This is a genomic window from Streptomyces sp. NPDC002669, from assembly GCF_042889165.1.
In the GTDB taxonomy this organism is placed as follows: Bacteria; Actinomycetota; Actinomycetes; order Streptomycetales; family Streptomycetaceae; genus Streptomyces.
The window spans coordinates 1-43,639 of record NZ_JBIAQQ010000044.1; the positions used below are offsets into that span (position 1 = coordinate 1).

Annotated in this window: 39 protein-coding genes; 9 read left to right on the plus strand and 30 right to left on the minus strand. The window is 73.1% G+C overall.

All coding sequences use genetic code 11. The features are described 5' to 3' along the window. The coding region (locus ACFYW1_RS36720; protein ID WP_362693304.1) for an adenosylhomocysteinase at positions 1-87 on the plus strand (87 nt) is incomplete at its 5' end. 89 nt (positions 88-176) lie between these two features. Here the strand turns inward: ACFYW1_RS36720 and ACFYW1_RS36725 are convergent. From ACFYW1_RS36725 to ACFYW1_RS36825, 21 genes are all read right to left on the minus strand, one after another. Then, complete coding sequence (locus ACFYW1_RS36725) at positions 177-488, minus strand: hypothetical protein (protein ID WP_389003677.1); 312 nt, start codon at positions 486-488, stop codon at positions 177-179. 178 nt (positions 489-666) lie between these two features. After that, entirely contained in the window at positions 667-1,950 is a 1,284-nt protein-coding gene (locus tag ACFYW1_RS36730) for an FG-GAP-like repeat-containing protein (RefSeq protein ID WP_389003680.1), read from the minus strand. A 355-nt stretch (positions 1,951-2,305) separates the two neighbouring features. Continuing rightward, complete coding sequence (locus ACFYW1_RS36735) at positions 2,306-3,130, minus strand: ABC transporter permease (protein WP_389003683.1); 825 nt, start codon at positions 3,128-3,130, stop codon at positions 2,306-2,308. Next, on the minus strand, positions 3,127-4,065 hold the full coding sequence (locus ACFYW1_RS36740; protein WP_389003686.1) for an ATP-binding cassette domain-containing protein: 939 nt from the start codon (positions 4,063-4,065) through the stop codon (positions 3,127-3,129). The genes ACFYW1_RS36735 and ACFYW1_RS36740 overlap by 4 nt, the downstream gene beginning before the upstream one ends. A gap of 134 nt (positions 4,066-4,199) precedes the next feature. Then, a complete protein-coding gene (locus tag ACFYW1_RS36745) occupies positions 4,200-5,810 on the minus strand; it encodes an amino acid adenylation domain-containing protein (protein ID WP_389003689.1) in 1,611 nt (536 codons plus the stop codon). Between the two features lie 44 nt (positions 5,811-5,854). Continuing rightward, positions 5,855-6,760: an OAM dimerization domain-containing protein gene (locus ACFYW1_RS36750; protein WP_389003692.1), complete on the minus strand. Its 906-nt coding sequence runs from the start codon at positions 6,758-6,760 to the stop codon at positions 5,855-5,857. Next, positions 6,757-8,340 (minus strand): lysine 5,6-aminomutase subunit alpha, encoded by a 1,584-nt coding sequence (locus ACFYW1_RS36755; protein WP_389003695.1) that lies wholly within the window; start codon positions 8,338-8,340, stop codon positions 6,757-6,759. Before ACFYW1_RS36755 ends, ACFYW1_RS36750 begins: the two co-directional genes overlap by 4 nt. Then, entirely contained in the window at positions 8,337-9,440 is a 1,104-nt protein-coding gene (locus tag ACFYW1_RS36760; RefSeq protein WP_389003698.1) for an L-erythro-3,5-diaminohexanoate dehydrogenase, read from the minus strand. Before ACFYW1_RS36760 ends, ACFYW1_RS36755 begins: the two co-directional genes overlap by 4 nt. Continuing rightward, the gene (locus ACFYW1_RS36765; protein ID WP_389003701.1) at positions 9,437-10,846 is read right to left on the minus strand and encodes a KamA family radical SAM protein; all 1,410 of its coding nucleotides are present in this window, start codon (positions 10,844-10,846) and stop codon (positions 9,437-9,439) included. Before ACFYW1_RS36765 ends, ACFYW1_RS36760 begins: the two co-directional genes overlap by 4 nt. Before the next feature lie 42 nt (positions 10,847-10,888). Then, positions 10,889-11,578 carry a GNAT family N-acetyltransferase gene (locus ACFYW1_RS36770; protein ID WP_389003704.1) on the minus strand — a complete coding sequence of 230 codons (690 nt, stop codon included), beginning with the start codon at positions 11,576-11,578 and terminating at the stop codon, positions 10,889-10,891. A gap of 28 nt (positions 11,579-11,606) precedes the next feature. Next, entirely contained in the window at positions 11,607-12,635 is a 1,029-nt protein-coding gene (locus ACFYW1_RS36775) for a pyridoxal phosphate-dependent aminotransferase (RefSeq protein WP_389003707.1), read from the minus strand. Beyond that, positions 12,632-13,003 (minus strand): cupin domain-containing protein, encoded by a 372-nt coding sequence (locus ACFYW1_RS36780; RefSeq protein ID WP_389003709.1) that lies wholly within the window; start codon positions 13,001-13,003, stop codon positions 12,632-12,634. Before ACFYW1_RS36780 ends, ACFYW1_RS36775 begins: the two co-directional genes overlap by 4 nt. 133 nt (positions 13,004-13,136) lie before the next feature. After that, complete coding sequence (locus tag ACFYW1_RS36785; RefSeq protein ID WP_389003712.1) at positions 13,137-14,477, minus strand: acetyl-CoA carboxylase biotin carboxylase subunit family protein; 1,341 nt, start codon at positions 14,475-14,477, stop codon at positions 13,137-13,139. Positions 14,478-14,531: 54 nt separating this feature from the next. Continuing rightward, complete coding sequence (locus ACFYW1_RS36790; protein ID WP_389003715.1) at positions 14,532-15,272, minus strand: GNAT family N-acetyltransferase; 741 nt, start codon at positions 15,270-15,272, stop codon at positions 14,532-14,534. Positions 15,273-15,344: 72 nt separating this feature from the next. Further along, positions 15,345-16,721 (minus strand): MFS transporter, encoded by a 1,377-nt coding sequence (locus ACFYW1_RS36795; protein ID WP_389003718.1) that lies wholly within the window; start codon positions 16,719-16,721, stop codon positions 15,345-15,347. Next, positions 16,721-17,791, minus strand: a complete 1,071-nt coding sequence (locus ACFYW1_RS36800; RefSeq protein ID WP_389003721.1) for an SAM-dependent methyltransferase — start codon at positions 17,789-17,791, stop codon at positions 16,721-16,723. The genes ACFYW1_RS36795 and ACFYW1_RS36800 overlap by 1 nt, the downstream gene beginning before the upstream one ends. 134 nt (positions 17,792-17,925) lie before the next feature. Then, on the minus strand, positions 17,926-19,227 hold the full coding sequence (locus ACFYW1_RS36805) for a hypothetical protein (RefSeq protein ID WP_389003724.1): 1,302 nt from the start codon (positions 19,225-19,227) through the stop codon (positions 17,926-17,928). 8 nt (positions 19,228-19,235) lie between these two features. Continuing rightward, complete coding sequence (locus ACFYW1_RS36810) at positions 19,236-23,636, minus strand: amino acid adenylation domain-containing protein (RefSeq protein WP_389003727.1); 4,401 nt, start codon at positions 23,634-23,636, stop codon at positions 19,236-19,238. Beyond that, positions 23,633-23,929, minus strand: a complete 297-nt coding sequence (locus ACFYW1_RS36815) for an acyl carrier protein (RefSeq protein WP_389003730.1) — start codon at positions 23,927-23,929, stop codon at positions 23,633-23,635. The genes ACFYW1_RS36810 and ACFYW1_RS36815 overlap by 4 nt, the downstream gene beginning before the upstream one ends. A 17-nt stretch (positions 23,930-23,946) precedes the next feature. Beyond that, positions 23,947-24,807, minus strand: coding sequence for a hypothetical protein (locus ACFYW1_RS36820; protein WP_389003733.1), 861 nt, complete (start codon positions 24,805-24,807; stop codon positions 23,947-23,949). 33 nt (positions 24,808-24,840) lie between these two features. Further along, positions 24,841-26,139 (minus strand): tryptophan 2,3-dioxygenase, encoded by a 1,299-nt coding sequence (locus tag ACFYW1_RS36825; protein WP_389003736.1) that lies wholly within the window; start codon positions 26,137-26,139, stop codon positions 24,841-24,843. Positions 26,140-26,461: 322 nt separating this feature from the next. Between ACFYW1_RS36825 and ACFYW1_RS36830 the strand changes: the two genes are divergently transcribed. From ACFYW1_RS36830 to ACFYW1_RS36845, 4 genes are all read left to right on the plus strand, one after another. Continuing rightward, the gene (locus ACFYW1_RS36830) at positions 26,462-27,301 is read left to right on the plus strand and encodes an NmrA family NAD(P)-binding protein (RefSeq protein WP_389003739.1); all 840 of its coding nucleotides are present in this window, start codon (positions 26,462-26,464) and stop codon (positions 27,299-27,301) included. Between the two features lie 144 nt (positions 27,302-27,445). After that, complete coding sequence (locus tag ACFYW1_RS36835) at positions 27,446-28,108, plus strand: hemerythrin domain-containing protein (RefSeq protein WP_389003742.1); 663 nt, start codon at positions 27,446-27,448, stop codon at positions 28,106-28,108. A 41-nt stretch (positions 28,109-28,149) separates the two neighbouring features. Continuing rightward, on the plus strand, positions 28,150-28,635 hold the full coding sequence (locus ACFYW1_RS36840; RefSeq protein WP_389003745.1) for a DUF1772 domain-containing protein: 486 nt from the start codon (positions 28,150-28,152) through the stop codon (positions 28,633-28,635). Between the two features lie 95 nt (positions 28,636-28,730). Beyond that, positions 28,731-29,723: an AraC family transcriptional regulator gene (locus tag ACFYW1_RS36845; protein WP_389003748.1), complete on the plus strand. Its 993-nt coding sequence runs from the start codon at positions 28,731-28,733 to the stop codon at positions 29,721-29,723. A gap of 2 nt (positions 29,724-29,725) precedes the next feature. On the opposite strand, the gene ACFYW1_RS36850 is transcribed toward ACFYW1_RS36845, so the two are convergent. From ACFYW1_RS36850 to ACFYW1_RS36875, 6 genes are all read right to left on the minus strand, one after another. Continuing rightward, positions 29,726-30,307 (minus strand): hypothetical protein, encoded by a 582-nt coding sequence (locus tag ACFYW1_RS36850; protein ID WP_389003751.1) that lies wholly within the window; start codon positions 30,305-30,307, stop codon positions 29,726-29,728. 111 nt (positions 30,308-30,418) lie between these two features. After that, entirely contained in the window at positions 30,419-31,243 is an 825-nt protein-coding gene (locus ACFYW1_RS36855) for an alpha/beta fold hydrolase (protein ID WP_389003754.1), read from the minus strand. After that, a complete protein-coding gene (locus ACFYW1_RS36860; protein ID WP_187438811.1) occupies positions 31,240-31,716 on the minus strand; it encodes an SRPBCC family protein in 477 nt (158 codons plus the stop codon). The genes ACFYW1_RS36855 and ACFYW1_RS36860 overlap by 4 nt, the downstream gene beginning before the upstream one ends. Continuing rightward, complete coding sequence (locus ACFYW1_RS36865; protein ID WP_389003758.1) at positions 31,716-33,215, minus strand: FAD-binding protein; 1,500 nt, start codon at positions 33,213-33,215, stop codon at positions 31,716-31,718. Before ACFYW1_RS36865 ends, ACFYW1_RS36860 begins: the two co-directional genes overlap by 1 nt. Before the next feature lie 19 nt (positions 33,216-33,234). Further along, entirely contained in the window at positions 33,235-34,803 is a 1,569-nt protein-coding gene (locus tag ACFYW1_RS36870) for a flavin-containing monooxygenase (protein ID WP_389003761.1), read from the minus strand. A gap of 10 nt (positions 34,804-34,813) precedes the next feature. Continuing rightward, on the minus strand, positions 34,814-35,692 hold the full coding sequence (locus ACFYW1_RS36875; RefSeq protein WP_376448551.1) for a class I SAM-dependent methyltransferase: 879 nt from the start codon (positions 35,690-35,692) through the stop codon (positions 34,814-34,816). Between the two features lie 173 nt (positions 35,693-35,865). On the opposite strand from ACFYW1_RS36875, the gene ACFYW1_RS36880 reads away from it, so the two are divergent. From ACFYW1_RS36880 to ACFYW1_RS36890, 3 genes are read left to right on the plus strand one after another with little or no spacing between them, the layout of a single operon-like run. After that, positions 35,866-36,114, plus strand: coding sequence for a hypothetical protein (locus ACFYW1_RS36880; protein WP_389003765.1), 249 nt, complete (start codon positions 35,866-35,868; stop codon positions 36,112-36,114). Positions 36,115-36,126: 12 nt separating this feature from the next. Continuing rightward, positions 36,127-37,113, plus strand: coding sequence for a 3-oxoacyl-ACP synthase III family protein (locus tag ACFYW1_RS36885; RefSeq protein ID WP_389003768.1), 987 nt, complete (start codon positions 36,127-36,129; stop codon positions 37,111-37,113). After that, the gene (locus ACFYW1_RS36890) at positions 37,110-37,862 is read left to right on the plus strand and encodes an SDR family NAD(P)-dependent oxidoreductase (RefSeq protein ID WP_389003771.1); all 753 of its coding nucleotides are present in this window, start codon (positions 37,110-37,112) and stop codon (positions 37,860-37,862) included. Before ACFYW1_RS36885 ends, ACFYW1_RS36890 begins: the two co-directional genes overlap by 4 nt. 145 nt (positions 37,863-38,007) lie before the next feature. Here the strand turns inward: ACFYW1_RS36890 and ACFYW1_RS36895 are convergent, their stop codons facing one another. From ACFYW1_RS36895 to ACFYW1_RS36905, 3 genes are all read right to left on the minus strand, one after another. Further along, complete coding sequence (locus tag ACFYW1_RS36895) at positions 38,008-38,343, minus strand: hypothetical protein (protein ID WP_389003774.1); 336 nt, start codon at positions 38,341-38,343, stop codon at positions 38,008-38,010. A gap of 28 nt (positions 38,344-38,371) precedes the next feature. Beyond that, a complete protein-coding gene (locus ACFYW1_RS36900; RefSeq protein ID WP_389003777.1) occupies positions 38,372-38,731 on the minus strand; it encodes a peptidase inhibitor family I36 protein in 360 nt (119 codons plus the stop codon). A 293-nt stretch (positions 38,732-39,024) separates the two neighbouring features. Then, the gene (locus ACFYW1_RS36905; protein WP_389003780.1) at positions 39,025-39,450 is read right to left on the minus strand and encodes a CBS domain-containing protein; all 426 of its coding nucleotides are present in this window, start codon (positions 39,448-39,450) and stop codon (positions 39,025-39,027) included. Between the two features lie 542 nt (positions 39,451-39,992). Between ACFYW1_RS36905 and ACFYW1_RS36910 the strand changes: the two genes are divergently transcribed. Continuing rightward, complete coding sequence (locus tag ACFYW1_RS36910; protein WP_389003783.1) at positions 39,993-43,349, plus strand: molybdopterin-dependent oxidoreductase; 3,357 nt, start codon at positions 39,993-39,995, stop codon at positions 43,347-43,349. Positions 43,350-43,639: the final 290 nt, after the last annotated feature.

Genomic DNA, 43,639 nt, shown 5'->3' on the forward strand with positions numbered 1-43,639 from the left:
AAGCTCACCACGCTCCGCCCGGAGCAGGCCGCGTACATCGGTGTCGAGGTCGAGGGCCCCTACAAGCCCGACCACTACCGCTACTGACCCCACCCACCGACCACCGGACACGGACACACGGACACGGGCACGGCCACCGCTTTACGGAGCGGTGGCCGTGCCCGTCGGTGGATGGGTCAGCAGCCCGCGGTGAGGTTCCCGCAGTACACCCAGCCCGTGTTGCCGTTGTCGTTCCTGACGTAGTACCACTTGTTGCCCACGCTGTTGTACGCGTAGTGCGACCACCAGACGGGCATCTCCGGGAAGATGACGCCCGTCGACGCGCAGGAGGCGCGGTAGCACTCCCGGATTTCGGCGTGCCGGACGGCATTCGTGGGCGTCCACGTGGCGGCCTGGGCGCTGGTCGAGACGGACATGGCGACAACGGCGGCGCCGAAAGCGCTCAGGACGGCGGTGCGCTTGCGCATGGCGAGAGTCTCCTTCTGCACGGACGGTACGGAACCACCCGGAACACACCGGGGCGGCGGTTGCACGGGTGGGGCCGGTTGGCTGCTCCCACTCTGGGCGCCACCGTCCGGAGCGACCAGGGATTCGGCCTGTCCCGGACATGTCCCGGCCGCTGTCCCACCACCGGATGGGACTGTCGGAGACGGGTCGGCGGACGGATCAGAAGACGTGTTTGAAGGTGCTCCAGCCGTGTCCGATCTGCGCGGGGCTGCTGAGGCCGGTGCCGTTGTGCGGGTAGTACAGCAGGTTCCCCGAGGAGTTGACGCCCAGCACGTCGGCCCTGCCGTCGCCGCTGAAGTCGGAGGCGAAGACGTGCTTGAACGTGCCCCAGCCGTTTCCGATCTTCACCGGGCTGCTGAGGCCGGTGCCGTTGTGGGCGTAGTACAGCAGGTTTCCCGAACCGTCGACACCGAGCACGTCGGCCCTGCCGTCGCCGCTCCAGTCGGCGGCCATGACGTGCTTGAACGTCCCCCAACCCGGGCCTATCTTCACGGGGTTGCTCAGCCCGGTGCCGTTGTGGGCGTAGTACAGCAGGTTTCCCGAACCGTCGACACCGAGCACGTCGGCCCTGCCGTCGCCGCTCCAGTCGGCGGCCATGACGTGCTTGAACGTTCCCCAGCCCTGTCCGATCTGCGTGGGGGCGGAGAGTTTGTAGCTGTTGTTGGGGTAGTACAGGAGCCGCCCCGTCCCGTCGACACCGAGTACGTCGGCGGCACCGTCGCCGCTCCAGTCGGCGGCCATGACGTGCTTGAACGTTCCCCAGCCCTGCCCGATCTGCGCGGGGCTGCTGAGGCCGGTGCCGTTGTGCGGGTAGTACAGCAGGTTCCCCGAGGAGTTGACGCCCAGCACGTCGGCCTTGCCGTCGCCGCTGAAGTCGGACACCCGCTCCCCGTCGGGCCACAGCGTCTGCAGGCCGTTCCGGCTCACCGGTGCGTAACCGGTGGGGTAACTGGTGCCCATCTCCACCGAGTCGGGTATCTCGCGGCTGAGCTGGCTGCTGCAGTGGACGATGTTCCAGTGCAGGTGCGGACCGGTCGCGTTGCCGGTGGCCCCGGACGTCCCGATCCGCTGGCCCTGCGCCACTCTTTGCCCGGCGTTGACGATCGTGGAATTGAGGTGGGCGTACTGGCTGCACCGATTGTTGCCGTGGTCGATCAGCGCCATGATGCCCCCGCCGGTCGACCACCCCTCGAAGTAGACGGTGCCGGCCGCGGAAGCGACGATTGGAGTTCCGGTGGGCATGGCGAAGTCGACGGCGTGACGGTTGTAGTCGTCGTTGTGCGAATAACCGCTGCCGGGTGTCTGCGTGATCGTGTACGCCGATCCGGCGGGATAGGGGAGTTTGAACGGGGCGCCGGGGGCCGCGTGCGCGGACCCGAGCGGAACCACGGCCCCCAGACAGGCGAGGATCATGGTCAGAGCGACGGCGAGGCCGCGGCGCATGGGCGCCTCCTTTGCGGAATTACGGGTATGAGGGGTTTCCGGTACAACCCGGGCCGCACCGCGAGGAATTGGAGTGGCCACCCGATTGGCGAGCGACCGTAGCAGCGGGAATTGGGCTTGTCGAGTGGGCCGTCGAAAGGGCGCCGTCGGTATTGTTCTGTGCCGGATTATTATTCCGGACCGCTAATGCGTAAGGCGTAATTGTCAAGTTCCGCGGCTGGCATGTAGAGGACATGGCGCGTCCCCAGGCACCGGAAATCATGGCGCGATCCCGTGGAACACCGGGCGGGTCGGGGCGTCGCCCGGAGCGGTGGCCGGCCCCGGCGAACCGGCTCGGACGCCGGGGCCGGGTCCGTCAGCGGCTCAGGTCCCGGAACCGCTTCACCGCCAGCGGGAAGAACACCGCGATCAGGGCCACCGGCCAGGCCGCCGCGAGGAGTTCCGCATGGGTCGCGGCCCAGGAGTCGCCGCCCGCGCCCGGGTTGCCGAACAGGTCGCGCACCGCGCCCGCCGTCGCCGAGATCGGGTTCCACTCCACGACCGCGCCCAGCCACGACGGCATCGTTTCGGGCGAGGCGATGGCATTGGAGAGGAAGCCGAGCGGCCAGACCAGGATCTGCACCGCCTGCACCAGTTCCGGCTTGCCCGCGACCATCGCCAGGTGGATGCCGATCCACAGCATCGCGAACCGCAACAGCAACAGCAGTCCCACCGCGCCCAGGAAGGAGCCGAATCCCCCGTGCCCGCGCCAGCCGATCGCGTATCCGACCGCGATCATCACGGCCAGGCCGACGACCGACTGCAGCATGTCGGCGACGCTCCGTCCGACCAGGACCGCGCCGGAGTTCATGGGCATCGAGCGGAACCGGTCGATGACTCCCTTGCCGAGGTCCTGGGTGACCGAGAGCATCGTCGACTCCAGGCCGAAGGCCATCGTCATCGTGAGCATGCCCGGCACCAGGTAGTCCTTGAAGTCCCCGGCGATGCCCCGTCCGCCGCCGATCAGGTAGCCGAACATCAACAGCATCATCACCGGGAAGACCAGGCCGACGACCACCCGCACGGGTTGGCGCGCCCAGTGCGCCAGTTCGCGCCTGGTCATCGTCCAGCAGTCGGCCGCCGCCCAGCTCAGTGCCGAACCCGTGCCGGGCGTCGTGCCCGCGCCGTGGACCGCACTCATGCGGCGACCTCCTTCGTCAGATGCATGAAGACTTCGTCGAGCGTCGGGCGGCGCACCGCGATGTCCTGCGCCTCGATGCCGGCCGCCTCCAGCGCCCGCACGGTCGCGGTCAGCGCGGCCATCCGGTCGGTGACCGAGGTGCTGAGCATCCGCCGGTCCTCGTCCACCACCACGTCACCGGGCAGGAGGGCGGCCGCGTGCGCCAGCTCGGTCGGGTCGTGCAGGACCACGTCGACGCGGTCGCCGCCGGTCCTGGACTTCAGTTCGTCCGCGGTGCCCTCCGCGATGACCTTCCCGTGGTCGACCACCGCGATCCGGTCGGCCAGTCGGTCGGCCTCCTCCAGGTACTGCGTGGTCAGCAGGACGGTCGTGCCACCGTCCACCAGTGAGCGCACCGCGTTCCACACCTCCGTGCGACCGCGGGGGTCGAGCCCGGTCGTGGGCTCGTCCAGGAAGAGCACCTGCGGCCGGGAGATGAGCGACGCCGCGAGGTCGAGCCGCCGCCGCATGCCGCCGCTGTACTGCCCGACCGCCTTGTTGCCGGTGTCCGCGAGCCCGAACCGGGCCAGGAGCTCGTCGGCCCGCGCGCCGGCTCCACGCGCGCCGAGATGGTGGAGACGGCCGAACATCTCCAGGTTCTGACGGCCGCCGAGCTCCTCGTCGACGGCGGCGTTCTGGCCGAGCAGCCCGATCCGCGAGCGCACCTCGGGGGCCCGGGTCCGCACGTCGATCCCCGCCACCTCGACGCGTCCCTCGTCGGGACGGAGCAGCGTGGACATGATGCGCACGGCCGTGGTCTTGCCCGCGCCGTTCGGGCCGAGGACCCCCTGGACGGTCCCGGCCCCGACCGTGAGGTCGAGGCCGTCGAGGGCCTGCTCGTCCCCGTACCTCTTCCGCAGGCCCTCGACGACGATCGCCGGATCGTAGTCAGGCACAACACTCTCCCTCAGTCAGTAATCAAATTTGACTAGTGGTGCAGAGAGTATGACCCGAGGGCCGACTGGTCAAACTTGTCCAGTGGGGTGGGCGGGACGGGCGCGGATCTCCCGCACCCGTCCCGGATCTCCCGTTACGCGGCCAGCGCCGCCCGGTCCAGCTTGCCGTTGTGCGTCACCGGCAGCCGGTCCAGATGGCACACCCGCTGGGGCACCATGTGCGCGGGCAGGCGCGCGGCCAGCGCGGACCGCACCGCGCTCGCCGGGACGTCCGTCCGCTCCGCCACGACGTACGCGGTGAGTGACTGGTCCCCGTGCCGGGTCTCCGTCACCAGACAGGCCGCGCCCGACACGCCCGGCACCGCGCGCAGCGCCGACTCGATCTCGCCCAGCTCGATGCGGAAACCGCGCAGCTTCACCTGGCCGTCCTGCCGGCCCGCGTAGTACAGCAGCCCGTCCTCGTCGGCCACGGCCCAGTCCCCGCTGCGGTAGTGGCGGCCGGAGCCGTCGCCCGCTTCGACGAAGCGCTGCCCCGTCAACTCCGGCCGTCCCAGGTACCCGTGGGCGACCCCGCTGCCGGCTACCCACATCTCGCCGCGTTCGCCCGGCGGCACGGGCCGGCCCTCGGCGTCGCGCAACGAGACCGACAGGTGCGGCAGCGGACGCCCGATCGGGGTGCGGCCGGGCACCGCGCCCGCCAGGACGTCCGGGGTGAGCGGGCAGTACGTGACGTGGACCGTGGTCTCGGTGATCCCGTACATGTTGACCAGCTCGGCGTCCGGGGCGATCCCGGACTCCCACCAGCGCCTCGCGTCGGCGGGCACCAGCGCCTCCCCGCCGAGGACGACCCGGCGCAGCGCGGGCAGCCGGATCTGCTCGGCGGCGGCCTCGACGATCAGGTTGCCGAAGGCGGAGGGCACCTGATTGAGGACGGTGACGCCCCGGTCCGCGAGCAGCCGGGCGAACTCGGCGGGCTCCGTGGCGGTCTCGCGGTCGACGACGAGGGCATGCCCGCCGTACAGCAGCGGACCCCACAGCTCCCAGACGCTGAAGTCGAAACTCAGCGAGTGGAACAGCGTCCACACATCGTCCGGACCCGTGCCCAGCAGCGGCACGGCCGCGTCCAGCAGGGCCAGCACCTGGCCGTGCCCGACCACGCAGCCCTTGGGGGCGCCGGTGGAGCCGGAGGTGTGGATGACGTACGCGGTGTCCTCGGGCACCCTCGGCCCGGCCGGGGCCGTGCCCGCACCGGACACGGCACGGGTCGCCAGGACGAACGGGCCCGCCTTGGCGATCGGCGTCTCGTCCGCCAGCAGACCGCTGTCGGACAGGACCAGCTCGACCGCGCCGTCCTCCAGCAGGTACTCCTGCCGGGCCACCGGATAACCGGGGTCGACGGGCAGGTACGCGGCACCGGAGCGCAGGATGCCGAGGACCGCGCCCGGGGCGTGCCGGGTGCGGGCGGCGCGCAGCGCGACCAGCCGACCGGGCCCGGTGCGCCCCTCCAGGCGCTGCGCGACGGCGTCGGCGAGCCACTCCAGTTCGAGGTAGCTCAGCTCGCCCTCGGCGTCGGACACGGCGGTGCGGGCGGCGTTGCGGGCGGCCACCGCGGCGAACCGGGTGTCGAGGCGATCGGCGGACCTTGCCGGGGGCCGGCCGATGGCGTCCAGCAGGGTGCCGACGTCGTCGGCGAGCCGGTCCAGTCCGGGCAGCCCGCCCGGACCGTCCTCGGGACGGGTGTTCATGGGACCTCCCAGGTGGGCAGGGGACACGGGTGGTGGGGCGCCGGTCATCCGACGTCCTCCAGAACGGCCGCGGGTGCGACGGGGGCGGCGGCGGGCACCAGGGCGTGCACCAGATAGCTGGCGACGTCGCCCGGCGTGGTGCCGCGGCCGAAGATCCGGTCCGCGCCCAGCGTCGCCGCGGCGGCCGGGTCGAAGCGGGGGCCGCCCACCACCAGCAGGGGGCGCTCGTGCTCGGCGAACGAGGCCCGCAGTTCGGCGCTCAGCTCCCGGACGTTGGTGAGGTGGGCGTCCCGCTGGGTGACGGCCTGCGAGACCAGGACGGCGTCGGCGCGCTCGGCCCGGGCCCGGCGCACCAGCTCCTCGACCGGGACCTGCGCGCCCAGGTTCAGGACCCGCATCTGCCGGTAGTACTCCAGGCCCTTCTCGCCGGCGAAGCCCTTGATGTTGAGGATCGCGTCGATCCCCACGGTGTGCGCGTCCGTGCCGATGCAGGCGCCCAGCACCACGAGCCTGCGGCCGAGCCGGTCCCGTACCGCCGCGTCGGCCTCCTTGGCGGACAGCAGCGGGTAGTCGCGCTCGGCCACCACGACCCGGTCGAGGTCCACGGTGTGGGCGACGGCACCGTACACCACGAAGAAGCTGAAGTCGGTGCCGCCGACCGCCTTGCTGTGCACGACCAGGGGGCGCTCCATGCCCATGCGGCGGGCCAGTTGGAGCGCGGCGCCCTCGGCGCGCGGGCCGCGCGGCAGGGGCAGGGTGAAGGACAGCTGCACCATGCCGTCGTCGGTGGTGTCGCCGTAGGGGCGGATGACGCCGTCGCCCTCCGGGTTGCTCGACGGGCCCTCCGACGGGGCGTTCGCGGGGCTGTCGTACAGGCTCTCGTACAGGTCCTCGTGCGGGCCGGTCCCGTTCTCGGGACGGGGCCCGGTGGTCCACGGATCGGTGTTCATCGGGCCTCGGTTCCTTCCAGGAGGTCGGTGGCCGGATTGCGGTAACCGGGTGCGCGGCGCACGACGCCGTCCGCGCCCCGCCCGCCGTCCGCGGGGCGCCGCATCCCGCCGAACGTGCCGTGTCCGATGGCGTCCAGCAGGCCCCGGTCGCAGATCTGCTCCAGCAGACCGACCGCCTCGTCGAGCACGTGGTGGGCGCGCCGGGCGATGAAACCGCCGGGGGCGGGGCGGAAGTCCTCGGCCAGCGAACCCGCCGAGCCCAGGACGTAACGGACGTTCTGCAGCGCCAGGTCGCGGTCGGACAGGAACGGGGTGACGACGGCCTCGGTCATCATCCCGACCAGCAGGATGCTCTGCCCGGTCAGCGCTCCCGCCAGGTTGAAGAAGCCGTTGAGGAGGTATCCGCGGAAGACGTCGCCGGTCATGTGCCGGGTCGGCGGCATCCACTTCAGCGGCGCGTCGGGGAACAGCTCACGGGCCAGCATCGCGTGCGCCAGCTCCAGCCGGAACGAGTCCGGCCGGTCCGGATCGATCTCGAAGGCGTGCCCGAGGCCGAGCTGCCCGTCCGGCAGGCCCGCCTCCTTCGCGAAGTACTCGTTCAGCAGCTGACTGGCCGTCACCGTGTGGGCGGCGTCCACCGCGTCGGCGGTCGTCAGGTAGTTGTCCTCGCCGGTGTTGATGAGGATGCCCGCACGGGCGTGCAACTGCCGGGAGAAACGCTGGTCGACGAAGGTGCGCACCGGGTTGATGTCGCGGAAGAGGATGCCGTACATCGAGTCGTTGAGCATCATGTCGAGGCGTTCGAGACCGGCCAGCGCCGCGATCTCCGGCATGCACAGCCCGGAGGCGTAGTTGGTGAGCCGTACGTAGCGGCCGAGTTCGGCGGACACCTCGTCGAGCGCGGCCCGCATCAGCCGGAAGTTCTCCCGGGTGGCGTAGGTGCCGGCGTAGCCCTCCCGGGTCGCGCCCTGCGGCACGTAGTCCAGCAGCGACTGGCCCGTGGAGCGGATCACCGCGATCACGTCCGCGCCGCCGCGTGCCGCGGCGCGGGCCTGCCGGATGTCCTCGTAGATGTCGCCGGTCGCCACGATCAGATAGATCCAGGGCGCGGGCGGATCGCCCAACTCGCCCACCATGCAGTCCCGTTCGGCGCGCCGGGCGTCGATGGCGGCCAGGCCGCGAGCGACCGCGCGGTGCGCCCCGGCGGCGGCCGCCCCGGCGTCCGCGCCCTCGGGGACGCGGAACGGCACGGTGCGGGCGGCGGCGTGCGCCGCCAGATCGGTGAGGTCGCGGTACGGCCCGGTGCGCAGCGCGTCCCAGACCGGCAGGCAGACGCCGTGTTCCAGGCCGACGGAATCGGCCACGGCGTCGACGAGGCGGTTCACCCAGGGGATGCCCTCCGGGTCGGCGCCGTCGAGCCCGGCCAGCCGCAGCGTGGCCCGTTCGACGGACACGGTGGTGTGGGAGCGGGCGAGGTCGACGACGGGGCGTCCGGCGCGGACGGCCAGGGCGCGGGCCCGTGCGACGACGTCCGGGTCGAGGTGCAGCTTGCCGTGGACGGGCGGCGCGGGGGCGGTCATCGGACCGCTCCGTTCCCGACGGCCCCGGCACCCGCGGGGGTGCGGTTCGCGGTCGTACGGGCCGCCGTTCCCGGCACCCGGTCGAACAGGGCGCGCACCCCCGGCTCCTCGCGCACCAGTCCGAGGGCCAGATCGCTGTGGCCGGGCTGGTACCCGTTGCCGATCAGCATCGTGACGTCGCGGCCCAGCCCCTCGGCACCGAGCGCGGCCGTGCTGAACGACGTCGCCATCGAGAAGAACGCCACCGTGCCGCCGTCGCGGGTGGCCAGGATCGCCGCGTGCTCGCACCCCGCCACGTCCGTGCACACCACCGTCACGTCGGCCGGGCCGCCCCGTCCTTCGAGCAGCGCGTGCAGGGCGACGGCATCCCTCGCGTCCGCCCGCACCACCTCGTCCGCGAGGCCGGCCGCGGTCAGGGCCGCCTCCTCGGCGGCGTCCGGCACCACCCCGACGACCCGGCCGGCCCCGGCACGGCGGGCGGCGGCGAGCGACAGGGAACCCGACTTGCCACTGGCCCCCAGCACCAGCACCGAGGGAGCGGCACCGTCCCGCGCGTACGAGGCGACCAGCCGCCCCGTCAGCGCCGGGGCACCGCACACGTCCAGGACGGACAGGGACAGTTCGTCCGGAAGGTCGTCCGGCAGGACCGCGACGACGGAGCGGCCGAACAGGATGGCGTGGCCGCGCGCCGGAACCCGTTCGCCGCGGCCGTCCCAGTCGCGCAGACCGTCCGTGATCTCCAACGGGGTCAGGGTCAGCGACACCAGGGTCGCCACCCGGTCGCCGGGCCGCAGCCCCAGCGGGGATTCGGGCCCCACCTCGGCGACGGTGCCGATCAGCATGCCGCCCGACCCGGTCACCGGATTGTGCATCTTGCCCCGGTCGCGCACCAGCGCGCACACCGCCGCCCGCACCGCGTCGCCGTTCCCGCCGTGCGCCTCGCGCAACTGCCGGAAGGACGCCGCGTCCAGATTCAGACAGGTGACGTCGACGCGCACCTCGTCGGGGGCCGGACGTGGATCGGTGTCGAGCCGGAGGGCGGCCTGCGGCAGCACCCCCCGCGGCTCGCGCACCCGGTGCAGCCCCAGTGCGGTGCTCACGACGCCCCGCCGATCAGTGCCTGCGCGCTCGTCCACCACGCCCGCCCCTGCTGGGGCAGGGTGTGCACCGGGTCGTAGTAGTGGTGCACCCGGTCGAGCGCCGCCGGGTCGTCGTGGTCGACGGTCGTGCGGTAGTTCTTCGTCCAGGACGATATGCCGCGCTCCCGGTCGTAACCGTCCGCCTGGTCCACCCAGCGCTTGCCGACGTACGGCACGTCGCAGACCAGCCGCGGGGTCGCGAAACCGGGCAGGTACCCCATGAGCGAACGCTGGAGCTCCTGGGCGCGGGCGAGCGGCAGCCGCCAGTGCTCGGCACCGGGGATCATGTCGCAGAGGTAGAAGTAGTAGGGCATGACACCGGCGGTGTCCAGCAGGGCGAAGCACAGGTCGAGCAGCGACTCGGTCGTGCCGTTGACCCCGTCGAGCAGGACCCCCTGGTTGCGGATGTCGCGCAGGCCCGCGTCGAGCAGGGCCCGGGACGCGCGGGCCACCAGCGGGGTGATCTGCTGGGCGGCGTTGGCGTGGGTGTGCAGGGCCAGCGACACCCCGCGGGCACGGGCGGTCGCGGACAGCTCCGCGACCCCGTCGAGGACCTGCGGGGCCAGCCAGTGCTGCGGCAGCCCGATCAGGCCCTTGCTGGCGAGCCGGACGTCCCGCACCGAGTCGATCTCCAGGAGCCGGCCGACGAACGAGGCGAGTCGCGGCCAGGGCACGTTGGCCACGTCGCCGCCCGAGACGACGACGTCGCGCACCGTCGGGGTGGCCCGCAGGTACTCGATCATGCGGTCCAGCCGGTCGGCGGGGCGCAGCACGAAGCGGTACTTGGTGACCTGCGGCGTGGACGTCCCGACCAGGTCCATCCGGGTGCAGTGCCCGCAGTACTGCGGGCAGGTGCTCACCAGTTCGGCGAGCACCTTGGTCGGATACCGGTGGGTCAGCCCCTCCACCGCCCACATCTCCGCCTCGTGCAGCGAGTCGCGGGAGGCGAGCGGGTGGCTCGGCCACAACGGGTGCCGGTCGGAGGCGACCGGCAGCATGTAGCGGCGCACCGGGTCCTCGTACCAGGCGGCCGTGTCCATCCCGGTGTGCGGGGCGATCGTGTTCAGGACGTGCGGCGGCAGCAGGACCGGCATCGTCGCGTGGACGCGCTGGTCGGCCTCGACGTCGTCGTAGAACGCGTCGTCGAGGCCGGGGCCCGCCACCGCGCGCAGCTCCCCGACCCCCTTGACGCAGTGCGCGCGCTGCCACTGGGGGTCGCACCACTCCCGCTCGGTGACGTCGCGCCACCCGGGGAAGCGGCGCCAGTCCGGTTCCACCGCCTCGTGACGGCGGTACGTGTAGGGCTGGGGGAGGGGCTCGGCGGCAATGTCCGCGGGGGCCGCCTCGGCACGGAGTGAACGGGACACCTTGTTCCTCGGAATTCCTCTGGCGGACCGGCGGACAGCCGGTCAGCGGGTGAGCCGGTAGACGAACAGACCTTCCGGATCGCGCTCGGGCAGCAGCTCGAAGCCCGCGCGTTCCATGACGCGCTGCGACGCGACGTTGTCCTCGGTGGTCGTGGCGACGACCGTGTCGACCTTGTCCTGACGCAGCGACCAGGCGGCGAGTTCGCCCAGTGCCTCGGTGGCGTAACCCTGGCCCCTGGCCTCGCCGTTGAGGTCGAAGCCGATCTCCGCGGAGCCGTCGGACGGCGGCCCGTGGAAGCCCATCGCGCCGACCACCCGGGCGTCCTGCGTGCGCAGCAGCAGGTACATGCCCCAGCCGGGCACGTGCACCCCGGCCCCGGCGGCCCGCGTCAGCATCTTCGCCGCGATCCGGGTCTCCGCGCTGGGCGCGCCGCCCAGCCATTCGAGCCCGGCGGTGCCGCCCTCGGTGATCTGCCCGGCCTCCTCGGGCAGCACCTCGCGCATCCACAGCCGCGGGGTGACCAGCAGCTGCACGGCGGGCCGGGCGGCGTCCTCGGCGACGGCCCGGCGCACCGGGGCGGGCCGGCCGTCCTTCCACAGCTCGGCGATCCGGTCCAGACAGGCCTGCTCGCCGCCGGTCCAGCCGGTGGCCTGCCAGCCTTCGGGCAGACCGGTGCCGTTCGGCCACAGGGCGTACTGCTGCCGGTCGTTGACGATGACTGCGTGGGTCACAAGTTCTCCTGAGGGGGGTTACGGCCCGTCAGCGGACGGGGTCGATCAGATCGAGGGCGTCCATCAACCGCACCAGGTCCTTGGCGGGGCCGAGGGACACCCGCAGATGTCCGGCGAAACCGAAACGTCCGGCATCGCGGACGAGGATGTCATGATCCTGCGCCAACAACCGCTCGGCGGCGGCCGAGTCGGAGACGGCGACGGCCACGAAGTTCGTCGCCGAGGGCAGCGACCGCCGTCCCCGGCGCGCCAACTCGCTGCGGAACCAGGCGCGTTGAAGTGAATTCTGGCGGCGCACCTCGTCCAGGTGGTCGCGGTCCGCGAGCGCGGCGACGGCGGCGGCCTGGGCGACGGCGTTGGCACTGAACGGCATGGTGCCCTGCACCTCGTGCAGCCGGGCGACGAGTTCCGCGCTGCCCACCGCGTAGCCGAGCCGCAGCGCGGCCAGCCCGTACGCCTTGGAGAACGTCCGCAGCGACAGCAAGGGGGCACCGCTGCCCAGGTAGTCGCGCAGCTGAGGGGTGCCGGCCGGGGCGAACTCCAGGTACGCCTCGTCGACCACCAGGGGAGTGCCGGTGACGGCCGCCCGCTCGACCAGCAGATCCATGCGGTCGCGGTCCAGGACGGCCCCGGACGGGTTGTGCGGGTGACAGATGTAGACGATGCCCGCGCGTTCCATCGCGGCGGCGACGGCGTCCGCGTCCACGCGACCGTCGTCCAGCGGGATCTCCTCGCAGCCGCGCCCCACCGCGGTCAGGCAGACGCGGTAACCGGGGAAGGTGCCGGCGGTGGTGACGCCGGGGCGGTCGCGGTCGCCGAGCGCGAGCGCGGACAGCAGCACCAGCTCGTCGCTGCCGTTGGCGACGGCGACCTGGTGTTCCCCGACGCCGAGCCGCGCGGCGACGGCCTTCGCGGGCGCGGAGCGGGCCGGGTCGGGGTAGACGGCCGCCGGGTCGAGGGCCTCCCGCGCGGCCAGCAGGGCCAGCGGGCTGGCGCCGTGGGCGTTCTCGCTCAGGTGCAGCCGGGCCGGACCCGTACGAGGGGCGGCGATGGTCATGCGGAGTCCCCCAGCAGGATGCCGAAGCAGTAACTGCCGGGCTCCGCCTCCAGGGTGAGGAAGCGGTGTTCCGCTCCGGCCGGGACGTGCAGCAGCGCCGGGGACGACAGCTGCTGGGTCTCGCCGTCGACGGTCACCTCGATGCGGGCGCCGCCGGGGTTGGGCGAGACGAGGAAGTAGATCTCGGCGACCTCGTGCCGGTGCGGGTCGGCGACGGGACGGCCCACCAGGTGGTCGATCGGCCCGCCCGCGAGCTGGATCGGCACCCCGCCGAACATGTCGGCGGTGAGATAGAAGGGGGCGGGGTCGTGGTGACCGGCCACCGGCAGGAACTGCGGGACGTCGGTACGGATCTCAGCGGTTGCCACGGAGGGCACTCCCCTTCCGGCTGCTACGGTCCTGTGGAAGGGGACCAGCGTCGCCGACCCGACTAGAGCGCGGGTGGAGCCCCCGCCCCGACGACGGGGACGCCCCGCGCCACGGGGCACGGGGCGGGGGAGCTCACCACACGGGCACGGGCCGGTCCGTCACCCCGGTCCACCGCCCGGCCGGAACCACGGCGGCCACGGGGACGGCGGGGGCCGACCCGGTCACGACGCGGTGGGTCCCGTCCGGGCCCGCCACCGTGAACGACAGCACCGACAGCACCCGCTCGATCACCTGGAGCATGGTCTCGTGGTCCGCCACCGAGCCCTCCACCCAGGCGAGTTCCCCGGTCTGCACACCGGTGGCCAGCCGGGAGCCGGGCGAGTGGGGGATGACGACGTTCTCCACGCCCTCCACGGAGAGCGCCTCGCGCAGCCCGCGCACCCCGATGTAGGTGCCGCCACCGGGCGGCGCCGGCACCGCCCGGGCGAACACCACCCGCCGGTCACCGGCCCGCACGTCCGACACGTCCTCGCCGAGCGCCACCCGTCCGGCCAGTGTGATCGCGTCGAAGTCACCGGAAAGGCGCGCGAGTTGGGGCTGAAAACCGCCGAGCCTCCCGTTCACCTCGATGATCCTCGGGCCGTCGGCGGTCAGCTTCAGCTCGGTGTGGGTGATGCCCGTGGTGATGTCCAGCGCGTGCAGGGCGGCGGTCACCACCTCCAGGGCCGCCGCGCGCTCCGCCTCCGCCAGGGGCGCCGGACGCAGATGGCCGACTTCCCGGAACGGCGGCTCCAGCGGGAACTTCCCGGTCACCGCCCAGTGCGAGACCCGCCCGCCGGTCACCGCCGACTCCACGGAGATGTGGTCGCCGTACGGACCGCAGTCCCGCCCGCGCAGATACTCCTCCAGCACCAGGGAGTTCTCCCCGCCCGGACCCGACAGGAGCTGTTCCACCAGCGCCGCGCCCCGCTCCGCGTCCTCGATCAGATGGGTGCTGCGGCTGCCCTCGCCGCACAGGGGCTTGAGCACGGCCGGCAGCCCGACGGCCGCGAGCGCCCCGGCCCAGTCCTCCGGCCGACGCACCGCGACCGAGCGCACCGAGTCGGCGCCCCGCTCCCGCAGCCGACGGCGCTGCGCGTACTTGTCCCGCAGCAGCTCCACCGTGGCCGGCGAGTGGTAGGGCAGGCCGAGCCGTTCGGCGATCTCGGCGGTGACCGAGAGCCGGGACTCGCTGAAGGTCACGATGGCATCGGGGGAGTGCGCGGCGAGCCGCCGCGCCGACTCGTCGTGGTCCGTGGCGTCCAGCCGTACGACGGTGGTCAGTTCCTCGGCCAGCGGGGCCAGTTCGTCGGTGTGGTCGCCGGGCCACAGGGCCAGCAACGGCTCGCCCAGCGGGGACAGGCCGTCGACGATGTCGAGGAGGGAGGCGGACCCCCGGTCCAGGACGACGGCTATGACGGGACGCTCAGACATGGATCAGTCCTTCGGGCAGGGCAGGGCAGGGCACGGATCGGATCGGGCGGGTTCTCAGGCGGCGGACTGGTCGGACTCCTCGGCGTAACGCACTCCGGAGAGCACGCTCGCCACCGGGACCCCGGGCACGGCGGTCGCGTTCCGGGCGGCAACCGGGGCCGTCGCACCGAACAGGGGCAGCGCGGCGGCGGTACCGGTCACCTCGGCCCCGATGGAGCGGTGGGCCTCCCAGCGCTCCCGGGAGAGCCGGAACCGGTCGCTGACCACCTGCTCGCCGCGGACCGCGTTGATCTGGCTGCCGTCGCGCTCGAAGCCGAACTTGGCGCACACGCCCTGCGAGGCGTCGTTGCCGCGGCGCACGACGGAGAACGCCTGCTCGGCCCCCAGCCCGGTGAAGGCCAGCTCCAGGGCGGCCGCACGGGCGTGTCCGCCGAGCCCCTCGCCCTGCCGGCCCAGCGCCAGCCACGAGGTCAGCAGCACCTCCCGGGTGACGCCGAAGTCCCGCGCGCCCAGGCTCTGCGAACCGATCACCTCGCCGTCCGCCACGACGACCAGGTACAGCGTCCAGTCCTCGGGGGTCCAGGTGGCCATGGCGTGCCAGTGGCGCTGGAGGACGCGGCGGGCGACCTCCTCGGGGGTGCCGTCCGTCCACTGGGAGAAGAACGGCATGAAGCCGGGGGCGTGGACGCCCTCGACGGCCCGGGTCGCGAGTGCGTCGAGATCCTCGGGGGTGGGCCAGCGCAGCTCGATGCGCGACGTGCGCACGCCGATGCGGGCGAGCGGCCAGTTGTCCATGGTGTACAGCACCTCGGTACGTCGTAGGGGAGGAAGCGGAGTGAGGGACGGGGACGGGGGCCGACGCGTGCGCTACACGGCGGCCGTGACGGGTTCGGCGGCGTTCTTCTCCGAGGACTCCGCGGCCCCGGTGCGCTCCGGCGCCGGGTTCTCCTTTTGCGCCGCGCTTTCCTCCGGCGCCGCGTCCTCCTCCGGCTTCGGCAGGTCCGCACCGAGCCCCAGCGACGTGCGCAGCCGCACCGCCACGGCGACGACCGCCAGGCAGCCGGCGAGCAGCGTCACCATCAGGCCCAGCCCGTCGGCCCACGGCAGCAGGACCCCGGCGAGCGCCGGCCCGGCCACCGAACCGGTCGAGACGGCCACCGAGAGCAGGGCGTTGACCCGGCCCCGTACGCGCTCGGTCGCCAGGTCGTTCAGCAGCGACGTCACCACCGGGAAGACCAGCGCCTCGCCCACCGAGAGCAGCACCACCCCGGCCATGGCCAGCCCCAGCGCGCTGCCGCCCCGTTGCAGGCCCGCGGCGAGCACCAGTGCCCAGGCCACGGCCCACACCGCGCCCGAGACGGCCAGCACCGTGCTGCGGCGGATGCGCTGGATGCGGTCGGCCAGCAGCACCTGCGCGCCCACCGCGACCAGGATGTTGACCGCGAAGGCACCGGAGATGCCCTCGGGCCCGAGCGCCCCGCCCTGCGTCAGATAACCCGGCAGACCCGAGCGGAACTGCCCGTACGAGACGAGTGAGCAGACCGTCAGGGCGGCCAGCAGCACACCGATGTGACGTTGCGTCAGGACGTCCCGGTAGCCGACCCGGCGCTTCTCGCCGGAGTCGTCACCGGTTTCGCCGCCCGCCTGGACCACCTTGGGCAGCAGCCAGAACAGCACCGCGCCGGCCAGCAGGAACGTCGCACCGTCCGCCAGGTACAGCAGGGCGAACCGGACCGCGCGCGACCCCGCGTCCAGGGACGCCACCAGACCGCCGGCCAGCACGCCGAGCCCGGTCATCGCGTTGAACACCGCGTAGTCGGCGGAGTAGGCGAGCCCCCGCTCCCGGGCGGAGGGGGCCCCCGCGTACAGGAAGCGGAGCACCGTGCCCACGCCGCTGATCCCGAAGCCGTACACCAGCGCAGCGGCCAGCGCGGTGTACACACCGGTCGCCTGCGCGTACAGCGCCGTGCCGGCACCGGCCACCGCCATCACCACGGGCACCGTGGTGCGCGGCGGGAAGCGGTCGAGCAGCGCGCCCCACAGCAGCCCGCCGACCACGGCCGTGGCCGCCTGCACGGCCAGCGTCACCGCGGGCACCCAGGAGGGCAGCCCCCGCACGTCGCTGAGGTAGATCCACAGGAACGGCAGCACCAGACCGCCGCCGAAGGAGTTGAGCGCGTTGACGCAGAGCACGACACGGGTGCGCGGGGAGAACTCCCGCAGCGTCGCCAGGGGGTTGGCCATCACCGGGCCTCCAGCACGTACAGCCAGGAGTGCGGGGTGCCGAAGGGCACGATGCGGCGCGGGACCAGGCCGGCGCCGGCGAACAGCTCCTCGTACGTCTCCTTGGTGTGCAGGGGGACGCCCATGAGCGCGTGGGCCAGCTCGTAGCCGAGCGAGAAGACGGGCAGCGTCCGGGAGTTCTCCGAGTCGGGGCGCAGCATCGTGTCCGCGAGGACGAACGTGCGGGCCGCCGGGAACGCCTCGCGCAGCCGGGTGAAGGTGTGCGGGCGGGTCTCGGGGTCCGCCAGCAGGTCGTGCAGCAGGAAGAAGCTCATCACCGTGTCGACCTCGGCGAGGGTGTCGCGGTGCGCGGCCCGGTGGCACACGTCCAGCACGTCCGTCCGGATCGCCCGGACCCGGTCGGCCAGGCCCGCCTCGGCGATCGTGCGGTGGCCCAGCTCGGTGGCCGGGCCGCTGATGTCCAGGCCGAGGCCCCGGGTACCGGGACGCTCGCCGACCACCCGGGAGACCCGGGCGGAGATGCCGCTGCCCAGGTCGGCGAGGACGGAGAAGTCCACGTCGGCCAGGACCGAGTCGAGCGTCCCGGCCATGAAGGAGCGGTCGTTCTGGCCGGAGCCGAGCGCCACCATGGCCTCGTCGCGCAGCACGTCCGTGCCGAACGCGGCCTCGCCGGAGACGATGCGGTGGGCCTGCGCGAACACCTCGTCGTACCCGCCGACGCCCCAGGTGAAGTACCCGCGCATGCGGATGATCTCCTGGCCCGCGGTGGTCAGCAGCGCGGTGTCGCCGTCGTCCTGGAGCCGGACCCAGCCGCAGGTGGCGGCGGCCCGGACGACCTCGCGCAGGACCCGCTCACGGACGGCGGGGCCGATCTCGGCGGCGAGGGCGCGCAGGTCGAGCAGGGGGTCGGCGGCCAGCCGGTCCCACACGCCCAGCCGGTCGAGCGCGTTGATGACGGTACCGGCCACATAGCCGTTGAACGCCTGGTCCACGCCCATCGGGGCGGGAGCGGCGCCGGCCCAGTCGGCTGGGGTGGGCACCGCGGCGGTGAGGTTCTGGACGACGGTCATGGCGGGGTCCTTTCGGGTGTGCGGATGGGGGCGTGTGTGGTGGGGACGTGCGGTGGGGGTGTGCGGACGGGGCGGGGACGGGGTGCTGCGGACGAGTGTCGGGTACCGGGGTCGAGGATGAGGGGAGCCGGGGCTCAGGCCGTTCCGGCACCGGACCCGGCGACCGGGCGGAGCGGTGTTCCGGCGAACGCGGCCCAGTCGGCGAGCAGTTCGTCCGCGGACGAGCCGCCCGCGACCGGGGCGTACACGGCGAGCGCCACCGCCCAGCCCTCGTCCGCCGGGGCGAGGACGCAGCGGATCAGCGGGACGTCCGCCGCGGCGAACGTCTCGTCCACGGCGGCGGCCCGCACCAGCGCCTCCGCTCCGGTGCCCGGCGCCGGGCCGAGGACGCGCGCCGCGACCGGCCGGCGGGAGTCGCGGGCGAACCACCGGCCGCCGTCCCGGGTGAAGACGGTGCGCAGGCTCGGGCGGCGGTCCAGGAGCGCGGCCAGCGCGGCGTCGGCGGCCGGGGCCCCGGGCACGGTGCCGGGCAGGACGGCCGTGGCGCACAGCGCGTGCTCGGCCGCGCTCCCCGAACGCACCAGGTCGTGGAAGAGCCAGCGCTGCTCGTGCGGGGTGAGCGGACGCAGTCCGGGCGCGGGCGAGGCGGCGGTGACGGAACCCGAGCGCCGGAAGGGGTACCCGGGCAGCCGCACCCGGCTCCCGCCCCGGCCGAGCGTGCAGTCCACGTCGAAGCCGTGTTCCCACAGCGCGGCGAAGAGCCGGGCGTACGAGGCGGGGTCGAGCGGGTCGAGTCCCAGCACACCGGGGCCGTCGGCACCGTCGCCCACCCGGACCACCAGCAGCTCCGTCTCCGGGTCCGCCGCGTTCTCCGAAACCGTCGCCCGGGGGACGCCCGCGCCCGTCGCCGCCGCCCGCAGGGCGTCCGGCAGGGACAGGTCGCCGCGCACGGCGGCAGCGGCGGCGGCGGCCGGGCCCCGGCCGACGACCGAATCCGGGCGAACCCCGTGGGCGGCCAGCCAGGACGCCGTGCCGTACAGCTCCGCCGCCGTGCGCGCGGCGGGTGCCGCAGCCGTTTCCCCGGCGGCGGCCGACGCCTCGGCGACCTGCGGCAGCGCGGGGGCGCCGGGCAGCGCCGAACCGTCCCCGAGGTCGAGCACCAGGGCGGGCACCGGGGTCTCCCGGTGCGGGCGCTCCGCCGACTTCCGCAGGGCGGCGGCCAGTTCGGCGCCGGTCGTGCCGGTCACCGCGTGCCGGACGGCGAACCGCTCCCGGCCGCGCACGAGGGTGAGCGCCACGTCGTCCGGGTCCAGGGAGGGGTCCCCCGCCAGCCGGTCCGCCAGCCGCACGGCCGCGTCCGCCGCGGCCCGCCCGTCCCGGGCGGACACGGCCAGGACGCGCGGTGCGCCGGGCCCTGCCAGAAACGTCGTCTCCATCGCGGAGCTCACACCCTCTCCCGTACGTGTTCCTGCACGACCACATGGGCGTTCGTGCCGCCCACCCCGAACGAGCTGACGCCCGCCGTGCGCGGCCGGCCCGCGGGGGAGTCCCACGCCCGGCCCTCCGTCAGCAGGTCGAACCGCCCGCCCTGCGCGGTGAGTTCGTCGATCGGATCGCTCACGTTCGGCGTCGCGGGCAGCACCCCGTGCCGCACCGCGAGCACCGTCTTGATGAGCCCGGCGATTCCCGCGGCCGTGTTGCAGTGGCCGATGGACGCCTTCACGGAGCCGACGGCCACCCGCGGCCCGGTCGTGCCCAGCGCCGCGCCGAGCGCGGTCGCCTCGATCGCGTCGCCGAGCCGGGTGCCGGTCCCGTGCGCCTCCACGTAGCCGATGTCGGCCCCGGTGACGCCGGCGGCGGCGACGGCCCGCCGGATCACCCGGGCCTGGCCCTCGATCCCGGGCGCCGAGTAACCGACCCGTTCCCGCCCGTCGTTGTTGACGGCGCTGCCCCGGATGACGGCGTGCACCGGGTCGCCGTCCCGCTCGGCGTCACAGAGGCGGCGCAGCAGCAGCGCCCCCGCGCCGAACCCGCCGACGGTGCCCGAGGCCCGCCGGTCGAAGGGGCGGCACATCCCGTCGTCGGCGTACAGCAGACCGGGCCGGTGGACGTACGAGCCGTCGGACTCGCCGTCCAGCGAGACCGCACCGGCCAGTGCGTAGTCGCTCTCGTGGCGCAGCAGCGCCCGGCAGGCCAGGTGCACGGCGTACAGCCCGGTGGAGCAGGCGGTGTCCAGCAGCAGCGCCTCGCCCCACAGGTCGTGCAGGTACGCGAAGCGCGACGCCACGAACGTCGGGTCGACGCTGACCACGTCGTCCACGCGGGCCTCGCCGTCGGTGTGCACCAGGCGGGGGCAGCCCGCGTACAGGCTGGTGCGGTGCGCGATGTCGGACAGCCGCAGCGAGGCGTCCTCGACGGCCGCCCACAACACCTCGTGCAGCACACCGTGCTGGGGGTCGCCCGACGCGACGTCGTCGGCGGTGAGGCCGAGCAGACCGGCGTCGTACCCCGTGCCGTCGGCGAGCATGCCCCAGCGGGCCACCCGGCGGGTGCCGTCGCCCCGTTCGGTGATCAGCGGCCCCGGGCCCTCGGCGAAGCAGTCGCGGCCCGCGACCAGGTTGTCCCAGAAGGCGTCCAGGTCGGGGGCGCCGGCGAACCGCGCGCCCATCCCGACCACCGCGATCGCGTCGTCGTCCGCGCGGACCGTCGCCCGGGGCGCCCGCACCGGCTCCGCCGGCTCCTCGTCGGCGGCCGAACCGCCGATCAGCCGGGCCTGGGAGCGCACGGTCGTGTACCGCATCAGGTCGGCGACGGCCGGGCCGGTGCCGGTGGTCTCGCGCAACGCGTCCTGGAGCTTGACCAGCAGCAGCGAATGGCCGCCCGCGTCGAAGAAGTTGGTGTCCCGGCCGAAGACCCGGCCCGGCACCACCTTGCGCCAGGCCCGCAGGACCGCGGCGGTCACCCCCTCGGCCGCCTCCTCCCGAGGAGCGGCGGCACCCGGCGCCGCGGCCCGCGGCACCGGTGCGTCCGCCACCGGCTCCGCCACCGGCTCCGCCATCGCGTCCGGCGGTGCGGGCAGCCGCTTGCGGTCGATCTTTCCGTTCGCGGTCAGCGGCAGCTCGTCGAGGGCCAGCAGGTGCGAGGGCACGGCGAACTGCGGCAGCACGGAACGCAGATGGGCCCGCACCGCCTCCGGGTCCGCGGGACGCTCCAGGACCGCGTAGCCGACGATCTCCTTCTCGCCGGCCCCGTTGATCCGGGTGGTGACGAACGCGCCCCGCACCGACGGGTGCGCCCGCAGCGCCGCCTCGACCTCGCCCAGCTCGACCCGCTGACTGCGGATCTTCACCTGGTTGTCGGCGCGGCCGATGAACTCCAGCTGCCCGTCGGCGGCCCACCGCACCCGGTCCCCGGTGCGGTACAGCCGCGCCCCCGGCTCGTCGCCGAACGGGTCGGGCACGAACCGCTCGGCGGTGCGGCGCGGATCGCCCAGGTAGCCGCGGGCCACGCCCGAACCGCCCAGGACCAGCTCGCCGGGCACGTACAGGGGCGCCGGATCGAGGGTGCCCTCCAGGACCACGTACAGCCGGGTGCCCGGCACCGCCCGGCCGATCGGCACGCTGCGCGCCTCCTGCGGCACGTCCTCGATGGGGTACCAGGAGGAGGTGAAGGAGTTCTCCGTCGGCCCGTAGCTGTGCAGCAGGGTGCCGGGGCGCGCCCAGCGCAGCGCCTTGCGGACGTGCGGCACCGAGATGATCTCGCCGCCGAAGTAGACCCGGCGCAGCGACTGGAGCAGATCGGGGGTGTCCTCGATCAGCCGGTTCAGCAGCGGCGTGGTGACCAGCAGCGTCGTCACCCCGTGCTCCCGCAGCGCGGTGCGCAGCTCCCGGGGGCTGAGGACGAGTTCCTTGTCGAGCACGACCAGCTTCGCGCCGTGGGTCAGCGCGCCCCAGATCTCGTACGTCGCCCCGTCGAAGTTGAGCGGCGACAGGTGCGAGACCGCGTCGTCGGGGCCCAGCGGCACGAAATCGGGGCGGTGCATCATCCGCAGCACCCCGCCGTGCGGCAGCACGACCCCCTTGGGCCGGCCCGTGGAGCCGGAGGTGTAGAGCACGTTGAAGGCCGTGTCCGGGCCGGCCGACGTGGTCGGCGCCGACACCGGCATCGGCGCGGCGGCCTCCCGGACCGCCCGCGGGGTGTGCACCGGCAGCCCGGCGACCCGGTGCTCCTCGCCCGGCTCGGCGATCAGCAGCCGGGGCCGGGCGTCGCGGACCACCAGCTCCAGCTGGGCGTCGGGGTAGGCGGGGTCGAGCGGCAGATACGCGGCTCCGGCCAGCCCCACCGCCAGCATGGCGGTGACGGTGTCCGGGCCGGGGCGCAGCAGCAGCGCGACGACGTCGTCCGTACGCACCCCCCGCACCCGCAGCCAGTGCGCCATCCGCGCGGCGTCCCGCACCAGTTCGCCGTAGCTCAGCCGGGTCCCGTGGTGCACGACGGCGGGGGCGTCGGGGGTGCGGCGCGCCTGCTCCAGCACGAGCTGCGGCACGGTGGCCGCGGTCACCGGCGTGCCGGGTCGCGGTCGGCCCGTGCCGGGCGGGGGCGCGAGGGAGGTCAGCAGCTCGCGGCAGGTGACACCGGGCCGGGCCGCCGCCGCGAGCAGCCGGTCGAGCTGCTCCACCATCAGTTCGGCCGTGGCCGGTGCGTACAGGGCCCGGTCGTAGTCGATGCGCAGCACGAGCCGGTCGGGGGCCTCGACGGCCGCGAACGCCAGGTCGTACTTGGCCACCGCGCTCTGCGGATGCAGCAGCCGCACATCGGCGCCCGGCACCTGCCAGGCCGACGCGGGCTGCGGCTGGTGCAGGAAGACCGCCCCGTACGAGGGGGCCGTGCCCGGCGGCAGGTCGCCCGACTCCGCGTGCGCCTCCATGGAATCCAGGACCTGCTCGCCGAGCGCGGCGGCGTAGTCGGCGAACGGGCGGGCCGCCTCGTGCACGGTACGCACGGGCAGGACCCGGGTGAACAGGCCGACGGCGTTCTCCGCGTCCGGCTCGTGCCGCCCGGCGAATGGCATGCCGAGCACCCCGTCGTCCTCCCCGGACCAGGCGTGCAGCAGCAGGCCCCACGCGGCGAGCAGCACCATCGCGGGGCTGGCGCCCTCGCGGGCGGCGAGCGCGCGGACCTCGGCGAGCCGTTGCCGGTCCAGTTCCCGCTCGGTCCAGCCCGCCCGGCCGCGCAGCCCGTCCTCGGGGCGCAGCCGGTCCGGCAGCGGGGCGAGCCGCGCGGGCTCGCCGTCCAGGAGCGTCGTCCAGTACGGGTCGGGGGCCGCCGCCACGGGCTGCGGGGCGGGCACCGGCACCGGCACGAAACGCGGGTCGCGGCCCGAACTCCGGGCCCGGTAGGCGGTGACCAGGTCCTCGGCGAGCACCTCGACGGAACGGCCGTCCGCCACGATGTGATGAACCGTCAGGGTCACCAGGGCCCCGTCCTCGTACCGCAGCGCCTCGGCCCGCAGCAGCGGCGCGGTGCCCGGGTCGAGCGGGCGCGCCGCGGACAGGGAGGCGTCGGCCAGCGCCGCCTCGCGGTCGTAGCGGCCCGGGCGCGCCGCGATGTGCAGCGGCACCGTCGCGGCGGGCTCGGCGGCGTGCCGCAGCGCGCCGTCCACCGTCTCGAACCGCCCCGCCGGTGCGGGATGGCGCGCCAGTACGTCGGCCAGGGCCGCGCGCAGCGCCCGGCCGTCCAGCTCGCCGCGGAACTCCAGGCAGAGCGGGATGTTGTACCGGCCGGAATCGGGCTCGCAGCGGTCGGCGAGCCAGATCTCCAGCTGGGCGGAGGAGGCCGCGGTCACGCCCCCGCCTCCGCACGCCTCGCGTCGTCGCCGCGGGCCGGGACGATGCCGGTGAGGAAGAGCGCCAGCTCGGCCACGGTCGGATGGGCGAAGAACTGACGGGCCGTCAACGCTATGCCCAGTTCCTGCTTGAGGGTGCGCACGATCCGCAGCGCGCACATCGAGTGGCCGCCGACGAGGAAGAAGTTCTCGTCGTCGTGGAACTCGTCGTGGCCGAGGTTGTCGGCCCAGGCGGTGCGCACCAGCGACGCCAGCTCGCTCGTCACGCCCTCGGGGGAAAGCGCCGATGTCATGGGGGTCTCCTTCGGGATCAGGACGCCGCTTCAGCGGGAACGGCGGGGACGAATCGTCGGTAGGTGGCGTCCACGGCATCCCACAGCTGCGGGAAGAGCGTGCGCTCGGACATCCGGACGAGGCTGACGGTGGACTCCCCGCGCAGGCTCGTGGGCATGGCGGGACAGGTCCGGCCGCCCACCGAGTGCGGCTCGGCCTCGGGATGGCCGCCCAACTGCCCCCACACCATGCGCAGATGGAGCTGCTTCCAGTCCCCGATCGCCCCGTCCAGCCGCATCAGGCCCTGCCGCACCAGCGCGAGATCGACCGCGGCCCGCTCGTGCCCGGCGGGCCGGACGAGCCGGCCCTGCGCCGTGATCAGCTCCTCGATGGTGAGCCCGGCACGCTCCAGCGCCCGGGTGAAGGCCCGCCACAACGGCTGCGCCGCGCGGCGCAGGTTGCGGGCACCGGGGGAGTCCAGCCCCGTGGTGTTCTCGGGGAAGGTGTCGCGCATGGTGAGCAGACCGGTCTGCGGCAGGTACTCCACCAGGGTGTTCAGCGCCTGCACCGGTATCCGGCCCAGCGAGGCGGCGCGCTCCAGCACCTGCGTGGCCAGCAGTGGGTCGTCGTCGTCCAGCAGGGCCACCGCACGGCCCATCTCGAAGTGCATCGCGGCCCACGCGTACTCCGTGATCAGGTGCACGGACTGGAACAGCCGCTGGTCGGGGTGGACGAGCTGGTTCTCGGGAAGCAGCGCGGACAGCGCGGTGGTGAGCCGGGTGTCCTCCTCGTAGTTGCTGCCCCGGTCGTACTCGTAGACGAGCTGCGGGTCCGCGGCATCCGGGTTCAGGGCGCGGCGCGCGGTGCCCGGTCGTCCGGTGGTGGCTCTCTTGCTCATGGGCTTCGGTGTCCTCCGGTTCGCAGATCGTGGTCAGCCGACGGCCGGCTGCTTCTCCATGGCGGGGAAAAGCCGTTGGGAGATCACCGACGCCAGGTAGGGCACGCCCTCCGTGGCACCGGTGCCGGTCCGGGTGCCGATCATCCGCACGGCCAGCCGGTAGTGGGTCTGCTTCCATCGCTGGTGCACCGCCTCCAGTTGCAGGGCCGCGGCCCGTACCGCCGCGGCGTCGGGCTCGGTGAGCCAGCCACTGGAGATCACGTCCTCCCAGGTGCCCTGCACGGTCTCCCGGCCGGCCAGCACCTCGTCGCGTACGTCTGGAACAGAGAGGAACGCGGACGAGTCCAGCCTCGCTCGAGCCGGGGTGGAGCAGTACGACTCGAAGGTCTTGTAACCCTCGGACTGGATGGCGCTCGCACCCTCCGTGAACTGCCGGAACAGCCGGAACGACTCGGGCTGCATGGTGGCGAGCAACGAGAACAGCGGCAGCGACTCGCGCAGTACGTCGGCGACCGCGGCGATCAACGCGGCGGCGTCGCCCGGCTGTTCGGCGCGCAGCGTGCGCACCGCCTCGTCCAGCGTCGCCGACATGAAGGCGAACGTGGCCTCGAACGACTGGAGCACCCGCAGGAAGAGGTACTCGTCGTGCAGCACGTACACCGGCTGGACGCTGGTGCGCAGCAGCAGCCGCTCCCCGGCGGTGGCGGTGCGCAGCACGGCGTCCGCGAGTTCACCGGCCGGTGAGCGGCCCGGTGTCGCGGCGACGGCGACGGGGTCGACGGCCCCGTCCAGCGCCCGCAGCGCGGCCGGCTCCATGACCCGGACCGCGAGCCGCAGCCGCTTGTTCAGGAGCAGGGCGTCCGGGAGCATCCCCTGCGGATCGCACGGGGTGCCGTCCAGGACGAGGCGCTCGAAGCCGATCAGGTCGGCGAGCAGCAGGAGCACCGTGCGGTCGCGGTGCCGGCGCAGCACCTCCCAGCCCGCCCGGTCGCCCGGCGCGCCCCGGCGCAGCAGTGCCAGGGCCGTGTAGCTGGGGTAGTCGTAGCGGTCGTCGAACTTGTCCAGGAGAACGTCGAGGAAGGGCCCGGCATGGGCGTCCCGGACGCCCGCGACGCCACCCGTGTCTGCCGGGACGCCTCCGGCGTCGCCCGCGTCCGCTTCGAGGAGCAGGGTGCGGCATTCGGCCAGGAGCGACAGGAGCTCCTCGTCGAGGAAGTGCTTTCCCACGGCACGCAGACGGTCGATGACGCCGTCGTACGGAAATTCCTCCGCCCCTCCGGAACCGCACCAGTCGGAGAGTTCGTGCCGGAGCGCTGTGTCGGTCGCTGTCATCTCGTTTCTCCTTGGGCCCGGCAGTGGATGGTTCGAGATTCGACGGAGCCCCTGGAAGAACGCTCAAGTCTCGCTCCACAACGGACCGGGATCCGCCGGAGCCCGCCCCGCCCGCCCCCCGGTCGGACGGCCGCGACCACAACGGCGGTGGGGGAACGGTCGAGAACGGGTCCGGACCGGTGGCCGCCGCGCCCGCCGCCGCCTACGGTGGGGCGCCTCGGACACGCCGTTCCTCCGCAGGGCCGAAGAGCTGGACGCCCGCGTATGGAGTTGAGCGTTGTGGCTATGGCCCGTCTCATCGGACTGGAGTTGACTGATCGGCATGACGAACACGCGGAACGGACAGACGACCGAGACGAAGACGACCCTGGTGATCGGCGGCACCGGAAAGACCGGACGCCGGGTCGCGGAGCGGCTCACCGGACGGGGGCTGCCGGTGCGGGTGGGTTCGCGCAACGGCGAACCGCCCTTCGACTGGGAGAACCCCGGCACCTGGGAGGCGGCGCTGGACGGCGTCGGGGCCGTCTACGTCACCTACTACCCCGACCTCGCCTTCCCGGGCGCCGCCGAGGCCGTCGGCGCCTTCTCCGAACTCGCCGTGAAGAAGGGCGCGCGCCGCCTGGTGCTGCTCTCCGGACGCGGGGAGGAGGGCGCGGTCATCAGCGAGGACAAGCTCAAGGAGTCCGGCGCCGACTGGACCGTCGTACGGGCCAACTGGTTCAACCAGAACTTCAACGAGAGCTTCTTCCTGGAGCCCGTCCTCTCCGGCGAGCTCGCGCTGCCCACCGCCGACGCCGTGGAGCCGTTCGTCGACGCCGACGACATCGCCGACGTCGTCACCGCCGCCCTCACCGACGACAAGCACATCGGCCGGACCTACGAACTGTCCGGCCCCCGGCTGCTCAGCTTCCACGACGTGGCCGCCGAACTGTCGAAGGCCACCGGCCGGGAGATCACCTACATCCCGGTCGAACTCGACGACTACCGGGCGGTCCTGAGGGAGAACGGGCTGCCGGTCGAGTTCGCCGACCTGTTCGGCCTGATCCTCGACGGACGCAACGCCAGCGTCGTCCACGGCGTGGAGGAGGCCCTCGGCCGCAAGCCGCGGGACTTCTCCGACTTCGCGAGGGACGCCGCCGCCACCGGCGTCTGGAACGCCTGAGAACCGGTCCGGGAACCCCGGTGCCACGGCCCCGGAGCCCGTCGGACACCCGGCGGACTCCCGGCCGCGGCACCGGACCCCGTACCACGCACCGCCCGCACCACGAGCACGGCCCGATCCGCACGAGAGGCCCAGGAGGCGACCATGAGCGGCACCATGTCCAGCGAGCGTCTGGACACCCTGCCCGGACACTTCCACGGCTTCGCGCTCATGCACGTGGCGATGCGCCGCGACGCGCGACGGCTGACGGCCGCCGCGCCCCGGCTCGCCGCCGCCGGACCGGACCCCGCCGTCGCCGAATGGTGGCGACGGCTGCGCGACGTCATCGACTGGCACCACCACAGCGAGGACGAACTGCTCTGGCCCGAACTGCTGCGCCGGCTGCCCGGTGCCGAGGACGTCGCCCGGGCACTGGACGGGGACCACGCCGAACTGGACGCGGCGATGGACGGGGTGGGCGCCGCCCTGCGGCCGGGCGCCGACCCGGCGGCGGTGACCCCGGCGGCCACCCGGTTCGACGAGGTCCTGCACCGACACCTCGCGGCCGAGGAGAAGGTCGTCTTCCCGCTCTTCGCCCGCCTCGACGCCCGGGACTACCTGGCACTGGAACAGCGCCTGGTGCGCACCGCGCCGCGGGGCGTCCTCACGTACCTCCCGCCGTGGATGTTCGACGGCGCGGAACCACGGTCCGTGTCCCTGGTCGCGGCGACGATGCCGCCACCGGTGCGCCTTTTGGGCCGTACGGTGCTCAGGCGCCGCTACGAGCGCGGACTCGCCGCGATCACCACCCCCGGCCGACGGAACTGATCGTCCCGCCGACCCACGGAACCGACGGAAGGAACCCCGCCATGTCCACGGCAGCCCAGCCCGCGCTCACCGCCGCCACCATCGCCATGGGGCTCAGCGCGGGGCTGTACTTCGCCTTCGACGTCTCCGTGATGCCGGGACTGGACCGGGGCGACGACCGGACGTACCTCACCGCGATGAACCACATCAACGAGGCCATCGAGAACGGCCTGTTCGGCCTCGTCTTCATCGGCGCCTTCCTCGCCACGGCCGTCGCCGGCGGACAGCTCCGGCGCATCGGCCGGCGCACCGCGGCCCGGTGGACCTGGGCGGCGCTCGGCTTCTACACCACCGCGCTCGCGCTGACGGCCACGGTCAACATCCCCCTCAACCGGCGCCTCGCCGCATCCGGCCGCACCGCCGGTGAACTCGCCGAACTGCGAAGGGCGTTCGCCTCCACCTGGGTGCGGTCCAACGCGGCCCGTACACTCGCCTGCACGGCGGCCCTGGTCTGTCTGGGCCGCGCCCTGGCCTCGTCCCGGCCCTGATCCCGGCCCCGACAGGCCCCCGAGCCGCGCCCGCCCTCCGGCCATCCCCCGTCCGGAGGGCGGGCGCCATCCTCCCGGAACGGACGGATCACCCCATGGACGTGCTCACCGGCCTCCTGGAGGGGCCCAAGGCGCGCGGCGCCTTCCTGCTCAAGTCCGTCTTCAACCCGCCCTGGTCGCTGCGCGTCGAGGACCGTGCCCCGATCTCCCTGGTCACCATGGTCCACGGCGACGCCTGGGTGATTCCCGACCGAGGCGTCCCGGCCCGCATCGGCCCCGGCGACGTCGCGGTGCTGCGCGGCCCCGACCCGTACACCATCGCCGACGCCCCGGATACTCCCGTCCAGGTCACCGTCGGCCCCGAACAGCGGTGCAGCACCACCGACGGCGAGGACGTCACCGACACCATGGCCCTGGGGGTCCGCACCTGGGGCGATCCGATCGGCCAGGGCTCGGCGGTCATGCTCAGCGGCACCTACCAGGCGCCCAGCGAGATCGGCCGCCGCCTGCTCAACGCCCTGCCCGCCCTCCTGGTCCGCCCCGCCGCCCTCGACGACACCCCGCTCGTGCCCCTGCTGGCCGAGGAGATCGGCCGCGACGCGCCGGGCCAGGAACTGGTCCTGGACCGCCTGCTCGACCTGCTCTTCGTCAACGTGCTGCGCACCTGGCTCGCCGAACCGGACGCCGGGGCGCCCGCCTGGTACCGCGCCCAGTCCGACCCGGTCGTGGGCCCCGCCCTGCGGCTCCTGCACGAGAACCCGGCCCGCGCCTGGACGGTGGAGTCGCTGGCCCGCAAGGTCGGCGTCTCCCGGGCGGGCCTGGCCCGCCGCTTCAGCGAGGTCGTGGGGGAGCCGCCGATGACGTACCTGGCCGGCTGGCGGCTCGCCCTGGCCGCCGACCTGCTGCGCGAACCCGACGCCACCGTGGCCACGGTGGCCCGTCAGGTCGGCTACAGCAGCGCGTTCGCGCTGAGCGCGGCCTTCAAACGGGTACGGGGGATGAGCCCGCAGGAGTACCGCACGAACGGCGCCTCGCGGGACGTGCAGCCCTCGACGGTCCCCTCACGGACGGTCGTGCTGGGCGGCTGACATCACACGGGCGACACCGTCCGCCGCTCGGCCCGGAAGCGGCGGACGGCCAGCACGACGCCCAGCACGGCCCCCGTCCAGACCACGGCCTCGGCCAGCACGATCGACGGGGTCAGGGTGAGGTGCGGCCGGGGCGGCATCACGACCATCTGCGCGGCGGCGCCCAGCGGAACCGTCAGCGCCGCGCACAGGCCGACCGGTCCGGGCCGCCGGACGGCCGCTCCCACCGCGCCGAGGACCGGCCCGAACAGCAGCGCCGCCGCCGTCCAATAGGTCATGGCGGACTCGGCGTCCGCGACGTAGGCGTCCGTCAGGTAGTACGCCGCCGTGGCGGCGATCAGCGACAGCGTCCCGGCCAGCGCGCCCCGGAGCAGGGTTCCGGCCAGCAGGCCCGCCGCCACCGCCAGCGCGGCCCAGGCCCAGCCCGCGTCCAGCAGCAGACTGAGCACCTTGGCGGTCTTTCCCCCGGGCGTGCCCCTGAGCGGCGCCCCGATCTCCGTGTACGGCGACGAGAGCGCGTTGACGAGCGAGGTGACGGCCCCGAAACCCGCCCCGGCGGCGAGACTCCCCAGAGTGATCTTCATACCGGGAGGGTATCCAGTGCGCCGCGACGCCCTCCCCGGACGGGCAACGCACGTGCGGGCGCCGGGTCGTGGGACGTCCTCACGACCCGGCGCCCGCGGTGCGGGAGCCGTTCACACCAGTTCCCGCACCGCCCGCACGACCGCGTCCGGAGCCTCCAGGGGCAGCATGTGCCCCACGGAACCCAGCTCCTCGAACCGGGCCCCCGGCAGGGCGTCCGCCACCGCGCGGCCCAGCGCCGGGGCGATCACCCGGTCGCCCTCGCCCGCCAGCACGACCGCCGGGATCCGGACGTTCCCGAGCGCCTCGCGCAGATCCATGCCGCGCGAGGAGCGGAACGCGTCCGCCCGCACCCGGGGCGAAGTGGCCGCGAACATCTGCCGGTTGACCTCCATGGCCCGCGGGTCGGCCCGCTTGCCCATGGTCTGCCCCAGCAGCCTGCGGCCCAGCGCCGGCCGGGACAGCGCCCTGGAGAACAGCGCGCTGCCCATCATCCGCACCTCGCCGTCCGGGGTGTCCTGGCCGTGCGCCGCCGTGCCCAGCAGCACCAGGCCCTTCAGTGCACGCGCCCCCGAGGAGACGTACGACAGGGCCGCGAAGCCGCCGCCGGAATGGCCCACGACCACCGCGTCGGAGGCGTCCACCCGGTCGATGACGGTGTCCAGGTCCTCGCCGAGACGGGCGATGCCGAACGGCTCGCGGCCCGGCACCGAGGCGCCGTGCCCGCGCTGGTCGTACAGCACGACCCGGTGGCCCTCCCGGATCAGCCGGTCCGCCACCGTGCCCCACACCCGCCGGGACGCCGCCCAGCCGTGGGCCAGGACCACGGTGGTGCCCGACGGGGTGCCGAGGGGGGCCAGGACGGTGAGCGCGAGCAGGCCCCCGTCACTCGTGTACGCCGCCGTCTCCGCGACCGGTGCGGTCGCGACCGCGGTCACGCCCGCTCCTTCGCCAGCACCCGGTTCAGCGACACGAACGCGGCGCTCGTCGCCCGCGAGTGCTCCGCGCCGATGTCGGCGACCCTGGCGAGCATCCGCAGCCAGCCGTGCGGACGGCCCCGGAAGTGCATCCCGATCCGGGTCCGGGCGCCGTCGTCCACCGGGTCGAGAACGAAGTCGCTCACACCCCGGAAGGCCCCGTCGACGTACTCGACCGACAGCCGCCGCCCCGGCTCCACCGCCGTCGTGCGCGCGGTGAACCGCAGTTTGGGACCGCCCTTGTCGACGCCCTTGGTGTGCACCGTGACCGCGACCTCGCCGCCCACCACGTCCGGCTCGCCGGACGAGACCGCGAAGGTGTTGGCCGGCACCCACCAGCGCTCCCCGCCGCGGAACTCGGCGAGCAGCGCGTCCCAGACGGCCTCCCGGGGCGCGTCGACGACCGCCTCGTCGATCAGGTCGTAACTCGTCATCAGCCCGTCCCTCCGCCGAAGAATCCCTGACCCGGGGTGAGGACGCCCGACGGGTCGTAGCGTCGCTTCGCCCGGCAGAAACCGTCCCAGCGGGCCCCGAAGTGCGCCTTCCAGTCGGCCGTCGTCATCCCCGGCACCGCACCGACCAGGTACCGCTTGCCGCCCATCGCCACGGCCTTGTCGTACAGCCGGCGGTTCTGGTCCAGCATCGCCCGGATGCCGGTCTCACCCGGGTTGGGGAACCGCAACAGGTCGAAGAGGTAGCCGACCGGCTCGCCCGGCTGCACCGCGAGCGGCCGGGTCACCTTGCGCGTGTAGTACGGGTAGAAGAGCAGGAACCCGCCGCCGAGGCTGTCCGCGGTCAGCTCCTTCTCGACGATCTCCATGAACGCCCTGGTCTTCGAGGCGGGCAGGAACAGGCTCAGCCAGGGCTTGGGCTGGTACCAGTGGCCGCTCTCCTTGAGGTACGCCTCGTAGCCGTCGAGCCGGAACATGTAGTCCCGGTAGCCGACGTCCTCGATCACCGCCTCGGCGCGGCTGTCGCGCAGTCCCGACAGCAGCTTCGCCCGGTCGGGGACGGCAGTGCCCGAGTAGTTGGCGGCGACCTCCATCTTGTAGCGCCAGCCCGAGTCGTCGGACCTGCGCAGCGTCTCGCCGGCCTGGACGTGGAAGCGGTTCTCCGCCATCACCTTCTCGCTGTCCGCGAGATAGGTCGCCAGGTCGTCGTAGAAGAGGCTGAAGACCACCGACCGTTCGGGGGCCGGTACCAGCCGCACCCTGGCGCGCAGGATGATCGCGGTCTGGCCGCCGCCCGACAGCACCGAGTCGAACAGGTCGGCGCAGGACGACGGGGAGACGGTGAGCAGGTCGCCGTTGCCGGTCACGACGTCCAGCGACTGGACCGTGTCGCACAGCAGGCCGTACTTCTGCACGGTGCCGCCGATGCCGCCGATGGACAGCGTCCCGCCGATCGACAGGTGCATGTAGTCGGGCAGCGCGGGCGGCGTCAGCCCCGACTTCAGCGCGGCGTCCGTCAGTTGGCCCCAGGTGACGCCCGCCTCCACCACCGCGCTGGTCGAGTCGATGCTGATGATCTTCGACCTGGAGCGGGCGTCTATGGAGATGCCGCCGGCGGGCACGGACGCCTGGCCGTAGACCGAGTGCGACTCCTGGTCGGTCCCGGTGCCGCCCTGCCCGTTCACGGCGATCTTCAGGCCGTTCGTCCGGGCGTAGCAGACCATTCTGGCGACGTCCCGGTCGGAGCCGGGGCGCAGCACCGCCCAGGGGGCCGAGCCCTTCAGCCGGCCGAAGTCCTGGCGGAAGCGCTCCAGGTCGGCGGCCGAGGTGGTCAGTGTGCCGTCGAGGGTGGGCACCGGCGCGACGGACGCGCCGCCGGACACCTCGGCCGCGGTGGCCCACGACTGGCTCGCGGCGCTCCATCCGACGACCGCGGCCGTGATGCCGCCCAGCACCTTGCGCCGCGAGAGCGTGGTGTTCATCTGCGTTCCTCTCCTTCGGCTATGCGTGGTCAAGGGTGGGTCTGCCGGCCCCGACGGAGGTGGCGAGCCGGTACTCGGCCAGGTCGAAGCGGCGGGTGCGGCGGCGGAACCGCCAGGTGTACGTGGGCCAGATCGACGGGTTGCGCCCGTGCTCGTCGAGGTACCAGCTCCGGCAGTTCCCGGCGTTCCACACGGTCCCGTCGAGGCGCCCCTGCACCTCCTCGTTCCAGGCCCGCTGGGCCTCCTCGCGGACCTCGACACTGGCCAGGCCGCGCCGCTCCATGTGCTTCAGGGCGTCCAGGACGTAACCGATCTGCGCCTCGATCATCACGACCTGGGACGAGTGCCCGAGGGTGGTGTTGGGGCCCAGGAGCAGGAACAGGTTGGGGAAACCGGCGACCGTCGTGCCGCGGTGCGCCGCCATGCCGTGCTCGCGCCACACGTCGCGCAGCAGCCGGCCGTCGCGGCCCGTGATGCGTCCGGCGACCGGGCGGTCGGTGGCCTTGAACCCGGTGCCGAGGATGATCGTGTCGACGACGCGTTCGGTGCCGTCGGCCGTGACGACCGACTTGGCGCGCACCTCGGTGATGGCGTCGGTGACCAGGTCCACGTTGGGCTGCTGGATCGCCGGGTACCAGGTGTTGGAGAACAGCAGCCGCTTGCACGCCATGACGTAGTCGGGCGTGAGCCGGGCGCGCAGCGCCTCGTCCGGCACGGACTTGACCAGGTGGTCGCTGGCCATCTTCTGCATCTTCCCGGCGACCTTGGGCCGCTTCATGACGAAGGCCAGGATCTCGCGGCCCCACATGTTGAAGTTGCGCCGGAAGTTCTGGTAGCCGGGAACCTTGTGCAGCAGCTTCGACTGCAGCGCACTGGTCGGCTTGTCGTTCTTCGGGCCGATCCACGCCGGGGTGCGCTGGTACAGGTCGAGCCGCCCCACCTCGGGCTGGATCTTCGGTACGAACTGGATGGCGGAGGCGCCCGTGCCGATGACGGCGACGTTGCGGCCCTTCAGGTCGTGGCCGTGGTCCCAGCGCGAGGAGTGGAACACCGTGCCCTCGAAGTCGCCGAGCCCGGGGATGTCCGGGTACGCGGCCTCGGAGAGGTAGCCGGTGCCCGAGACCAGCACCTGGGCGGTGTAGTCGCCCTGCGAGGTCTCGATGTACCAGCGCCGGGTCGGTTCGTCCCAGCGGGCGGAGAGCAGTTCGTGGTTGAACCGGATGTGGGGGCGGACCCCGAACCGGTCGGCCACGTCCCGCAGGTAGGCGAGCAGCTCCTCCTGCTTGCCGAAGGTGGACTTCCAGCCCGGGTTCTGCGCGAACGAGAAGGAGTACAGGTGGGACATCACGTCGCAGGCGGCGCCCGGGTAGGTGTTGTCCCGCCAGGTCCCGCCCACCTCGTCGGCCCGTTCGAAGACCAGGAAGTCGTCGGTTCCGCCGCGCAGCAGGCGGATCGCCATGCCCAGTCCGGAGAAGCCGCTGCCGATCACGGCGACCCGCAGGTGCCGGGTGGGTCCGCCGCCGCCCGGCCGGGACGCCGCGGGTGCGGCGACGCCGTCGTCGCGCGCGGGTTCGAGAATGCTCGTCACGTCGGCCTCCTCAGCGTCGCGCGATGGTGACGCGGAAGTTGTTGAAGAACTTGTCTTCCAGCGTGTAGGCGAAGATGTCCAGGTAGCGCTCGAAGCGGGCCACGACCTCCTCGCCCTCCAGGGCGACGGCCTCGTCCCGGCGGGCGGCCAGCAGCTTCAGCCAGGCACGGCAGGCGACGGCGAACGACTCGCGCTCGTTGACGATCTCGACGACGTCGAAGAGCCCCTCGGCGGCCTGCGTCAGCTCGTGCAGGTGCGGGATGTGGCAGTTCTCGAACTCGGAGCGCTGGAGGAACTTCAGGTCGTCGAGCAGCTGCCGGTTCATCGGCAGGGCCTCGGCGGTCATGGTGTGCAGGACGAACCGGCCCCCCGGCTTCAGCGCCGCGCCCACCTTGTTGAAGAACACCCGGTACTTCTTGGTGCGCTCGCGCGGCGGCAGCGTGGAGGAGACGAAGTGCTCCAGCGCGTTGATGCAGAACGCCGCGTCGTACGGGTCGTCGGTGACGTGGTCCTCCCACGACTCGACCCGGGTGGTGATCCTGGGGTTGTCCAGGCCGGCGATGAACTGTTCCTGGGTGCGGCTGAGGGTGAGGCCGACGGCCTGCTCCACGCCGTGCACGGTGGTCAGCCGGTTGAGCATGGTGCCCCAGCCGCAGCCCACGTCCAGCACCCGGCGGGCGCCGGCGGCTCCCGCGAGTTCGACGAACGTGTCGAGCTTGCGCTCCTGGGCCTCGTCGAGGGCCTCGGTCAGGCCCTCTCCCTCCTCCCAGTACCCACCGGAATACATCATGGTCGGGCCCAGCAGGAGGCGGTAGAAGTCGTTGCTCACCTCGTAGTGGTGCCTGATTGCGTCGACCTCGGGGACCGACCTGTCTGCGACCGTCGTCATTCTTCGTCAACTCCTGTCCGGCGTACGGGTGTTGCAGACGAGAAAACCGGGTCGCTCGCAACAGATGTGCAAGACGGCGCCCGGGGCCCCGTGTTGCGCACGCGTTGCGTGGGCCGGGATTCGATTCCTTCCGAACGACCGAGCCCCGCGAGAGAGGACCGCACATCATGTCCATGCCCACCATTGAAGAACTGGCGAGCCAGCTCGAAGCCGTCTCCGGCGCAGAGAAGGTCGACCCGGACCACCCGCTCCAGCACATCGCGGACGTGGACTCGCTGGACCTGATGGAGTGGCTGTACGGGTTCCAGAACAGGTACCCGGACATCCCCGCCGACGAGTCGCTGTTCGCCGACATCGACGACACGACCACCCTGCGCGTCGTCCACGAGCGCATCCTCGCGCTCGTGCCGGCGCGGGCCTGAGCGGGGCCGCCCGTGAACGGCTTCGACATCACCGGGTGGGGCATGTCCGTACCCGAACGCGTCGTCTCCAGCACGGAGCTGGCGCAGCGCTTCGGCGTCGACGAGCACTGGATCGTCAGCCGGTGCGGGATCCGTGAGCGCCGGGCCGTCGGACCGGGCCAGACGACCGCCTCCCTGGCTGTCGAGGCCGGCCGGCGAGCCCTGGAGAAGGCCGGGCTGAGCGGCGGCGACATCGCACATCTGATCGTCGCCACCGCCACGCCCGAGCAGCCCTCCCCGGCCACGTCCGCGTTCGTCCACCACGAACTCGGCATCGCCGGCAGCGCGCACGACGTCAACTCCGAGTGCGCGGGGTTCGTGTACGGACTGGTCCAGGCCATGGCGCTGATCAAGATCGACCCCCGGCCCATCCTGCTGATCGGTTCCGACACCCACACCCTGACCGCCAACCCGGCCGACCGGGACCTGTCGATCCTCGTCGGCGACGGCGCGGGCGCCGTGGTGCTCCAGCCGGCGGACCGGGACCGGGTCCTGGCCTGGAACCTGGGCGCGGACGGCAGTTGCACCGGCAGCCTCAAGGTGCTGGCGGGCGGCAGCCGGATGCCCACCACCGAGGAGACCGTCCGCCAGGGGCTGCACTACGCGCAGATCAACGGCAACGAGATCTACCTCAACGCCGTGCGTTACACGGTGCGCACGGTGCGGGAGACCCTGAAGGAGGCGAAGGTCGAGGCGGCCGACGTGCACCACGTCATCCCGCACCAGGCCAACATCAGGATCATCAACTCCATCCTCGGCCACACCGGTCTGCGGCCGGAGGCCCTGGTCACCAATCTGCACAAGTACGGGAACACGGCGTCCGCGTCAATTCCCATCGCACTGACCGAAGCCCTGGACGAGGGCCGGATCGAGGACGGCGACCTGGTGCTGCTGGCCGGCTTCGGCGCGGGCATGACCTGGGGATCGGTCCTCCTGGAGTGGGGCGGAGGAGACAGTTGAGCGCAAAACCGGTGGGAACCCGGCCACAGCGGCCGGTCGCCCTGGTCACGGGCGCGTCCGGCGGACTCGGCCAGGCCCTGGCGATCGAGCTGGACGCCCTCGGCTGCCGGGTCGCGGTCCACTACAACAGCTCCGAGGAGCGGGCCCGGGCCGTGCAGGACAAGCTGACGAACGACTCGATCGTGGTCACCGGGGACGTCGGCTCGTACGAGGCCGTCACCGCGATGTACCGGGAGATCGGGGAGCGGCTCGGCCCCGTGGACGTGCTCGTCAACAACGGCGCGATCCGCAAGGACGCGCTGATGGCGATGCAGTCGCCGGCGGACTGGGCCCAGGTGATCCAGACGAATCTGATCGGTTCGTTCCACACCGCCCGGGCGGCCGTCCCGCACATGCTGCGGCAGCGGTGGGGAAGGGTCGTCAACGTGGTCTCGCCGTCCGGTCTGATCGCGACCGCGGGCCAGACGGCGTACTCCGCGTCGAAGGCGGGCCTGATCGGCTTCACCCGCACCCTGGCCGCCGAGTGCGGCCGACGCGGGGTCACCGTCAACGCCCTGTCCCCGGGATTCATGATCACGGGCATGACGGAGAGCCTGCCCGACCGGGTGAAGGAGAGCATGGAGGAGAAGGCCCCCGTGCCGCGCTTCGTGACGGTGGAGGAGGTGGCCCGCAGTGCGGGTCTGTTCCTCGACCAGGACTGCATGACGGGGCAGGTCATCAGCATCGACAGCGGGGTCTCCATCACCTGACCCCGTACGCGGGGCAGGGGCCCGGGCCCCCGGCGGCGTCCGGGGACCGTGGTGGCAACACGGCCGGGTCCACCGGCCCCGAGCGGTTCACGCAGGCGCCCGGCCGGGCTCTCCCGGCCGGGCGCCTGCGCGTGGGCGGGCGCGGTCAGTTCTCCCGGATGAAGCAGTCCGAGACGTAGCCCTCCACACCCGTTCTGTTGTTGTGGACGTACGTCCAGTGGTCCTTGACCTGGCCGTCGGGGCACCGCACCTCGTCGGCGCCCGTGCTCTGGCCACCCATCCAGGTGTACCCGTCGCCCGGATTGCCGTGCCCCCGGACCGGTGAGTCGAGCTTGTAACTGCTGTGAATGCGGACCCCGGTGGCGGTGAAGTCGCCCTGCGGGGGATCCGCGGCGATCGCCGGTACCGAGGCGGACAGGACGCCCAGCAGGGCCAGCGCCGCCGCGGAGGCCCGGACGGCGGTGGAACGTGCGATGTTCATGGTGCTGTCTCCTTCTCGGGTGGGGGTTTCACTGCCGCCGCAGCGAGGAGTAACTGTCTTCCCAGGTCATGTGGCTGAGCTGGATCGGTTCGGTCTCGTCCCCCCACAGCGTGTAGATGCGCTCCCGGTAGTTCGGCAGGTCGAAGACGTCCCAGTTGGCCCCGGTCCGGTTCCAGTAGGCCGAGGTGTTGTTGTCGATGGCCTGCTGGGCGAGATCGGGCGAACCCGAGGCGAAATGGGCCATCGTCCCCGTGCCGTCGGCATTGGCGAACAGGCACAGGCGCGCCGCTGGGCAACGCTCGAAGCCGCCGGCCCGGGTGGGCGGGGCAGCCGCGCCGAGCGTGCCGATCAGGGCGCAGACGGCAAGAAGGACAGCGCATTTGCGCATGGTGGAACCCCTGGGTGTCGGTTGCGCGGCCGACCGGAATCCGGATGGCCGCCACTGTCACTCAAAGGTACGACTCGAACACTTTCCGTAACAGGCGCATCGGGTGGGTTCGGAAGCGCGCCCTCTGCCGGGAGTGCGCTCCACGCCCCCTGCGCGACTCGCGCGCACATGCCCTTCGGGGGCTCGGGGGCTCGGGGGCTCGGAAGGTCGGGAGCTCGAAGGTTCAGGGGGTCGGGGCGCTCGGGCGCTCGGGGTGCTCGGGCGGAACCGGGGGCGTCGCCCCTCGGCGGACGTCATCGGCCTCGCGCCCCGGCCGCGCGTTCCTCGGCCCGGGCCCGTACCCCGGCGTCGGAGCAGAAGCCGAGCCCCGAGCTCTTCAGGCAGAGCAGGCCCACCAGCCGGCCGCCCTCGGCGGTGACGGCCACCCTCCGGCGCCCCGCGGCGACCATCGCGTCCCAGGTCTCGCGCAGCCCGGCGGACGGCGCGACCACCCGGTCGCCGAGCCGTCCCGCCGGGGCGACCGCCTCGTGGTCCTCCCGCCCCGCCAGGTCGGCCCGCTCGACGACCGCGATCAGCACGCCGTCGTCGACCACCAGCAGGGCGTGCACCTTGTCGTTCCCGAAGAGCTCCCGCGCCTGCCCGACCGTCGTCGACGGAGGGGAGGTCTTGGGGAAGGTGTGCATCGAGTCCGCGACGGCGGTGCCCCTCCCGGTACTCATCGGGGCGGTCCCCCTCGCCCGGACCGGCGTCCGTCGCGTGCGGCGGTGCTCATCGGGGCGCCTTCCGTCGCTCTACTTCGGCCGGGTGCAGCCGCACGCCGTCCCCCGGTTCTGGAGGGCCTGCAGTGCACAGGCGGCGAGACAGTGGAGAACGGCCCGCCCGGCCTGGGACGTGACCGCGGCGGCAATGGCCGAGCGGAGTTTCGGTGCCTGCGTTCGTTCCATGGCTTCGGACATGCGGCGAGCTCCCTGCGTATACGGACGGGAGGTATGTTCCCCGATGCAGTCTACATACCCCTGGGTGGTATCCAGGCTGGCTGAAACATTCTCCTTCATCCGCTCCTTGTCGGTCGAGTCGTGATCAAAATCTTGCAGCATTACCCCCAGGGGGTGTACTCCTTGATACCCCATCAGGGTATCCAGGAGTGTGGGGGAGCCGTCCGGGACCGAGCCCGGCCCCGGACGAGCCGAACCGAATCCTCCGCACCGCTCCGGCCCACCGGATCCCGGTGCCCGACCACGACCAGGGGAGACGGCGGACGATGACCGAGGCACGTGGCTACTGCACCCTCTGCAAGTCACGCTGTGGCGCGATCTACACCATCGAATCGGGAGCCATGGTCGGCGTGCGCCCGGACCCGGACCACCCCACGGGCGCGGCGCTGTGCCCCAAGGGGCGGGCGGCCCCCGAACTCGTGCACAGCCCGGCCCGTCTCACCCGTCCGCTGCGCCGCACCACACCGCGAACCGACCCCGATCCCAAGTGGCGGGAGATCGGCTGGGAGGAGGCGATGACGGAGATCAGCAGCCGGCTCGCGGAATTCCGGGACACCACGGGGCCGGAGTCCGTCGCCTTCTCGGTGACCTCGGCCAGTGGCACGCCGATGAGCGACGCCCTCGAATGGGTGGAGCGGTTCGTCCACCTCTATGGCAGTCCGAACATCTCCTACTCGACCGAGATCTGCAACTGGCACAAGGACTTCGCCCACGCCTTCACCTTCGGCAGCGCCCAGCCCGCACCCGACTTCCCGCACACCGACCTGACCGTGATGTGGGGGCACAATCCCGCCAAGACCTGGCTGTCCCGGTCGGTGGCCCTGGCCGAGGCACGCGCACGGGGCGCCCGCCTCGCGGTCGTCGACCCGCGCCGGACGGCCGCCGCGATGCAGGCCGACCACTGGCTGCGGGTGCGGCCGGGCACCGACGGCGCCCTCGCCCTCGGACTGGCCGACCTCGTGCTGCGTCGCCACGGCGGCGACCAGGAGTTCCTGAGGGCCTGGACCAACGGGCCGCTGCTGGTGCGCGACGACGACGGCCGCTTCCTGAGGGCCGACGAGCTGACCCCCGACGGCGTCGGCCACGTGGTGTGGGACGAGCAGGGCGGCCGGCCCGAGCCCTACGACACCACCCGGGCCGCCCCCGCCCCGCAGCGGTTCGCCCTGCGCGGCACCCACCGGGTCCGCACCCGCTCCGGAACGGTCACCTGCCGGCCCGCGTTCCAGCACTACCTCGACGCCGCGGCGGCCTGGCCGCTGGCACGCACGGCCTCGGTGACCGGGGTGGACCCCGACACGCTCATCGCGTTCGCCGACGACCTGGCCACCTCGCGCGCGGTCAGCTACGCAACATGGACCGGAGTCGGCCAGCACGTGGACGCGACGCAGACCGAACGCGCCATCGCCACCCTGTACGCGCTCACCGGCTGTCACGACGCCCCCGGCGGGAACGTCGTCCTGCCGCAGCAACCGACCACCAAGGTGTCCCTGCCGCCCGTGCCCGAACAGGCGGCGAAGACACTGGGACTTGCCGAACACCCCCTCGGCCCCCCGGCGTCCGGCTGGATCTCCGCGCGGGCCCTGTGCAGGGCGATCACCGAGGGGGAGCCGTACCGCGTACGGGCCCTGGTCTCCTTCGGCGGCAACCTGTTGCTGTCGCAGCCCGACCCGGTGCGCACCGCCGAGGCCCTGCGCCGGCTCGAATTCGGCGTGCACATCGACCTGTTCGAGAACCCCACCGCCCGGTTCGCCGACATCCTCCTGCCCGCCAACACCCCCTGGGAGCGGGAAGGACTGCGCGCGGGCTTCGAGATCTCGCAGCAGGCCCAGCAGCGCGTGCAACTGCGCCCCCGCATGCTCGACCCGCTCGGCGAATCCCGCTCCGACCTCGACATCGCCTTCGACCTCGCCTGCCGCCTCGGTCTCGGGGACGAGTTCTTCGGCGGCGACATCCAGGCGGCCTGGAACCACCAGCTCGAACCCCTCGGCCTCACCGTGGACGACCTGCGCGCGGCCCCCGGTGGCGTGGACGTGCCGTTGCCGATGCGGTACCGGAAGTACGCCGGGACCACGCCCGACGGGCGGGTCACCGGATTCGCCACCCCGACCGGGCGGGTGGAGCTGTACTCACAACGGCTGCTCGACCACGGCTACTCCCCGGTGCCCGAGGTCGACGGCCCGTCCACCGACCCCGACTTCCCACTGACACTGAGCTGCGCCAAGAACGGGTACTTCTGCCACAGCCAGCAACGTGGACTGGCGTCACTGCGCAAACGCTCACCCGAACCCCTCGTCGAGATCGGCGAACGGGTCGCCGCGGACCGGGGCATCACCGACGGCGACATGGTGGAGATCACGACCCGCAACGCCGCCGTGCGGATGCGCGCCCGGGTGGACCCCGGCCTGCACCCCGAGACCGTGGTTGCCGAGTACGGGTGGTGGCAGAGCACTCCCGACCTGGCACTGCCCGGATCGGACCCGCTGGCCGACGGCGGACAGAACTACAACCTGCTCGTCGGCGACACCGCACACGACCCGATCAGCGGCTCGGCACCGCTGCGCTCGACGGCCTGCGACGTCCGCCGGACACCGACCGGAACATGGTCCGGCCCGCGCGAGTTCGTCGTCGAGGCGTCCGAGGAAGTGACCGAAGGCGTAAGGGAGTTGCTGCTCCGCCCGGCCGACGGCGGTCCGCTCCCGGAGTTCCGCCCCGGCCAGCACGTCACCGTCGCCGACGCCGGTTCCCCCGACATCACCCGGGCGTACTCGCTGACCGGCGCGGCCCGGGGCGACGACCTCGCGACGTACCGGCTGGCCGTCCGGCGGATCGAGGGCGGCGCGTTCTCCCCGCTCGTGCACCGCGGCCTCACCGCCGGGGCCCGGGTACGGGTGACCGCCCCTTCCGGCCTGTTCGCCATCCCGGTCGACCACGACCAGCCGGTGGTGCTGATCGCGGCAGGCGTCGGCATCACCCCCTTCCTCGGCCACCTCGAAACGCTCGGGGTCACCGGCGGTTCGGTCCCCGAGGTGGTCCTGCACTACGGCAACCGCAACAACAGGACCCACGCGTTCGCGGACCGGCTGAGGGAACTGGCCGGGGCGATACCGCAGTTGACGGTGATCGACCACTACAGCCGCCCGGCGGCCGAGGACGTGGAAGGAGTGCACTACTCGGTCCGCGGCCGGATCACCGCCGACGCGGTCGACGAGGAACTGATCCGCCGCCGCGCCCGCTTCTACCTGTGCGGGCCCCAGGAGATGATCGACGACGTCACCGCCGGACTGAAGGCGCGCGGAGTCCCGGGCTTCGACATCTTCGCCGAGAGGTTCCAGGTCGCCCCACGGAACGTCGAGGTCCCGGCGGACGCCACCGCGACCGTGCGCTTCGCACGCTCGGAACGCGAACTGACCTGGACCCGGGCGGACGGCACCCTGCTCGAACTCGGCGAGAAGGCAGGGCTGAAGCTGCCGAACGGCTGCCGCCTGGGACAGTGCGAGAGCTGCGCCGTCACCGTCCTGGACGGACAGGTCGCCCACCTGGTGGCCCCGGCCGAGGACCTGCCCGACGACCAGGTGCTGACCTGCCGGGCGGTGCCGGTCACGGACGTCGTGCTCGACATCTGAGACCGGCCCCGTTCCGGGTGGCGGGGGGGGGGGGCCCCGGCCGCGCCCCCCCCCCCCCGGGGGGCGGGGGGGGGGCGGGCGCCCCCGCCCCGGGCAAACAACCGGGTCGGCCCGACCGCCGCAGACACCGCGCGCCCCCCCCGCTGGAAGAGTTACTCGTCGTGAAGCACGAACACCGGGGGGCCGGGGGTGCGCAGCCCCCGCCGCCCCCGGGGGGTGGGGGTGCGCAGCCGGGCGGCCGCGTGTCCCCCGGCCGGTCCGCGGCCCGGTGTCGCGGCGACGGCGACGGG

Coding starts and splice junctions, on each gene's coding strand:
- ACFYW1_RS36910 (WP_389003783.1), top strand. CDS start 39,993: ATGACCGAGGCACGTGGCTACTGCACCCTCTGCAAGTCACGCTGTGGC.
- ACFYW1_RS36860 (WP_187438811.1), bottom strand. CDS start 31,716: ATGACGAGTTACGACCTGATCGACGAGGCGGTCGTCGACGCGCCCCGG.
- ACFYW1_RS36825 (WP_389003736.1), bottom strand. CDS start 26,139: ATGACAGCGACCGACACAGCGCTCCGGCACGAACTCTCCGACTGGTGC.
- ACFYW1_RS36820 (WP_389003733.1), bottom strand. CDS start 24,807: ATGAGCAAGAGAGCCACCACCGGACGACCGGGCACCGCGCGCCGCGCC.
- ACFYW1_RS36800 (WP_389003721.1), bottom strand. CDS start 17,791: ATGACCGTCGTCCAGAACCTCACCGCCGCGGTGCCCACCCCAGCCGAC.
- ACFYW1_RS36875 (WP_376448551.1), bottom strand. CDS start 35,692: ATGACGACGGTCGCAGACAGGTCGGTCCCCGAGGTCGACGCAATCAGG.
- ACFYW1_RS36775 (WP_389003707.1), bottom strand. CDS start 12,635: ATGACCATCGCCGCCCCTCGTACGGGTCCGGCCCGGCTGCACCTGAGC.
- ACFYW1_RS36865 (WP_389003758.1), bottom strand. CDS start 33,215: ATGAACACCACGCTCTCGCGGCGCAAGGTGCTGGGCGGCATCACGGCC.
- ACFYW1_RS36815 (WP_389003730.1), bottom strand. CDS start 23,929: ATGACATCGGCGCTTTCCCCCGAGGGCGTGACGAGCGAGCTGGCGTCG.
- ACFYW1_RS36895 (WP_389003774.1), bottom strand. CDS start 38,343: ATGAACATCGCACGTTCCACCGCCGTCCGGGCCTCCGCGGCGGCGCTG.
- ACFYW1_RS36850 (WP_389003751.1), bottom strand. CDS start 30,307: ATGAAGATCACTCTGGGGAGTCTCGCCGCCGGGGCGGGTTTCGGGGCC.
- ACFYW1_RS36805 (WP_389003724.1), bottom strand. CDS start 19,227: ATGGAGACGACGTTTCTGGCAGGGCCCGGCGCACCGCGCGTCCTGGCC.
- ACFYW1_RS36745 (WP_389003689.1), bottom strand. CDS start 5,810: ATGAACACCCGTCCCGAGGACGGTCCGGGCGGGCTGCCCGGACTGGAC.
- ACFYW1_RS36755 (WP_389003695.1), bottom strand. CDS start 8,340: ATGACCGCCCCCGCGCCGCCCGTCCACGGCAAGCTGCACCTCGACCCG.
- ACFYW1_RS36880 (WP_389003765.1), top strand. CDS start 35,866: ATGCCCACCATTGAAGAACTGGCGAGCCAGCTCGAAGCCGTCTCCGGC.
- ACFYW1_RS36730 (WP_389003680.1), bottom strand. CDS start 1,950: ATGCGCCGCGGCCTCGCCGTCGCTCTGACCATGATCCTCGCCTGTCTG.
- ACFYW1_RS36735 (WP_389003683.1), bottom strand. CDS start 3,130: ATGAGTGCGGTCCACGGCGCGGGCACGACGCCCGGCACGGGTTCGGCA.
- ACFYW1_RS36845 (WP_389003748.1), top strand. CDS start 28,731: ATGGACGTGCTCACCGGCCTCCTGGAGGGGCCCAAGGCGCGCGGCGCC.
- ACFYW1_RS36840 (WP_389003745.1), top strand. CDS start 28,150: ATGTCCACGGCAGCCCAGCCCGCGCTCACCGCCGCCACCATCGCCATG.
- ACFYW1_RS36750 (WP_389003692.1), bottom strand. CDS start 6,760: ATGAACACCGATCCGTGGACCACCGGGCCCCGTCCCGAGAACGGGACC.
- ACFYW1_RS36900 (WP_389003777.1), bottom strand. CDS start 38,731: ATGCGCAAATGCGCTGTCCTTCTTGCCGTCTGCGCCCTGATCGGCACG.
- ACFYW1_RS36835 (WP_389003742.1), top strand. CDS start 27,446: ATGAGCGGCACCATGTCCAGCGAGCGTCTGGACACCCTGCCCGGACAC.
- ACFYW1_RS36795 (WP_389003718.1), bottom strand. CDS start 16,721: ATGGCCAACCCCCTGGCGACGCTGCGGGAGTTCTCCCCGCGCACCCGT.
- ACFYW1_RS36790 (WP_389003715.1), bottom strand. CDS start 15,272: ATGGACAACTGGCCGCTCGCCCGCATCGGCGTGCGCACGTCGCGCATC.
- ACFYW1_RS36830 (WP_389003739.1), top strand. CDS start 26,462: ATGACGAACACGCGGAACGGACAGACGACCGAGACGAAGACGACCCTG.
- ACFYW1_RS36905 (WP_389003780.1), bottom strand. CDS start 39,450: ATGAGTACCGGGAGGGGCACCGCCGTCGCGGACTCGATGCACACCTTC.
- ACFYW1_RS36785 (WP_389003712.1), bottom strand. CDS start 14,477: ATGTCTGAGCGTCCCGTCATAGCCGTCGTCCTGGACCGGGGGTCCGCC.